The organism is Gordonia hydrophobica NBRC 16057, from assembly GCF_001592365.1.
GTDB classification, from domain to species: Bacteria; Actinomycetota; Actinomycetes; order Mycobacteriales; family Mycobacteriaceae; genus Gordonia; species Gordonia hydrophobica.
Genome location: NZ_BCWU01000004.1, coordinates 226954 through 284220, shown reverse-complemented (window position 1 = coordinate 284220; position 57267 = coordinate 226954). Strand labels below are relative to the sequence as shown.

The following is a 57267-nucleotide window of genomic DNA, read 5'->3' as shown; positions in this document are numbered from 1 at the left end:
GCAAGTGGCGTGTCAGGCGCCGCCGAAGGGCACCGAGGCGGGCGCACACACCGTGGAACCGCAGAGTGAGCAGACCCCGGACAGCACGGTGCTGCCGACCACGACGGGCTCGCCGGTTCCCGGCAAGACCAGCACCCCGGAACGCTCGGTACCCGCCGATGAGAGCTACACCGGCAACATCTCCGGACTGTGCGACCCCGCCCTGATGACCCTCGCCGACACGGCGATGCAGAGTGAGGACCCCGTCGAAGCGCTCCGCGAAGCCGAACCGCTGCTCGCGCAGCAAGCCGTCTACCTGCCGATCTATCAGGACACCATGTTCACGGCCGTCACCGACCGGATCGCAGGCGTGTCGCTCGACGGTCCCATGCAACTCGGCGTCTTCGGCGGAGCCGACCGATGGATGCTGCAGTGACGGGCGCCGAGTCCGCTGCAGTGAGGGGCGCCGAGTCCGCGCGCATGCTCCTGCTGCACGCGCACCCGGACGACGAGACGATCATGACCGGCGGCGTCATCGCCGAGTACCTGGCGCGGGGTGTGGACGTCCGAGTGCTGACCTTCACCCTCGGTGAGGAGGGCGAGGTGATCGGCGACCGGTGGGCACAGCTCGTGGCCGACGGCGGCGCGGATCAGCTCGGTGGCTTCCGCATCGGCGAACTCGACGCCGCTCTGGCGGCACTGACACCACCGGGCGTCCTCGGTCCGCGACCCCGCTTCCTCGGCGGCGCAGGCCGGTGGCGCGACTCCGGAATGGCGGGGACCCCCTCAGCTCAGCACCCCCGGGCACTGTTCCAGGCGACACCCGCCGAACTCACCGCGGCTCTCGCCGACGAACTCGTGGCCTTCGCGCCCCAGGTGATCGTCACGTACGACGAAGCGGGCACGTACGGGCACCCCGACCACAAACGAGTCCACGAGATCTCGCAGGCGGCGATCCCCGTGGCCCGCGAGCGGCTCGGGCGCGGGTTCAAGGTGTACGAGTCGGTGACGCAGACGTCCGAGCTGACGCGAGGACTCGCCGCCGTCCGGGAGATCCCCGACGGATGGCGGATGCCCCACGACGGCGAGTTGCCCAGCTATCCGGATGAGGCGATCACCGCAGCGATCGACGTCAGTCGGGTCCTGGACCGCAAGGTCCGCGCGCTCGCGGCCCACGCCACCCAGGTCACGGTCGCCCCGTCGAGAACCGAGTACGCCTTGAGCAACAACATCGTCCAACCGGTGATGCCGACCGAACACTTCATTCGGACCGACGCCGACCGCGTCGACGGCGTCGTGGAGACCGACCTGTTCGCCGGAGTGCGACCGTGACCGCCGGCGAGCGCATCGAACTCGTCGTGCTGGCCGTCAGCGGTCTGATCCTCGGCATCATGACCGCCGCATTTCTGGGGATCTACGTCGGCGGTGTGCCGCTGCCCGTCACCGCTGTCATCGCCGGAGCGGTGAACGTGGTGCTGTACGTGCTCGCCGCGTCGTTGACGGCGTCGGCCTGGCAGTTCGCGCCGCTCGGCGCATGGACGCTGGTCACCGTGCTCGCGATGCTGCCGTTGTTCGGCAACGGGTCGCTCATCGGTGACTGGCGACTGCTGCTGCTGTTGGCGTGCGGTTTGGGCATTCCCGCGTACTACGCGTCCACCCGCCGCCTGAAGGCCATCACATCGGGAGCCTCCGACCGACCCTGAATCCCGCGTGAGCCCGACGTGGTTACCATCGGACGAGTGACCACCTCCACTGACAGTGCCCCGCAGTCGGAGCCGGGTTCGTTCCCGGCGCCGTCCGCATCCGCCATGCGTCGCGCGCTGCGCCGAGCACGCGACGGCTCGGTCCTGAACGTCGACGAAGCGGCCGTGCTGCTGGCTGCTCGCGGCGATGACCTCGGCGCACTCTGCGAGGCCGCGGGCCGCGTCCGGGACGCCGGACTGGAAGCGGAGGGTCGTGCCCGGCAGATCAGCTACTCGCGCAAGGTCTTCATCCCGATCACTCACCTGTGCCGCGACCGCTGCCACTACTGCACGTTCGTGACCGTGCCGGGCAAGCTCGCCCGCGAGGGCAAGGGCATGTACATGGAGATCGACGAGATCGTCGACGTCGCGCGGCGGGGAGCCGAACTGGGTTGCAAGGAAGCGCTCTTCACGCTCGGCGATCGGCCCGAGGACCGGTGGCCCGAGGCGGCCGCCTGGCTCGATGAGCGCGGCTACGACTCCACCCTCGACTACGTGCGGGCCGCGGCGATCCGAGTGCTCGAAGAGACCGGGCTGCTCCCGCACCTGAATCCCGGCGTGATGAGCTGGGAGGAGATCAACCGACTCAAGCCGGTGGCGCCGTCGATGGGCATGATGCTCGAGACCACCGCTCGACGCCTGTTCACCGACAAGGGGGAGTGCCACTACGGCAGTCCCGACAAGGACCCGGAGGTTCGGCTCCGCGTGCTGACCGACGCCGGCCGCCTGTCGGTGCCGTTCACCACCGGCATCCTGGTCGGGATCGGGGAGAACCTGCACGAGCGCGCCGAGTCGATCTTCGCCATCCGTAAATCGCAGAAGGCCTTCGGGCACATCCAAGAAGTGATCGTGCAGAACTTCCGGGCCAAGCCGGACACCGCGATGCGGGAGACCCCCGACGCCGAGATCGCCGAGTACCTCGCCGCGATCGCCGTCGCCCGCCTGGTGCTTGGCCCGGCCATGCGAATCCAGGCCCCGCCGAATCTGGTGTCCGCGCAGGAGTGCCGTTCGCTGATCGCCGCGGGGGTCGACGACTGGGGCGGCGTGTCGCCGCTGACCCCCGACCATGTGAATCCGGAACGGCCGTGGCCGAACCTCGACACGCTCGCCGACATCACCGCGTCGACCGGATACACGCTCGTCGAGCGGGTCGCCGCTCAGCCCAAGTACGTCAAGGCGGGCAACCCGTGGATCGATCCACGGATCTCGCACCACGTGGCGGCGCTCGCCGACCCGGAATCCGGTCTCGCCGCCGACGTGACCCCGACCGGACTGCCGTGGCAGGAACCCGACGAGGACTGGTCGTCGTCGGGGCGGATCGATCTGAACTCGGAGATCGACGTCGACGGTCGGAACACCGACACCCGCAGCGACATCGACAACGCCTTCGGCGATTGGGACACCATCCGCGAGCAGGTGCTGCAACTCGGCAGTTCGGCGCCCGCCCATCTGGAGTCCGAGGTCGCGGCGGCACTGCGTCGGGCGGAGATCGATCCCGCGGGCCTGTCCGACGAGGACTATCTGGCGCTCGCCGAAGCCGACGGTCCCGGGCTCGACGCCCTGGCGGCGCTCGCCGACTCGATCCGGGCCGACGTGGTCGGCGACGACGTCAGCTACGTGGTGAACCGGAACATCAACTTCACCAACGTCTGCTACACCGGCTGCCGGTTCTGCGCGTTCGCCCAGCGCAAGGGCGACGCCGACGCCTTCACCCTGTCGACGGCCGAGGTCGCCGACCGCGCGTGGGAGGCGCATGTCGACGGCGCCACCGAGATCTGCATGCAGGGCGGCATCGACCCGGAACTGCCGGTCAGCGGGTACGCCGATCTGGTGCGCGCCATCAAGGAACGCGTGCCGTCGATGCACGTGCACGCGTTCAGCCCGATGGAGATCGTCAACGGTGCGTCGCGGGGCGGCGAATCGATCCGCGACTGGCTCTCGGCCTTGAAGGAGGCAGGCCTCGGCTCCATTCCGGGCACCGCCGCGGAGATCCTCGACGACGAGGTCCGCTGGGTGCTGACCAAGGGCAAACTCCCCACCTCGGCCTGGATCGACGTCATCACCACCGCCCACGAACTGGGCATTCCGTCGAGCTCGACCATGATGTACGGGCACGTCGACTCGCCGCACCACTGGGTGGGGCACCTGAACATCCTGCGCGGGATTCAGGACCGGACCGGCGGATTCACCGAGTTCGTCCCGCTGCCGTTCGTCCACCAGTCGTCACCGCTGTACCTGGCCGGGGCGTCGCGCCCGGGCCCCACGCGGCGCGAGAACCGTGCGGTGCACGCGCTCGCCCGACTGATGCTGCACGGCCGGATCGACCACGTGCAGACCAGCTGGGTCAAGCTCGGCGTCGACGGCACCCGCGTGATGCTGCGCGGCGGCGCCGACGATCTGGGCGGCACACTGATGGAGGAGACCATCTCGCGTATGGCGGGCAGCCAGCACGGCTCGGCGAAGACCGTCGCCGAACTCCACGACATCGTCACCGGCATCGGCCGCACCCCGCGGCAGCGGACGACCGAGTACGGGCGAGTGGAGTCGCCGGTGACGGCGTTGGACGTGGCCTTGTAAGGTTCATTGCCTCGGGAATGATCAGACGGTCTGGAACTGGTGAATCGCGGTGTGAGCGCGGAGCGTCAGCAGTCCGCCCGACAGGTTCGCGGCCCGAATCCCGGCCGCCCGGGGTATCAGCGTGGGTGTGTGATCGGCCACGGAGGAGTGGGGTGACGGCGCCATGCGTGCGCAGGTCGCCGGTTTTCGTCAGGCTGAGCAAAACTATCCGCAGGTCGTGCGGATGGGATGAGTGAGCGGCGGGGTCGCGGTCGGGGATCGCAGGCCGCAATGGATACTCTTTAGGGCGACAGGATTCCTCTGCGCTCATCAGCCCTGAGCGCGGAGTGGGAATCGTGCAGTGAAGGAGAAGCGAAGTGACCTACATCATCGCTGAGCCCTGTGTCGACGTGCTCGACCGGGCGTGCGTTGAAGAGTGCCCGGTCGACTGCATCTACGAGGGCGGCCGGATGCTGTACATCCAGCCCGACGAGTGCGTCGACTGCGGTGCGTGTGAGCCCGTCTGCCCGGTCGAGGCGATCTTCTACGAGGACGACGTGCCGGACGAGTGGGAGCCCTACGTCAGCGCGAACGTCGACTTCTTCAACGAGCTCGGTTCGCCCGGCGGCGCCAGCAAGGTCGGCAAGACCGACGTCGACCCGCCGTTCATCAAGGCGCTGCCGCCGATGGGCGAAGAGGACTGAGACCTCAGTGACCGCTGCGCGCCGATCGACGACCCGCCGACTGAAGCCGGTGAGTGCCGGACTGCCGGACTTCCCCTGGGACACCATCGCCGATGCGAAGGCCGCGGCGCTCGCACACCCCGACGGGATCGTCGACCTCTCGGTCGGCACCCCGGTCGATCCGGTGGACCCGGTGATTCGCGAGGCGCTCGCCGCGTCGTCGGAGTTCCCGGGCTATCCGGCCACCGTCGGCACACTGGACTTGCGCGAAGCGGCGATCGGAGCGCTCGCTCGGCGGTTCGACATCACCGGCCTCGACCAGGCGTCGATCCTGCCGGTCGTCGGCACCAAGGAGATCATCGCCGGGCTGCCCGCACAGATCGGTGTCCGTCGCGGTGATCTCGTGGTCATCCCCGAGGTCGCGTATCCCACCTACGAGGTCGGCGCGCTGCTCGCCGGTGCCGACGTGCTCCGTGCCGACACGGTTCCGGCCATCGGTGACGGCGATCCGGTGCTGGTGTATCTCAACAGCCCGTCCAACCCGACCGGGCGGGTGCAGAGCGTGGCACAGCTCAAGGAGATCGTCGACTGGGCGCGGGCGCGCGGCGCCGTCGTCGTGTCGGACGAGTGCTACCTGGGACTGACCTGGGAGGGGCAGGCGTACTCGGTGCTGCACCCCGAGGTCTGCGGCGGCGACCACACCGGGCTCATCGCGGTGCATTCGCTCTCGAAGGTCTCCAACCTCGCGTCGTACCGGGCGGGCTTCCTCGCCGGCGACCGCGACCTGATCGCCGAACTCCTCGCTGTTCGCAAGCACGCGGGCATGATCGTGCCGTTCCCGATTCAGGGCGCGACGGTGGCCGCGCTCAACGACGACGTGCACGTCGACGCGCAGCGCGAGCGCTACCGGGTGCGTCGCGACAAGCTGCGGACCGCCCTCCTGGATGCAGGCTTCACCATCGATCACTCCGAGGCCGGCCTGTACCTGTGGGCCACGCGCGGCGAGGACTCGCGTGTCACGCAGCGCTGGCTGGCCGACCGCGGCATTCTGGTCGCGCCCGGCGACTTCTACGGTCCGGCCGGGGCGCAGCATGTCCGCGTGGCGTTGACGGGCACGGACGAACGGATCGACGCCGCCGTCGAACGCCTCGGTTCGTAAATAAATCCCCGTGGTGCCGACTACTGGAGGAAATCAGCTAAGGATCGGCGAATCGGGGATTCATTTACGCAAACCCTGCGGCGACCAACGGCTTGCGGTGCAGTCCACGTTTGATGGCTTCGTCGATGAGCGGGCCGACGAGGTTCCACTGGTAGACGACCTGTCGGTAGGTGAGTCGGATCGGGTGGTAGCCGAGAGCCCACGCTTGGAGGTCGCGTAGTCGATCCTTCTCGAACTGGTCCGGATCGGCGTGGTACTCGTAGCCGTCCACCTCGATGATCAGCGAGGTGCCGATCACGAGGTCGACCCGGCCGACGCAGGGAATCGGGACCTGGGTGCGGATCTGCAGGTTCGGCCGGCGGAGCCGAAGTCGGACCATGGTCTCGGTCCCGGACTCCGAGCGTCCGTCGACCAGCGACAGCGCGTGCTGCACGGATTGCGGCGTGCCGCCCAGTTCGGCCGCCAGGGCGGAGGGCGTCAGCAGTCCTCGATTGAGGATTGAATCGCAGACCACCACGAAGTCTTCGGTGGGCAGGCATCGGGCCGCGTGGCGGAGCGCGGTCGGCAGATCATCGACGGCATCGGTCACCGTCGGTGGCCTGCCGTGCTGTCTGCACCATGTCGGGTGATTGCGAACCGACGCAGTGGAACCGCGGACGTGCAGCTTCGACGTTGGCGGAACCCACACGCCGTGCAGTGTCAACGCCGACGCGCAACTCAGCACACCGCCGATGCTGACAGCGCGGACCACGTCGGGATCGGCCGTCGGTGTCGCGAGCCAGCCGTGCCGCAGCGCGCGGAGCCGGCCGTCTCTGATCGCGCCGTCGATCGCCGCACGCGGCATCGATTCCAGCAGCTTCCCCCGTTTGAACACCCCCGAGTCCATGACGGCGATCTTCGCATTTGAATCCCCTATACCGCCGGAACTTCTCATAATTCGCCATTCTGACGCGAATCGGGGATCAGTTTACGAGCGGCGGCGCCGAAGCCCCCGACGCACAAACGTCGGGGGCCTGGTCACGCACGCAGTACAGTGCGGGGCACTGATCAGTTGTGGGCGTGCAGCGCTTCGTTGAGCGCGATGCCGTCGCCTTCCTTGGCGGTCACTTCGACGGCACCGGTGGTGCTGTTGCGCCGGAAGAGCAGGTTCGACTGCCCGGCCAGGTCACGGGCCTTGACGACGGAACCGTCGGGGCCGACGACCTTGGTGCCCGCGGTGATGTACAGGCCCGCTTCGATGACACAGTCGTCGCCGAGCGGGATCCCGCAGCCGGCGTTGGCGCCGAGCAGGCAGCGCTTGCCGATGCGGATGATCTCCTTGCCGCCGCCGGACAGCGTGCCCATGGTCGACGCACCGCCGCCGATGTCGGAGCCGTCGTCGACGACGACGCCCGCCGAGATGCGTCCCTCGACCATCGACGTGCCGAGCGTGCCGGCATTGAAATTCACGAAGCCCTCGTGCATCACCGTGGTGCCGGGGGAGAGATGCGCACCGAGGCGGACGCGATCGGCGTCGCCGATCCGCACTCCCTGCGGGGTCACGTAGTCGACCATGCGCGGGAACTTGTCGATCGAGTACACGGTCACGTGACCGCGGGCGCGCAGTCGCGCGCGGGTCGTCTCGAAGCCGTCGACGGCGCAGGGGCCGAAGTTGGTCCACACCACATTGCTCAGCAGGCCGAACTGTCCGTCGAGATTGGCGCCGTGCGGTGCGATCAAGCAATGGGAGAGGAGGTGAAGGCGCAGGTAGACGTCGTGTGCATCGACGGGCGCGACGGAGAGGTCGGCGATGGCGGTCCGGACCGCGATCGTCCGCACACCGCGCGCCTCATCGGTGCCGACCAGCGCACGCAGGTCGGCGGGGACGTCGTCTCCGGTGAGTTCGGTGGTGCCGGTGTCCGCAGTGTCTGCGAGTCCCGGATCGGGGAACCAGGTGTCGAGGACGACGGTCTGACCGTCGTTCTCCCGGACGGTGGCGATTCCAATGGCAACAGCGCCTTGAGTAGTCACCGGACGATTTTAAACGCGCAGCGCGGATCCGCCTACGATGAATTCTTGTGAGCCTCCCCGCGTTGAATCTGACCGCAGACCCCATCGACCTGACGGCTGCGCTGGTCGACATTCCGAGCGTCAGTCACGACGAGGCGATGATCGCCGACGCCGTCGAAGCCGCACTGCGGACGCAGACGACCGGATTCGAGATCCGGCGGCACGGCAACTGCGTCCTCGCGCGGACCAATGGCGGGCTGCCGACACGCGTGATTCTGGCGGGGCATCTCGACACCGTTCCGATCGTCGACAACGTGCCCTCCCGGCGCACCGTCACCGACGCCGACGGCGACGTCCTGCACGGCTGCGGCACCGTCGACATGAAGTCCGGCGACGCGGTCTTCCTGCACCTGGCGGCGACACTCGACGCCCCCGCGCACGACCTCACGCTGATCTTCTACGACTGCGAGGAGATCGCCGCCGAGTTCAACGGCCTCGGCGCCATCGAACGCGACCTGCCCGACTGGCTGGTGGGAGACGTCGCGATCCTCGGCGAGCCGACCGCGGGCCAGATCGAAGCCGGCTGCCAGGGCACCCTGCGCGTCCGATTCAGCGCTGCGGGCACGCGAGCGCATTCGGCGCGCGCATGGATGGGCGACAATGCGATTCACAAGCTCGGGCGCCTGCTCACCACCCTCGACGCCTATCAGCCGCGGCGCGTCGACATCGACGGGTGCGAGTACCGCGAGGGTCTGTCTGCGGTCGGCGTGCACGGCGGTGTCGCAGGCAACGTGATCCCCGACGAGGCGTACGTGGACGTGAACTTCCGCTTCGCGCCGGATCGGTCGCCTGAGCAGGCGTTCGAGCACGTTCGCGAGGTGTTTGCAGCCGATCTCGCCGACGGCACGCTGACCGCTGTCATCACCGACTCCGCGGCCGGCGCCCTGCCCGGACTGGCGAACCCGGCTGCCGCGAAGCTCGTCGCCGCCGCGAACGGTCGGTTCCGAGCCAAGTACGGCTGGACCGATGTCTCGCGCTTCGCCGCTCTCGGCATTCCCGCGGTGAACCTGGGGCCGGGGGATCCGAGTCTTGCGCATCGCGTCGACGAACGCGTTCCGGTGGAGCAGATCACCGAGGTCGCCCGAATTCTTCGCGACTACCTCCTCGTGGGCTGACGCTCACGCGAACAGCAGTGCGGCGCCCAGGTCGACGACGCCCGCGTAGACGGCGGCGGGATCGTCGGTGATCGGGCCGAGCTGCTCGAAGAGTTCGCTGGAGATGGAGCCCAGGAGCAGGTTCCAGACGGCGATGGCGCGCGCCAGCGCCGCGGGCTGCGATCCGGGTGGCAGTGCGGGGTCGTGCTGCAGCACCGAGAGGGCACGCTCTGCCGCGTCTTGGACGCTCGCGTCGGTCCCGGCGACCGCTGGCGGGTCCGACGCGGCGACGATGCCGGCCAGGGCGGTCAGGGGACGCTCACCTGCGGGATTGGTCTGCTCCTGCGGAGCCTGGTAGCCCGGCACCGGTGACCCGTAGACCAGCGCATACTCGCTGGGATGCGCGACCGCCCACGCGCGGAGGGCGGTGGCGAACGCGGTGAACCGGGTGCGCGGCGTCCGATGCTGCGCCACCGCCGCATCGAGTCCGTCGGCGAGATCGTCGTACGCGTCCACGATCAGAACGGTGAGCAGGTCGTCGCGACTGCGCACGTAGCGGTACAGCGCCGACGGCGCGATCTCCATATCGCGCGCCACCGCCCGCAACGACAGCGCCGCTGCGCCGTGCTCGGCCAGATGGCGTCGGCCGACGGTGCGCAGACGGTGCTCGACGGCGGCGCGGTTGCGCGCTCGCGGCCCGGCGTCGATGGAATCACTCATTGCGGCCATCGTCGCACGCGCCGATTCAGAAATCCAGAAATAGAGAACAGTGTTCTTGATTTCTCGTCGCGCTGCGCCTATCGTCGTGAGTGAAACAAGAACACTGTTCTCTATTTGAAGGAGAAGTGATGACCGCGGTCTACTTCTGGACTCTCGCGACCGTGCTGTTCATCGTCGAACTGCTGATGCTGGGGGTGCTCGCGGCGGGCGTCTGGCAGGTGGCCGGGCGCGGCGCACTCGGCTGGGTCGGGGCGGTCGGAACCGTCGTGGCCGTCGCTGCGGTGTGGGCGCTGTTCGCGTCACCGTCGCCGATCGTCGACGCCGCTCCACTCAAGGCCGTCGTCAAGATCGTCCTGTTCGCCGCCGCCGCGCTGGTGCTGTGGCTGGTGCACAGTCGCACCGACCTCGCGATCGCGTTCGCGGTCGTCTGCCTCGTCGTGAACATCGCGGCGATCCTGCCGCCGTACAGCAACTATGGAGGTTTCGATGTCCCATCCTGATCAGTCCCGCGGCGGACGCCTGCTCACGCTGTCGAACGCCGCTGTCGGCGGCCTCGCCCGGCTCGGGGCGGCACCGCGCGCCTGCCACGAACTGACGGTTCCCGGGCGGGTGTCGGGTCGCGTCGCCGCACGCCCCGTCAACGTTCTCGACAGCGATGGTCGGCGGTTCGTCATGTCGCCCCGCGGAACAACGCAGTGGGTCCAGAACGTGCGAGCCGGGGGAGCGGTGACGCTCCGTCACGGTCGACACAGCGAGACGGTGCGCCTCGTCGAACTCGCCGACGACGCCAAGCCGGACTTGCTGCGAGAGTATCTGCGGCGGTGGGGATGGCAGGTGTCGGCTTTCGTCAACGGGCTCACCGCAGACTCATCCGACGCCGACTTCCACGCGGCGGCAGCGAGATTCCCGGTCTTCGAGATCGCCACCGCGTGAGCGCTGTTCGGCGGCGGTGATCGTCGGCGTCGAACGACGCGCGTCGATGCGGGTTGCTACTGTCGCCGCATGAACGATGGATCGCCGACCGACTCCACCGGCGGGGACGTGCCCGCGACCACCTGGCGATCGGGGGTGCCGTCGCCGGAGGATTCGACGCTGCGCAACCTGGGGCCGATGCAGGTTCGCCTCGAGGACGGGGCCGAGGTGGTTCCGTCGGATCGACGACTCCTGGAGTGGGTGGATCCGCGTGATCCGCAGCGTGCCGCGCAGCGGATGATCAAGGACTCCTGGCGGGTGCTGCGCATTCAGTCGGAGTTCGTGTCGGGATTCGACGCACTGGAGAACGTGGCCGAGGCGGTCACCGTCTTCGGGTCGGCCCGGATCAAGGAGCGCAGTCCCGAGTACGAGACGGCGCGCGATCTCGGGCGTCGCCTGGCGCACGAGGGCTTCGCGGTCATCACCGGCGGCGGCCCCGGCGTCATGGAGGCGACGAACCGGGGGGCGTACGAGGCGGGCGCCGAGTCGATCGGGCTGAACATCGAGCTCCCGTTCGAGCAGCACTCGAACCCATGGGTCACGATGAGCATGAACTTCCGGTACTTCTTCGTCCGCAAGACCATGTTCGTCAAGTACGCGCAGGCGTTCGTCTGCCTTCCGGGCGGCTTCGGGACGCTCGACGAACTCTTCGAGGCGCTCACGCTGGTGCAGACCAAGAAGGTGCTGCAGTTCCCGATCGTGCTGATCGGCACCGAGTTCTGGGGACCGCTCGTGGACTGGCTGCGGAACACGCTGGAGGCCGAGGGCATGATCTCGCCCGGCGACATCGACCTCGTTCATGTCGTCGAGACGCCGGCCGAGGCGGTCGCGATCGTGGTGAAGGCGGCGCGTTCGTGAGCGCCGTCTGCGTGTACTGCGCGTCGGGACCCGTCGACGCCGACTACCTGACCTTGGCGGAGCGGACCGGCGAGGCCATCGCGAAGGCCGGCCTCACCCTGGTCTCCGGGGGTGGCAACGTGTCGATGATGGGCAGCGTGGCCCGGGCCGCACGCGAGGCCGGCGGGCGGACGATCGGGATCATCCCCGAGCATCTGATGAAGAAGGAGGTGGCCGATCTCGACTCCACCGAACTCATCGTCACCGACACCATGCGCGAGCGGAAACGGCTGATGGAGGAGATGGCCGACGGCTTCCTGACGTTGCCCGGCGGCATCGGCACCTTCGAGGAGTTCTTCGAGACGTGGACCGGCGGTTACCTCGGTGAGCACGACAAGCCCGTGGTCCTGTTGAACCACGGCGGTTTCTACCAGCCGATGCTCAGCTGGCTCGACGATCTGCAGACGCGCGGGTTCGTCTCGTCGTGGGCGCTGGACAGGCTGAAGGTATGTGACACCGTGGGTGAGAGCATCACGTACCTGACTAACGGGTAAGGTGACGGCGTTCACCCGGACAACGATGAAGCGAGGCATTCGATGAGCACGAACGTTCCGAACCGAGTCGGACTCACAGACATCGTCCGCGGCGTCGTCAAGATGGTGCCCGACCTCCCGCGCATGGCGACTCACGCACCGGGCATGATCGTGCGTCCGCCTGCGGCCAAGCGGACGATCGGCCAGATCTTCGCCAAGCGCGCCGCCGACCATCCGGACCGCCCGTTCATCCGCTGGAACGGCGAATCCATGACCTACGGTGAGGTGAACCGTCAGGTGAACCGCTACGCGGCGGTTCTCGCCGATCGCGGTGTCGGGACCGGCGACGTCGTCGGCATCCTCGCAAAGAACAGTCCCACCGACCTCATGGTGATCCTCGCGGCGCTCAAGCTCGGCGCCGTCGCCGGAATGCTGAACTACAACCAGCGCGGCGAGGTCATCGACCACAGCATGACGCTGCTCGGCGGCAAAGTGCTGGTCTACGACCCCGACTGCGCCGAGGCGTACGAGTCGATCAGCGCGGACCGACTTCCCGCGCACGTCCTCGACTTCGCCGCCCTCGACGAGGCCGCCGCCGGCAAGCCCGAGATCGACCCGGCCGTCACCAAACACCTCCCCGCGTCGACGACCGCGTTCTACATCTTCACCTCCGGCACCACCGGGCTGCCCAAGGCCAGCGTGATGAGTCATAACCGCTGGCTCGCGAACTACGACGGCATCGGTGGCCTGGCCGTACGACTGCGTGCGTCGGACACGATGTATGTGCCGCTGCCGCTGTACCACAACAATGCGCTGTCGGTGTCCCTCGGCGCGGTCCTGGCCGCAGGCGCCTGCATCGCGATCAGCAAGCAGTTCTCGGCGTCGCGTTTCTGGGACGAGATCATCCTCAACCGCGCCACCGCCTTCTGCTACATCGGCGAACTCTGCCGCTATCTGCTGGCGCAGCCGGTCAAGCCCACCGACCGCACTCACTCGGTGCGCCTCATGGTCGGCAACGGCCTGCGTCCGGAGATCTGGGACGAGTTCACCGAGCGTTTCGGCGTCGACCGCGTCATGGAGTTCTACAGCGCCAGCGAACTCAACATCGCGTTCGTCAACGCCTTCGACGTCAAGCGAACCGCGGGGTTCTGCCCGTTGCCCTTCCGCGTGGTGGAGTACAACGAAGACGGCACCGCCAAGCGCGATGCGCGCGGACGACTGCGCAAGGTGCGCAAGGGCGAACCCGGTCTGCTGATCGCGCAGATCAGCGACCGGGTCCCGGTCGACGGCTACACCGACGACAGCGACACCGAGAAGAAGATCATTCGCGACGCCTTCAAGGAGGGCGATTCGTACTTCAACTCCGGTGACCTGGTTCGCGAACTCGGGTTCTCGCACATCGCCTTCGTCGACCGACTCGGCGACACCTTCCGGTGGAAGGGCGAGAACGTCGCGACCACCGAGGTCGAGGGATCGTTCGACAGCATCGACGCCGTCGAACAGGCCGTCGCCTACGGCGTCGAGGTGCCCGGCTGCGACGGTCGCGCAGGCATGGTGGCCGTGCAGCTGCGCGACGGGGAGTCGGTGGAGCCGAAGGAGCTCGCCGACCGCCTGTACCGCACCCTGCCCGCGTATGCGGTCCCGTTGTTCGTGCGATTCGTCCCCGAGATCGAGACCACGTCGACGTTCAAGAACCGCAAGGTGGAACTCCGCAAGGAGGGCTACGCCGAGATCGGCGACGACACCGTGTGGGTGCTGTCCGGTCGGACGGACGGGTACGTGCCGTACTACGACGACTACCCGGCCGACGTCGCGGCGGCGAAGGCCCCGCGCTGACGCATTCCGGGAGCATCGTAGGGTGAGTGGGTGAGCAACGCCTGTCCGGCCGCGACCCTCTGCGGTCGGCCCGTCGCCGCCGACCGCGCCCTGGTCATGGCGATCGTCAATCGCACCCCCGACTCGTTCTACGACGCCGGCGCGACCTTCGCCGACGACGCCGCCAAAGCCCGGATCGACGAGGTGGTGGCGCAGGGCGCCGACATGATCGATGTGGGCGGCGTGAAGGCGGGACCGGGCGCCGACGTCGACGCCGCCACCGAAGCACAGCGCGTGGTCCCGATGATCGCCTGGATCCGCCGCGCACACCCCGACATCCTCATCAGCGTCGACACCTGGCGCGCCGAGGTGGCCGCACAGGCCTGCGAGGCGGGCGCCGACCTGATCAACGACACCTGGGCCGGCGTGGACCCTGACCTGCTGTCGGTCGCGGTCGAGGCCCGAGCCGGGCTGGTGTGCTCGCACACCGGCGGCGCGCGTGTCCGCACCCGGCCGCACCGCGTGGCCTACGAGGACGTCGTGGCCGACGTGGTCGCCGAGGTCACCACCGCCGCGGAGCGAGCCCGCGCGGCGGGCGTCCGGGCCGACGGCATCTTGATCGACCCGACCCACGATTTCGGCAAGAACACCCATCACGGACTGGCGCTGCTGCGGCATCTCGACCGCCTCGTCGACACCGGTTGGCCGGTGCTGATGGCGCTCAGCAACAAGGACTTCATCGGTGAGACGCTGAACGCCGACCTTGGCGATCGTGTCGCCGGAACGCTGGCCGCGACCGCGCTCGCCGCAGCGCAGGGCGCGCGCATGTTCCGCGTCCATGAAGTCGCCGACACGCGCAAGGTCGTCGACATGGTGGCGTCGATCATCGGCACCCGCCCGCCGTCGCGCACGGTGCGGGGGCTCGCATGAACCCCGGGCACGAAGGCGTGGTCTGGGCCGAGCACGGCGAAGCGCCCTGGTCGCACACCCACACCTGGGACCATCCCGAGTGGAGCGTCGAGGATCTCGTCGCCGCCAAGAACGGCCGCACCGTGTCGGTGGTGCTGCCCGCGCTCAACGAGGAGGCGACGGTCGCCGGCGTGATCGCGACCATCGCCCCGTTGCTCGGCACCCTGGTGGACGAACTCATCGTCCTGGACTCGGGCAGCACCGATCGCACCGCCGAGCGCGCTCGCGCCGCGGGGGCCCGCGTCGTGACCCGCGAGGACGCGATTCCGGGACTGCCGCCGGTTCCCGGGAAGGGCGAGGCGCTGTGGCGGTCCATCGCGGCGACCACCGGTGACGTGATCGCCTTCGTCGACTCCGACCTCATCGATCCCGATCCCATGTTCGTCCCGAAGATGGTCGGCCCGCTTCTCGCCGACCCGGACATCCACCTGGTCAAGGGCTACTACCGTCGACCGCTGCGGACCGGAGACACGCAGGAGCCGGGCGGCGGGGGACGCGTCACCGAACTCCTCGCCCGCCCCTTGCTGACTGCACTCAAGCCCGAGCTCGGCGAAGTGGGCCAGCCGCTCGGCGGAGAGTACGCGGGGACGCGTGAACTCCTGGCCTCGGTGCGGTTCGCGCCCGGCTACGGTGTCGAGATCGGCCTGCTCATCGACACCTACGACCGCTACGGACTCGCAGGCATCGGCCAGGTGAACCTCGGCGTGCGCAGTCACCGCAACCGTCCACTGCACGAGCTGTCGTTGATGAGCAGGCAGATCGTCGCGACCCTGCTGGACCGCTGCGGGATCGACGACTCCGGTGTCGGGCTCACGCAGTTCGTCCCCGACGCCGACGGCGGCTTCACCCCGTACCGCACCGAACTCCTCCGCGGCGAGCGGCCGCCGATCAACGAGCTCCGACACTCGCTACCCTGAACACCGTGGTGACGATCGGACTCTATGTGATCGGCGTGGCCCTCATGGTCGCGCTCATCTTCTTTCTCGTGTGGTTCGTCTTCGGGCGCGGAGAAGAACTGCCCCCGATTCAGAAGGGCACCACGTTGACCCGGCTGCCGCGTGCGGGCATCACCGGCGACGACGTGCGGGTGGTGGTCTTCCAGCAGGCCTTTCGCGGGTACAAGGCGTCCGAGGTGGACTGGACCCTCGAGAAGCTGGCGCGCGAGATCGACGAGCTGCGCGCCGTCGTCCACGATCTGCAGGCGCGCGACGAGTTGGATGCGGCCGCCGCCGACACCGGACCCATGCCGCCGCTGCCTCCCCAGAAGTGACTCGAATCCGTTCCATATCGGCGTCATCGGGCCAACGTCAGTCGTACTGCCCGTAGTGCACACGTGTTCGCGAAGTATCATTGAGCCGAACATCGTGAGATCCACATGAAGGGAGCACGACAGATGGCGGCGATGAAGCCACGTATGGGGGACGGTCCGCTCGAGGCGGTCAAGGAAGGACGTGGAATCGTCGTTCGGATTCCGATCGACGGCGGCGGTCGGCTGGTCGTCGAACTGAATGACGAGGAGGCTTCGGCTCTGGGCGAGGCGCTGCGCGAGGTCACCGACTGATCGACGCGGCAGGATCGCGGTGGACTGCCGCGGCCGACCTTCTCGCGTGCCCGATCTGTTCGGACGTGCTCGCTCCGGTCGGCGCATCACTGCGGTGCGCCGCCGGACACTCCTTCGACATCGCTCGGCAGGGCTATGTGTCGCTGCTGACCGGTAGGGGAACCAACCATCGGTCCGACACCGCTGACATGGTCGCGGCACGCAACCGCGTCTTCGAGGCAGGTCTCTACGCGCCGATCGTGTCCGCGGTGTCCGCGGCCTGTGTCGGCGCGACGATGATCCTCGACGCCGGCGGCGGACCCGGCCAATACCTGGCGGCCGCGCTCGACGCAGCCGAGGACACCGCGCTCGGCGTGGGCCTCGACCTCTCGCGGTACTGCGCCCGCAGTGCGGCCAGACGTCATCCGCGCGGATTCTCCGTCGTCGCCGACCTCTGGCAGGGCATCCCGATCCAGGACGGCGTCGCCGACGCCGTTCTCTCGATCTTCGCGCCGCGCAACGCCTCCGAGGTCGCGCGGGTCTTGGCGCCGGGCGGCCGCTGGATCATCGTCACGCCCGAACCCGGGCATCTCGCCGAGGTGGTGGAGTCGATGCACATGCTGTCGGTCGGGGAGGGCAAAGGCGAGCGGTTGGCGCACGAGCTCGCCGTCGACTTCACCGATGCCACTGCGTCCCGCGTCACCGAGTCCATCGACGTCGCTGAGTCGGAACTGGTCGACGTCGCCGCGATGGGACCCGCCGCATTCCACCGCACGCGGGACCAACTGGCCGCGTCGGCGGCCGCACTGGCGGCCGGCGGTCCGGTGTCGGCGACGCTCGACGTGACCATCTCGGTCGCGCAGCGCCGGTGAGCCCGATATGTTGATCTTGTGAGATCACAACCGCATGTTCTCGGAATCGTCCTCGCCGGCGGTGAGGGAAAGCGGCTCTACCCGCTGACGATGGACCGCGCGAAACCCGCCGTGCCGTTCGGCGGGTCGTACCGCCTCATCGACTTCGTGCTGTCGAATCTGGTGAACGGCGGCTACGAGCAGATCTGCGTCTTGACGCAGTACAAGTCGCACTCGCTCGACAAGCACATCTCGCAGACCTGGTGGTCGTCGGGATTCCACGGCGAATTCATCACCCCGGTGCCCGCGCAGCAGCGGTTGGGGCCGCGCTGGTACACCGGCAGCGCCGATGCGATCTACCAGTCGATGAACCTGATCTACGACGAGGAACCCGAGTACATCGTGGTCTTCGGCGCCGATCACGTGTACCGGATGGACCCGTCGCAGATGGTCGAGGCGCACATCGCGTCGGGTGCCGCGGTGACCGTCGCGGGCATCCGGGTGCCGCGCAGCGAGGCGTTCGCGTTCGGCTGCATCGACGCCGACGACACCGGGAAGATCACCGAGTTCCTGGAGAAGCCCGCCGATCCGCCCGGCACGGTCGACGATCCCGACGTCACGTTCGCGTCGATGGGCAACTACGTGTTCACCGCCGACGCGCTGGTCGACATGCTCAAGGCCGATGCGGCGGAAGCGGACTCCGACCATGACATGGGCGGTGACATCATCCCCGCCTTCGTCGAGCGAGGCGAGGCCTACGTCTACGACTTCGACGACAACATCGTCCCCGGCCAGACCGACCGCGACAAGGGCTACTGGCGCGACGTCGGCACGCTGGACTCGTTCTACGAGGCGCACATGGATTTGGTGTCGGAGAACCCGGTGTTCAACCTGTACAACAAGCGCTGGCCCATCCGCGGTGAGACCAGCCACCTGCCGCCTGCGAAGTTCGTCCGTGGCGGCACCGCCAACGATTCGGTGGTCGGCGCCGGGACCATTGTCGCCGGAGCGATGGTGCACGGATCGGTCCTGTCGAACAACGTCTTCGTCGACGAGGGCGCGGTGGTGCAGGGCAGCGTCCTGATGCCGGGCGTGCGCATCGGAAAGAACGCCGTGGTCCGCAACGCGATCCTCGACAAGAACGTCCGCATCGTCGACGACGGCCAGTTGGGCGTGGACATCGAACGCGATCGTGAGCGTTTCGTCGTCTCGCCCGGCGGCATCGTGACCGTCGGGAAGAACCAGGTCGTCGAGTAGGGAGTCCCCGCACCGACCGCTGGCGCGGCGCACTCGAGACGACAGGGTGATCGCCGCCCTACCGCTTCGTCGGAAAATTAAATACGGTTGAAGGCGTGAAAAAGAAATGGGGTCCGTCGCCTGCCGTCGGCCAGGCGCCTGCGACCGTCACCGGTCGCCAGGGCGAGGTGCTCCAGATCCTGCGCACGCACGCCGAATCCGACGACGACGACGGCGTGCGTGTGGCCGATGTGGCCGATGCCCTCGACCTCCATCCCAACACGGCCCGTGAACACCTCGATGCGCTGGTCGACAGGGGCCTGGCCGTCCGGAGCCGGGTGCACGACGGCGGCCGCGGACGCCCGGCCTGGACCTACTGCGCGGCGGAGCCTGCCACCGACCACCGCTTCGCGGCGTACCGTTCCATGGCGATCGTCCTCGCCGGGCATCTGGCGCAGTCATCGGCCGACCCTCAGTCGGCCGCCCGAGCCCTGGGGCGCGAGTGGGGCCGCGAACTGGCCTCCGACGTCGAATCGGATGCCCGGGCCCGCGTGGTCGCCGATCTGAGCCGCGTCGGCTTCGCGCCCGTCGCGCAGGCGGACGGCTCCCTGTCGCTCACTCGGTGCCCGCTCCTGGACGCCGCACGGCGCTACCCCGAGATCACCTGCCAACTCCACCTCGGGCTGGTCCGCGGCATCCTCGGCGACGACGAGCGGGCCGTGAATCCGGTCCTGCTGCCCTTCGCACGACGCGACTCGTGCCTTCTGCGACTGCCGTCGGCGCACCGGCCATGAGTCCGCGAGCCGTCGCCGACTCGGCGCGCCTGCGTCTGCTGTTGCTGATTCCCGGGGGCTTCGCGCTCCTCGTCGGGGTGGACGCGGCGCTGCTGCTCCTCGGCGTCGGGGCGCCAGTCACGATGAGTCGGTGGGCCGACGTGCACGGCGTCCTCATGGTGTACGGATTCGTCGGCACGGTGGTCGCGTTGGAGCGATCCGTGGCACTCGGGAAGCTGTGGGGCTACGCCGCGCCCGCGGGGCTCGGGCTCGGCGGCGTCGCCCTGGTGCTGGCGCCGCACCACGCGGTCGGGGGTGCGGTCATCGCTGCCGGTTCCGCGGTGCTGGTCGCCCTCTACGTGCCGCTGTGGCGGCGCAATGCGGCGACGGCTGTCCTGGTTCAGGGCTGCGGCGCAGTCCTGGCGTTCGGCGGGGCGCTGATGTACGCGGCCGGGGTCCCGGTGCCGTGGATCCTGCCGTGGCTCGGGGGTTTCCTGATCCTCACGATCGGGGGCGAACGGCTGGAGCTGGCGCGGGTCGCCTTCGTCGCGCCTGCCGTCGAGGCGATCGCGCTGGCGGCGACGGCGGCAGTCTTCCTCGCCGTCCCGGCGTCGTTGCTGTGGCCCGACGCAGGCTATCGCCTGCTGGGCGTCGCACTGGTGGGTGTGACCGGCTGGCTGCTGCGTCATGACGTGGCGGGCAAGACGGTGCGCGGCAGCGGGCTGCCGCGCTTCAGCGCCGTCTGCCTGCTGTCCGGGTATGCGTGGCTGCTGGTGGCGGGCGGGGTGTGGATCGTCGCCGGACCGGTGCGATCCGGCCCGGCGTACGACGCGTCGGCGCATGCGATCTTCCTCGGTTTCGTGATCTCGATGATCATGGCGCACGCACCGATCATCCTGCCCGCCGTGCTGCGCCGGCCGTTGCCGTACCGCCCGATCATGTACGCACCCGCCGTGCTGCTGCACGCGTCGCTGCTGCTGCGGATCGTCGTCGGCGACGGCGCCGACCTCGTCTGGGCCGTGCAGGCGGGCGGCGTGCTCAATGCGGTCGCCGTCCTCGGGTTCGCGGTGATCGCGGTGGCATCGGTGATCGTCGGGGCTCCCAAGCGCCCGGCGCCGGTCACTCGGGCGGCGACCGCATGACCCTTCGATCCTGGAACGTGCGTACCGGTCTGGTCGTCCTGACCTGGCTGGTGGCGCTGGTCGGCGTGACGATCGCGGGCGATGCGGTCCCGGCGTCGCACTGGCTGATGATCCACCTGTTGGGGCTGGGCGCGGCGAGCAACGCGATCCTCATCTGGAGCTGGTACTTCACCGAGGCGGTGCTGCGGCTCTCGCACACGGAGAGCCGCAGGTCGCAGGCCGCGCGGCTGCTGCTGTTCAACGCGGGTGCGGTGACGGTGGTGATCGGCTACGGCGTGGTCGGCGCCGCCGACGGCGGCGTCCGCGGCGGCACGTGGTGGGCGATCCTCGCGGGCGCACTGACGGCCGGCGCCGCGATCGCCTGGCACGGGGTCGACCTGGTGCGACGGATCCGGTCGGCGTTACCGTCGCGATTCGGCGGCATGGTCCGCTACTACGTCGCCTCGGCCGTCTTCCTGTTGGTCGGCGTCGGGTTCGGCGCGACGATGACGCGTGGCGATCTTCCGGGCGACTGGCCTGAACGCTCGGCGGTGGCGCACGCGGGACTCAACATCTTCGGCTGGGTCGGCATCACGGTGGTCGGCACGCTGGTGACGCTGTGGCCGACCATTCTGCGCACCCGGATGGCCGACGGGGTGGAGCGGGCCGCAGCCCGGGCGTTGCCGGTCCTGTGCGGCGCGGTGACGCTGCTGGTCGTGGGAGCACTCATCGGGGTGCTGACCGTCGCTGCGGTCGGCGTGGCGGCCTACGCGGCGGCGGTCGGATACATCGCGTGGTCGCACGCCGACGAAGTGCGCCGCAAGAAGCCGACCGGTTTCGCGAGCCTGTCGGTGCTGGCCGGTGTGCTGTGGCTGCTCGGCGGACTGGTCGTGCTCGCCGTCGCCTACGCGACGGCGCCGGACTGGGTCACGGCGTACGAGCGGCTGAACGTCCTCACCACCGCGCTCCTGGGCGGCTTCCTGGCCCAGGTGCTGCTCGGCGCGCTCAGCTACTTGATTCCGGTGGTGCTCGGCCGCAAGCCGTCCGCCACGCAGCAGTCGATGCGGGTGCTCGACCTCGGCGGGCCGCTCCGCGTCGGCGCCGCCAACGCAGGCCTGGCGGTGTGGGCGCTGCCGGGCGAGGGCTGGCCGCATCGGCTGGCCGCTGCCGTCGCCGTCGCGGCGCTGGCGAGCTTCATCCCGCTGGCGGTGTGGTCGGCGGTCAAGGCGCTCCGTCCGACCGAGACCGACGGTCCCAGACCCCGACCAACGCAGCGTCCCGGCGGGGTGGTCCTCGGCGCCCTCGCGGCGGGTGTGGCCGCCGTCGTGGTGGCGGGCGCCGTCGGCGTCGCGATCGACCCCGCATCGGTGGGTCTGACCGGCGGCAACCAGAGCGGGGTTGTCGCGACCGGCCACACGACAACGGTGCAGATCGGCATCGCCGGGATGCGTTTCACCCCCGGCCGGATCGTGGTGCCCCGCGGCGACCGACTCGTGATCGAACTGACCAACACCGGCGATCAGACGCACGACCTGGTGATGCCGACCGGCGCTCGGACGCCCCGCCTCGCCCCGGGGGATCACGCCGCCCTCGACGCCGGGATCGTCGGGACGTCGATGCAGGGGTGGTGCTCCCTCCCCGGCCATCGCCAGATGGGCATGGTGCTCGACGTCGTCGTCCCGGAGGCGCCCGCCCAGAACACGCCGTCCAGCACCACGCCCGATCGGCACGGTGAGACCGCCGACCTGGCCGCCGACCCCGGACCGGACTTCGTCGCCCACGATCCGCGGATGCCGCCGCTGCCCGCCGGCCGCGTCCATCGCATCACCCTCGACGTCCGTGACGTGGAGCGGCAGGTGGCGCCCGGGGTCACCGTCACGCAGTGGCCGTACGGCACCGTCGACGCCGATGGCCGGTATCGCGGCGGCGCACCCGGGCCCACGCTGCGCGGACGCGTCGGCGATCGCTTCGAGGTCACCCTCGTCAATTCGGCGTCGATGGGGCATTCGATCGATTTTCACGCGGGTTCGCTGGCGCCCGATCGGCCGATGCGGACCATCCAGCCGGGCGAATCGCTGAACTACACGTTCACCGCGACCCGCAGCGGCGTCTGGCTGTACCACTGCTCGACGATGCCGATGGCGACGCACATCGCCAACGGCATGTTCGGCGCAGTGATCATCGACCCGCCGAATCTGCCGGACGTCGATCAGGAGTACGTGCTCGTGCAGTCGGAGGTCTTCCTCGGCGGCCCCGACGGCACCGCGGACCCCGACAAGATCGCCGCCGAGAAGCCCGACCTGGTGGTCTTCAACGGCTACGCGAACCAGTACGACCACCGGCCGCTGACGGCGAGAGTCGGTCAGCGAGTTCGGATCTGGGTGCTTGCCGCCGGCCCGAACCGCGGGACGGCGTTCCATGTGGTCGGCGGCCAGTTCGACACGGTCTGGAAGGAGGGCGCGTATCTCCTGCGGCCCGACGGTCCGCGGTCGGGCGGCAGTCAGGTCCTCGACCTCGCGCCGGCCCAGGGCGGTTTCGTGGAGCTCACCTTTCCCGAGGCCGGTCACTATCCGTTCGTGACGCATGCGATGGTCGACGCCGAGCGCGGCGCCCACGGAGTCATCGCCGTCAGTCCGGCGCGCTGACGAACGCCCGTTGGATCTGCGCCCTGGACGGGCTCAGATCCGACGACGGTTCACGCGCGCAGGGCGTCTCGACCGACCTCGATCAGTGTCGGCACCGATTCGGCGTCGATCTGCTCGGGAAGCGCGTCCACCGGCCACCAGGCCAGATCGGTGGATTCGTCGCTGATGACGATATCCGGCAGCGAGCCGTCGGCCGTCGCCGCGGCGACAGCGGCGTACCGGACGTCGAGGTGCCGGGTCGGCACGCCGAGAGAACAGGTGATCGGGTGCGTGTGCAGCTGGACGGGATCGCTCGACAGCGTCAGTGACCCGAGTCCGGACTCCTCGAGCCCTTCGCGCAGAGCGGCGGCGGAGAGGCTGTCGTCTTCGGGCTCGCAGTGCCCGCCGAGCTGCAGCCACTTGCCGACTCGCGGATGCAGCGTCAGCAGCACATGGGTCAGCTCCGCATTGAAGACGATCACCGAAGCGGTCAGATGGCCTGCCTCGCAGGCGCGTTCGCACCCGTTCTTTGCGGCGGAGAGGAACGCCAGGTAGGCGTGCCGGATCGAGTCCTGGTGCGGGTTCGGCGCCGCCCAGTCGGCCAGGGCGCTCATCGCCTTCGCGTGCAGTGTGGTCACAGCTCCACCACCAGTCCGTCGGTGGCCGCGGGGGCGCGGAGTCCTGCGGGCTGCGCCGGATGGCCGATCGCGACGGCGCCCAGCGGCTGCCAATGCTGCGGCAGCTCGAGTTGCTCGCGGACCACGTCGGCCGCGAAGATCGTCGATCCCACCCAGCAGCTGCCGATCTCCCGCGCAGACAGCGCCACCAGCAGCCCGGCGACGGCGGCGCCGCCCGCCACCAGGAACATGGTGTTCTCGCAGCCGTTTCGGCGCTCATCCGGGTAGTCGTGCATGCCGTCGCCGGTCAGGACCGGGATCACCAGTTCCGGTGCGTCGTACAGGATCTGGCCGCGTTGGACCCGCTTGGCGATGGACTCGGGCGTCTTCTGGTCGGCGGACAGGTCGGTCCGCCAGGCGTGCGCCATCGCGTCCAGCAGGCGGCGGCGGCGATCGGCGTCGCGGATCCAGAGGAAGCGGATCGGATGGGTGTGGTGGGGTGCGGGAGCGGTCAGCGCGTCCGCGAATGCGGCGTGCATCGTCGCCGGGTCGACGGCGTCGTCGGCGAAGTGTCGTACCGATCGACGGGTCAGCAGTGCTTCGCGATGTCCCTGCGCGAGCGCCTCCTCGACGCCGAGACGGAACATGTCGTCGTCGAGATCGCGCACCAGGTCGCGCGCCGCGGTGCCGTCGTCGACGTACGGCATGCCGCGGACCACGGCGACGGGCACGCCGTCGAGCTTGCCCTTCACTAGGTCGCCCGCCGCGGCGAGCTCGTCGGCGACGGCGATGTCGGTGACGAGCAGCGTGTTGCCGTACCCGTCGTCGATGCCGTCGTAACCGTGGCTGACGGCGATGCCTGCGGCCCCGATCGCGACATCGGTCTGTCCGGTCCGCCAAGCCCGTCCCATGGTGTCGGTGACGATGACGGCCACGGCGAGTCCGTGCTCCTCGGCGAGCCGGGTGCGCAGGCGCGCGGCGCTGGCGTCCGGGTCGAGCGGGAGGAGGGCGATCTGATCGGTGCGGACGTTGGAACCGTCGACGCCGGCGGCGGCCTGCACCAACCCGTTGCGGTTGGCCGTGATGAGCGTGCGGTTGCGGCGTGCGACGACGCGGACGGTCTCATCGTCGATCAGCTTGCGGCGGAAGGCGTCCCGCTCGTCCGGATCCGTCGGTGCGGCGACCATGCGGCCCTCGGTCTTGGAGAACACCTTGCTCGTCACCACCAGCACGTCGCCGTCGACGATCCAGGGCGCGGCGGCGACGATCTCAGCGGCGAGATCGCTGTCGGCGTCGAACTCGCCGAGGCCGGTGATCGGCAGGATCTGCAGTCCCTCGGGGGCCCGGTGATCGGTCACGGGACGCTCACCCCGACCAGCCGGCAGGCCGCCCGAATCATCTCCGCGGTGGCGGACGGGTCGGTCATCAACAGGGGCGCGGAGGCGATGGCGATGCCGTCGACCGCGGCGTCGTCGCCCTCGGCGATCAACCAGCCGTCGAGGATGCCGTTGCCGCTGCGCGCGCCGTAGTGCTCGGCGATGCCCTGGGCCGAGCTCTCGACGCCGATCACCGACAGGCAGGCGTCGGCCATGCCGCGCAGCGGTTTGTCGGCGATCACCGGGCTGATGCCGACGACCGGCGCCGACGTCTGGCGCAGCGCACCGCGGATCCCGGCGACCGAGGTGATGGCACCGATGCTGACGACCGGGTTGCTGGGGGCCAGCAGCACGATGTCGGCGTCGGAGATCGCTTGCAGCACACCGGGCCCGGGCTTCACTTCGTCGCGCCCCACCTGGGCGAACCCGTGCGTCGGGACGTCGGCGCGGTACCGGACCCACCACTCCTGGAAGTGGATGGCGACGCGTTCGCCGTCGTCGCCGTCGGGCTTGTCGATCACCACGTGGGTCTCGTGCCGTTGATCGCTCGCAGGCAGCAGTCGGACGCCGGGCTGCCATCGTCGGCTCAGCGCGGCGGTGACGTCCGAGAGCGGATAACCCGCCTCCAGCATCTGCGTGCGGATCAGGTGCGTGGCCAGATCACGGTCGCCGAGGCCGAACCAGTCGGGGTCGGCACCGTAGGCGGCGAGCTCCTCCTTGGCGTTCCACGTCTCGTTGCGGTGACCCCAGCCGCGCTCCGGATCGATCCCGCCGCCCAGCGTGTACATGCAGGTGTCGAGATCGGGACAGATGCGCACCCCGTGCATGTACGCGTCGTCGCCGACGTTGACGACCGCGGTCACCGTGGTCGCCGGGTCGGGATCGTCTGCGAGTTGAGGAAAGGGCGTGCGTCCGAAGAGTTCGCGTGCGCCCTGCAGAAATCGGGCGCCGCCGACGCCGCCCACGAGTACCGTCACCTTCACAGCAACCCACTTTAGGCACGCCCCCTGTGACCGCGCGCTCCACGTCCGTTCGACGGCACCGTGAGCCGGCGTGGGCGGGTGCGCGACACGCCGATCGACTGCGCGATTTGTCTCGGTGGCACGGATTCGTCGGAGGCCGGTGGTAGGAAGGAATCTTCTGCTTCCGCTTGACCGCGATGGTGGCGACCGTGTCTAATCACAACTGTGTCATTCACGGTTTCACCGATCGATGACCACCAATCAGAGGGCCGTTCTGATTGCGGGGATGTAAGTCAAGTCTGCTAGCAGGGAGGTGCCAGGATGACTTTGGAAGCGGGCGAGGGGGCTGGCCCGGTCAGCTACACGCCGATGAATCGCCACCTGACGGTGGTCCCGAACGACTTCGAGGAGTTGTTCGACGCGGTCGAGGAGCAGTGGCAGGATCGCGCACTGTGTGCTCAGACCGACCCGGAAGCGTTCTTCCCGGAGAAGGGCGGTTCCACGCGCGAGGCCAAGCGCATCTGCCAGGGCTGCGAAGTCAAGGCCGAATGCCTGGAGTACGCGCTGCACAACGATGAGCGTTTCGGGATCTGGGGTGGACTCTCCGAGCGTGAACGCCGCCGCCTGAAGCGAGGCATCATCTGAGCTGCCCACGGGCAGTCCACGACTTTTCGACCCCTCTCGGATCGGCTACCTCCCGCCGGTCGGATGAGGGGTCGAGTCGTTTTCGTCAGTCGGCCTGCTAGTCCTCGTCGGGACCGTCTTCCACGGTCTCCTCATCGACGCCGAGATACGTCGCCACCTGCTCGATCAGCACCTCCCGCAAGATCTCCGGCAGGTCCTCGGCGTCATGCGCGCGCAACTCGAGCGGTCGGCGGAACAGGATGATCTGGGCGCGCGTCGGACGACCGGAGACGTCGACGCCGGCGGGGATCAGGCGGGCCAACGGCACCTGTCCGTCCGCCGTCACGTCGTCGGGCCACTGCACCGGTTCATCGCTGCGGGGCAGCATCCGCGGGATGTCGTCGACGGCCACGTCGAGTCCGGTGAGGTGGTCGTGCCAGCGTGCATCGATCTCGGTGAACGCCTCCACCGCTGCGGCGTCGAACAGATCCGACCGGGTCTTGTGGCCGGGGAGGGCGGCGGGCATCAGCGGGCCGCGTAATCCGCGGCCGCGCCGGTCGCTGCGGAGCCGGCGCGGCGGCGGGCCCAGGAGTTCGCGTCCGGGCCGCATCGGAACGAGTCGATAGGCCATGCCTTCAGCATAGGGCGTGCCTGGGTCGTGCAGTGTCCGCAGACGCGCCACACCGAGCGTGTCGATTGTCCGGTCCGGCCGCAGAGACGATAGGCTGGCCGCGTGAATGTCCCTCGTCAGTGCTGCAGGCCCGGCTGTTCTCGTATCGCCGTGGCGACTCTGACGTTCGTCTACGCCGAATCGACCGCCGTGATCGGTCCGCTGTCGGCAGCCGACGAACCCCACTCGTGGGACCTGTGTTCGCAGCACGCGGACCGCATCACCGTTCCGGTCGGCTGGGAGATGCTGCGCAGCGAGAGCCGTTTTCAGCAGCCCGCCGAGGATCACGAGCTCACCGCCATCGCCGAGGCGGTCCGCGAGGCCGCGGTCGGGACCAACGCGCCGCGTGCCGGGTTCCTGGCCAACGCCGATCTCGACGAGGTGGCGCGTGGTCGTCACCGTGCCCAGCCGCATCCGGGATCGGCTCCGACCGTCACACCGCGTCCCGGACGTCGTGGGCACCTGCGCGTGCTCCCGGACCCGGTCGACTGACGCTGACGACCCGGGATTCCGCTCGTGCCTCTTTCGGAGCGAGCGAACACTAGGCTGTGATGCATGTCCGCGCTCACCACTGACCTCGACGACGTCGACGCGTTGCTCGTCGCCGATCGCGACGGGCTGCTCCGGGCTGCCGCGATGGCGGGCGCCGGCGTGCGTGCGGTGTCGCAGGCGCAGGCCGAAGGCGTGCTGGAGCGGCTCGCGGACCTGCGTCCGCGCGCGCTGGTCGTCGTCACCGGGAACGACGCCGTGGCTCGTCGCGCGGCCGATCTCGTCGTCGCGACCGTCGCCCCGCGCATCGATGTCCCGATCGCGGTCTCACCGCTCCTGCCCGGCTGGATCGGTCCGCTCGACGTGGTGGTGATCATCGGCGACGACGCGGGCGATCCGGCGTTGGGCGACGCCGCGATGCGTGCGCTGCGCCGACGCGCCGAACTGGTGGTGGCGGTCCCGATCGAGGGTCCGCTGACCGATGCCGTCGGCACGCAGCCGATCGTCGACCTGTCACCGCGACTGGCGGTCGACGCGCGATTCAGCTTCTGTCGGTTCGTCGCCGCGCTCGTCGCCGTGTGCACGGCGCTCGCCGCCGTCCGCCTGGCGCCCGCGCCGCCGGCGCTGGCCGAGGTCGCCGATCGGCTCGATGACGAGGCCGCCGCCGATCATCCGGCGCAGGAGAGCTTCCACAACCAGGCCAAATTGCTCGCCCTGCGGGTGGCCGACCGGTCGGTGGCCTGGGCCGGTGATACCGCGGGAGCGGCCGCCCTGGCCGCACATGCGGCGGCGGTGACCTTCGCGGTGGCGGGCAGTGTCTCGCAGGCGGCGACGGAGCCGGTGGTCGCAGCGCATCTGCGCGCGAGCGGACCCGCGGCCGCCGCGACCGATCAGCTCTTCTACGACCCCGACTTCGACCCGCCGCGGGCGGGCGCATTCCGGGGGATCGTCTTCACGACGACGGCTCGCGCATGGCACGCCGAGCGTCGACTGGCCGCCTTCTCCGACGTCGACGTCGTCGCCGAACAGGCGACCGGCGCCGAGCCGACGACTCAGGTCGAGCTCGGCGCGGGAGAGCCGCCTGCGGACACGCCTGCCGATCTGGCGGCGTATCTGGTGTTGGCACTGCGCGCCGAATTGGCGGCGGTGTTCGTTCGATTGATGGGAGAAGCGGCCTGATGAAGCTGCTGGCTGGAGTAGTGCGACCGTACGCATGGGGATCGCGTACCGCACTCGCCGAGTTGCGCGGCACACCGAGTCCTTCTGCGCATCCCGAAGCCGAGCTGTGGTTCGGCGCGCACCCGGCGTCGCCCGCACAGATCGTCGGCGCCCTGGACGGGCCGAGCGATCTGTTGAGCGCGATCGACGCCGACCCCGACGGCGAACTGGGCACGGCGACGACCGAGGCCTTCGGTCCGCGGCTGCCGTATCTGCTGAAGATCCTGGCGGCCCAGGAGCCGCTGTCGTTGCAGGCCCATCCGAGTCTCGAGCAGGCGATCAGCGGCTTTGAGCGGGAGAACGCCGCAGGCCTGGCGATGGATGCCGCCGACCGCAATTATCGCGACCCGTCGCATAAGCCGGAGCTCGTGGTCGCGGTCACCGAGTTCGACGCACTGGCCGGATTCCGCGACCCCCGGCAGACAGTGGAGCTCCTGACGCTGCTGGCCGTCCCGGCACTCGACCCCTACCTCGGCATGCTGGCGGAACAGCCGGACGAGACGGGCCTGCGCGCAGTGTTCACCACTTGGCTCACCCTGCCCGAATCGGTCATCGGCGCCCTGGTGCCGGACGTGCTGGAGGGAGCGGTGCGGGTGCTCGGCGACGGCGGCGACCGGTTCGTCCTGGAGTTGCGCTCGTTGCTGGAACTCGGCGAGGCCTACCCGAGCGACCCCGGTGTGCTGGCGTCGCTGCTGTTGAACCGAGTCCGACTGCAGCCGGGCGAAGCGATGTACCTGTCGGCAGGCAATCTGCACGCGTACCTGCACGGGATGGCCGTGGAACTGATGGCGAACTCCGACAACGTGCTGCGCGGGGGACTCACGCCCAAGCACATCGACGTCCCGGAGCTGTTGCGGGTCCTCGACTTCCACCCGGTGACCCTGCCCGAACTCATGCCGCAGATGCACAGCCTCGGCGCCGAACGGATCTACGTGACGCCCGCGGCGGAGTTCCGCCTCTCGCGGGTGGAGTTGGACGCGACCGGGCTGCACGCGGCGCAGTCGATCAGCTTCGACATGGCGGGCCCGCAGGTCCTCGCCGTCCTGTCCGGGCGGATCGCTGTGGAGGGCGCCGAGGTCGGCGCACTGAAGGCGAGTCCGGGCGACGCCGTCTGGCTCGCCGACAGCGATCCGGACGTGACGGTTCGGGCGATGTCGAGTGAGCCCGCGGTCTTCTTCCGCGCTATCGTCCCCGACATCCAGCGATAGCGCTCCTGCCGAGCGCGTCGTCGGCAGCCCTCGATCGTCGCTCGGCCGAACAGTGTCGGCCGCAGCCCCTCACGTGTGAAAGATCTCGGCTCCCGAACCGACCTCACGGGCCAGTTCGGGAGCCGAGAACATCTCGCGTGCGCGAGAAATCGATCAGGGAGCGATCAGAGATCGAGACGTGCGTACTCGCGGAGCTTCGAGGTCTGGTGAACGGCCTCGATGGTGCGGATGGTGCCCGACCGGGACCGCATGACCAGCGACCGTGTGGTGGCGCCGTTGGGGCGGTAGGTGACGCCGCGCAGCATGTCGCCGTTGGTGACGCCGGTGGCGCAGAAGAAGGAGTTCTCGCCCTTGACCAGGATGTCGTTGGTGAGGACCTGATCGAGGTCCAGGCCTGCGGCGATCGCCTTCTGCCGCTCGGCGTCGTCCTTCGGCGCCAGCTTGCCCTGGATCTCGCCGCCCATGCACTTCATCGCCACGGCGCTGATGATGCCCTCGGGAGTGCCGCCGACACCCATCAGCATGTCGACGGTGCTGTACTCGCCCGCAGCCGCGATCGCGCCGGCGACGTCGCCGTCCGAGATGAGGCGGATCTTGGCGCCTGCCTCGCGGATCTCGTGGATCAGGTCCGCGTGGCGGGGGCGGTCGAGCACGACCACCGTCAGGTCAGCGATGTCGATGCCCTTGGCGGCGGCGACGGAGTTGATGTTCCACTCCACCGACTGGTCGATGTCGATGGCGCCCTTGGCGGCGGGTCCGACGGCGATCTTGTTCATGTAGAACACGGCGGACGGGTCGTACATGGTGCCGCGCTCGGACACCGCGATGACCGCGATGGAGTTCGGGCGGCCCTCGGCCATCAGCGTGGTGCCGTCGATCGGATCCACGGCGACGTCGACCTCGGGACCCTCGCCGTTGCCCACGACCTCACCGTTGTACAGCATCGGGGCTTCGTCCTTCTCGCCCTCACCGATCACGACGGTGCCGCGCATGGAGACCGTCGAGAGGAGCTCGCGCATGGCGTCCACCGCCGCGCCGTCGCCTGCATTCTTGTTTCCTCGGCCGACCCACCGGCCGGCAGCGAGGGCGGCGGCCTCGGTGACTCGGACCAGCTCCATGGCCAGGTTGCGATCGGGGGCTTGCTTCGTCATTCGAACTCCACTTTCGTTGCGAACCTAGATGAGGTCTAGGCCTCAATTCTTTCATGCCGGGGACCGGCGATTGGCTGCGGGCAGTCGCCGACTGCGATACTCGACAGCATGGCCGACAAACCCCGGATCCTTCACGACAGCAAAGATCTCATCTGGTCGCTCATTCCGCTCGCGCTGATCGCGCTTCTGGTGGCGGGCATCAGCGGCAGTTGTTCGTTCGGCTTCGGGAACTCGGCCACCCAGCACACCATTCCCAGCTTCGACGCCAAGGCGGGCCTGCAGGCCGACGCCGACACGATGCCCTTCCCGATCCGGGAGCCGGCGCTGCCCGCCGACTGGAAGTCGAACTCCGGGACCACGCAGGACGTCGGGAACTCGGTGTCCAGCAACGTCGGCTGGATCACCCCGGACGGCGTCTACGTCCAGCTGACGCAGACGGCGGCCGTCGAGGACTCGCTCGTCTACAAACTGCTCTCGGACAAGGCGGTCGGTGAGGGCGCCGTCGACGTCGACGGTCAGAAATGGGTGAAGTACGCCGGTGACGAGGACAAGCTGGCGTGGGTCGCCGACTTCGGCGATGTGCGGATCGCCGTCGTGAGCCGCGACGAGGCGGCGATGTCCGTGATGGCGAAGGCCGTGACGCGGGCGGAGCCGCTCGCGGTCAAGCAGCGACCGTAGCGAACTAGTCTTCGTCTTCGTCTTCGTCGTTGTCGTCGTCGCCGTCGGAGTTGAGGGCGGCTTCGATCCGCCCCCGAGCGCCTTCCAAGTGGGCGGTGCAGCGCTGCGCCAGCGCCTCGCCGCGCTCCCACAACGCCAGCGACTCGTCGAGGCCGAGGCCCCCGCGTTCGAGCGTTGCGACCACCTCGGTCAGCTCGTCGCGGGCCTGCTCGTAGTCGAGCTCGGCGACGGGTACGCGGTGGTCGGCACCGGGTTCGGTCACTGCGGATCCTCCTGGGTCGATGGGTGCTGGGGGCGAGCGGCGTCGGAACGGGTGATCACCGCGGCGGCGGAGCCGTCGGCGACCCGGATCCGCACCTCCCCGCCGTCGGGCAACTCCGCGATCGAGCGGACGGCGCGTGGCTGGTCGATGTCGGTGCGCTGGACCACCGCGTATCCGCGGGCCAGGGTCTGCGCAGGTCCCAACGTCGCGAGTTGAGCCGCGAGGCGCTCGGTCCGATGCTCTTCGACAGTCACCAGATGCCTGGTGCTGCGGCGGATGTCGCGGACGGCGGCGTCGACGCGGTCCTGGCGGTCGTCGATCATGCGCAGGGGATTCGCGAGGACCGGCCGGGAGCGCAGTCCCTCGACGACGCGCTCCTCGCGGTGCACCCAATTGCGGAGCGCACCCGCGCTGCGGCGGCGGAGTTCGGCGATGGCGCGCAACTCGGCCGTCACATCGGGCACCACCCGTTTCGCGGCGTCGGTGGGCGTGGCCGCGCGGACGTCGGCGACCAGGTCGAGCAGCGGGGTGTCCGGCTCGTGTCCGATGGCACTGACCACCGGTGTACGACAGTCGGCGACCGCGCGCAGCAGCGTCTCGTCGGAGAAGGGGAGCAGGTCTTCCACGCTGCCGCCGCCGCGGGCGATGATGATGACCTGAACGTGGGGATCGTCGTCGAGCAGGGCGAGCTGTTCGATGATGGCAGGGACCGCCGTCGGACCTTGGACGGGCGTGTCGCGGACGTCGAATCGGACGGACTCCCACCGGGCGGCCGCGACGGCGAGGACGTCGCGCTGCGCGGCGCTCGCTCGACCGGAGATGAGGCCAACGGTGTGCGGCAGGAACGGCAGCGGGCGCTTGCGACGGGGATCGAACAGGCCTTCGGCGGCGAGCAGTGCCTTGACGCGCTCGATGCGCGCCAGGAGTTCGCCGATGCCGACCGGTCGGATGTCGGTGATGCGCAACGACAACGTGCCGCGCCCGGCGTAGAAGTTTGGGCGACCGTAGACGACGACCCGGGCGCCCTCGGTCAGGGGGACGGCGCTGCGCTGCAGCAGCATCGGATCGCATGTCACCGACAGCGACATGTCCGCTGCTGGATCACGCAGGGTGAGGAAGGCGGTCCGGGTGCCGCGGCGGACGTTGATCTGAGTGAGCTGTCCCTCCACCCAGACGGCGCCGAGGCGGTGAATCCAGTCGGCGATCTTGAAGCTGATGGTTCGGACCGGCCACGGATTCTCCGCGGTGTTCGCCTGCTCGGGCGAGGTCATTGCGTGGATTCAGACTTCTTCTGCTGGCTGGCGATGCGATTGTCGATCATCGTGACGAAGGGCGTCCGATTCCGGCCGGCCTTCTCGAAGGCGAGGAGTTCGCTGAGCTCGTCCGCGCCGAGCCCGCGGACCTTGGCGCGCAGCTGCGCGAGCGTCAGGTGCGGGTAGTCGATGGCGGCGACCGTCTCCGGCAGCGGGCCGTCGGCAGGGTCGTCGGAGGTCGACCCGGCAGCTTCGACGTCGACAGGCGCGGAGCTGTACAGCGCGAAGCGGCCGGTGGCGGCGGGCGCGGCACCGTTGGCGGCTGTGCCGTTGCTCTCATCCGCGGCGGCCTGTTCCGTGCCGTCCGGAGCCGCTGTCGCGGCGGTGTTCACCGGGCTCGACGGCGTCGTCGGAGCGTCATCGACGGCGGCGTCCTCGGAGGCGGTCGGCAGGGTGGACGGGGCGTCGGCGAGGAGCGGCGTGGAGGTCTCGGCGGTGTCGTCGTCCTCGTCGAAACGAGCCCATTCCGGCTGCTCGTCGGCCTTGTCGCACAGCGGTGCCAGGAGCTCGTCGCCCTTGATTGCGAGCTCGGCGATGTTCTGCTGAAAGCGCATACCGGCCTGCAGGCCACGGCTCACCGCGGTCATCGGCAGCGTGATGACGCGGGTGGGCAGTTTACGGGTTTCCTCGATGGTCGTGGCGACCAGACCGGCGACCACGCGGGCAGGGTACGGAGGACGGCTCATGTAAATACTGTCTCACAGACGTACGCTGGGGCTCATGGCTGATAGTAAGCGCGTCCTTCTCGCGTCGCCCCGTGGTTATTGTGCAGGCGTCGACCGGGCCGTGGAAACAGTCGAGCGGACCCTCGACAAGCACGGCGCGCCGGTTTACGTCCGCAAGGAGATCGTTCACAACCGTCATGTGGTCGAGACCCTGCAGGAGCGCGGGGCGATCTTCGTCGACGAGACCGATGAGGTGCCCGAAGGCGCCACCGTGGTGTTCTCCGCGCACGGTGTCTCGCCGGAAGTGCACAAGAACGCCGCGGAGCGGCAGCTGCGCACCATCGACGCCACCTGCCCGCTGGTCACCAAGGTGCACCAGGAGGCCAAGCGGTTCGCGCGCGACGACTACGACATCGTCCTGATCGGGCACGAGGGTCACGAAGAGGTGGAAGGCACCGCGGGGGAGGCGCCCCAGCACATCCAGGTGGTGGACGGGCCGGACGCCGTCGACTCGGTGACGGTGCGGGACGAGGAGCGCGTCATCTGGCTCTCACAGACCACGCTGTCGGTGGACGAGACGATGGAGACGGTCAAGCGGCTGCGGGAGAAGTTCCCGCTGTTGAACGATCCGCCGTCGGACGACATCTGCTACGCCACCCAGAACCGTCAGGTCGCGGTGAAGGCGATGGCACCGAAGTGCGACCTGGTGATCGTCGTCGGCTCGCAGAACTCGTCGAACTCGCAGCGGTTGGTGGAGGTGGCGCTGCAGAACGGTGCGCAGGCCTCGTACCTGGTCGACTACGCCCGAGACATCGATCTGTCCTGGCTCGAGGGCGTGAACACCGTCGGCATCACCTCGGGCGCGTCGGTGCCCGAGGTCCTGGTGCGCGGGGTGCTCGACCTGCTGGCCGAGCACGGCTACCAGGACGTCGAGACCGTCACGACGGCGGAGGAGACCCTGACCTTCGCGTTGCCGCGGGAGTTGCGCCCGGCACGTACCACGCGCTGACCCACGTCAGACGCACGTAATTTTCTCGGCTCCCGAACCGACCTGATCGTCGGGTTCGGGAGCCGAGAAATTTGTCATGACGGACGCCTGCGCTTAACCAGCCAAAGACCGGCCAGGCAGGCGGCCGAGAGCGCGACACCGCCGACAACCAGCGACAGTCCCGAGTCGGTGTTCGGTACCGGCGTCGGTGGTGCGAACCGTCGCGGCGTGGCGACGACCGGATCGGCGACCGGGATCGGCGGCGTCGCGACCGCGGCGACCGGATCGATGACTCCGCTGCCGACCGCGGCGTCGTGGCCGCCGCCGTGCGCGGTCCGCACGATCTGCGCGACTACCTCGGTGGCGGAGGCCCGCGGATGACGCGAGCGGATCAGCGCGGCGAGCCCGCTGACGTACGGTGCGGCGTAACTGGTGCCTGCGAGCGGCGCCGTACCCTCAGCGGTGCGCAGGCCGTCGACCAACCGTGCCCCGCCCGGTCCGGGGGCCACGCTCACCACGTCGGTGCCGGGCGCGGCCACCCCGACCCACGGCCCTCGGAGGCTGAACGGCGCAGGCGTCCCGGTCGGTTCGACGGCGCCCACCGCCAACACCAGCGGCGACAGCCGTGCCGGGGTCACCGACGTGCGGACCTGCGCACGCGCAGTCGCGGACGATGCCGCGCCGGCCGGATTCTGTTCGCGACAGGCGGTGGTGTCGGTGAGGTTGCCCGCCGCCACGACCACGACCACATCCTTGGTGCGCGCCCGTGTCAGCGCGGCGGTCAGAACTCGGTCGCCGGAGGTGTCGCCGGGCGCGGTGCACGCGACCTCGGAGATGTTGACGACCTGTGCGCCCAGCTCGACCGCACGATCGACGGCGGCCGCCAGCGTCTCGATCGGGCCGTAGCCTGCGCCGACCACGGCCGCCCCGCGGTCGGGCCGCTTGGCGCTGAACGCGCCGCTCGACTGCCGGATCGAGATGATCGTCGCGTCCGGTGCGACGCCGACGAAGTCGTCGGCCGCGGAGGGCCGGCCCGCGATCACGCCGGCGACAAGGGTGCCGTGGGCATCGCAGTCGGACAGCCCGTCGCCGTCGCTGACGAAGTCGCCGCCCGCGATCACCCGCGGCAGCCGTGGGTGCGGGTCCACACCGGTGTCGATGACGGCGACCTTGACGCCCGCGCCCGTACTGAACCGATGCGCGGCCTCGAGACCGAGCAATCGATGCCCGGCCGGCGCGTCGGTGGTGGTCGCGGTGGTCGCGACCGCGCACTTCGCACGCTGTTCGGTGGGTTCGGGTGGCGCGGCCGCTGCGACGCCGATCCCGCACGCGGACCACAACACGGCGATCGCGGTGGCAGTGGTGATTAGTGTGCGCATCACAGGTGACGGATGGTCTGGTACACGCCGAGCACCCACAGCAGCAGCGGGACCAGGGACACCAGCACCGCGTACTCGACGATCTCCGCGGCGCGGACGGCCGGCGGCGAGTAGTCGCCGCCCGCCGCGACGGTGCCGAGCAGCAGCGCGCCGACCGCGACGGCCACCACCGCGGCGAACACGGTGAACGCACTGGGCCCGGTCCCGGCGACGAGGACCGCGAGGGGTGCGAGGACGGCGGTGACGCCCGCGCCGACGACCACGATGGCCGAGTGGAGTCGATCCGCGTGGGTGCGTCCGCGTCCGGCCACCGCGGCCACCGTGCACGCGCTGAACACGAGCGCCACCGTCGAGCCGTCGGCGGAGGCCGCGACGACGACGGTCGCCAGTGCGCACACGACCGTCGCCCCGGCCAGGATCCCGGTGAGGATCGCTGCCGTCGTCGCAGCACGGTCGGCCACCGTCCGCAGATCGCCGAGGGCGAGTTCGGCGATGGCACCGATCGGATCGCGATCGGCCAAGCGCAACGCATCCACCCCGTCGACCTGCGACGGCTCGTCCTGTGCCGCCGGATCCGGCGGCAGGGTCGGCACGGTGGGCAGGGGGAGTCGGCCCAGCGCGATCGCGGCGCGGGGCGCCAGCAGGACCACTACAACGGCGAGCACCGCGACCACGGCGGCGATGTCCCCGGCGGGCCGCGGCCACAGGGCGGCGAGACCGCCCGCAGCGGTGGCGAGGACCGCTCCGGTCGCGATGGCGACGTGCACGGCGGGGGCATGACCGACGACGCGATGCCCGACGGTCGCGATCGTTCCGGCGGCGGCCGCAGCCAGCGCCACCTGCGCACCGGCGCCGACCGTGGGAACCAGGATCGAGGCGGTCAGCGCACCCAACACGGCGGCGCCGATCGTCGCTGCCGTCCCGGTCCGAGGATCGGTCCCGAGGCGCCGAGCGGTTAGTGCCACGGTCAGCAGGACGGTCGCGCCGATCGCCGCGGTCGCGAGCACGGCCGGACGGTCGTCGGTGGCGGCCACCCGCCCCGCGGGGACTGCGGCCAATAGGCCGACGATGAACAGTGCGTAGCCGATTCGGCGTGACGACGCCGCCGTCCAGCCCGGGCGATCGTGCCGGAGCGCGGCGGCGACACCGTCGGCGACGTCGTCGACCAGCGGCGATCGGGCGTCAGCGCGATCAGCGCGGACGATCAGCAGATCGCCGTCGAGAACACCGGCCTGGGCCAGCGTCTCCGCCGGTGCGAGGCGTGATCCGTCGATCCGGCCCAGTGTCCAGGCGGCGGGCGTGCCGTCGTGACTGACGCGGAGCGCGCCGAGCAGGTCGGGTATCAGCGCTGCGAGCGGGACGTGTGCGGGCAACCCGGAATCGAGTTGCGTGGTCCCGCCGAGAATCGAGATCCGGACCAGCTCCGGTTCTGTCGAAACGGTCATTTCGTCACCTTCCCCCAAGGTTCCTGGTAAAAAATCATCCATCGCGCTGCGGCGAGGATGCCGTCGACCTAATCACGACGGGAAGCCGTCAGTGCGACAAATGGGGGAAATCGCCCGATCTCGGATCGGGCGGTCAAGACGCTGGGGGCTCAGATGAGCAGTGCAACAATCGGATTCGCACGTCGACCGCGGGTGGCTGTGCCGGAGGCAGCGGAGGGCGAACTCGAGCTCACCGGGCCGCCGGAACTCTCGCGCGGCGTACCGCCCAGCATGCTGATCCGGTTGCTGCCCGTCGTGATGGTCGTGGCCGTCGTCGGGATGGTCGGGATGATGTTCGTGACCGGCGGGGCGGGTGCGCTCAGCAATCCGCTGTTCATGATGTTTCCGCTGATGATGGTCATGTCGATGGTCGGCATGTTCGCCTCCGGCGGTCGCGGCGGACCCCAACGCGCGGCGGAGCTCAACGAGACCCGGAAGGACTACCTCCGTCACCTCGGACAACTGCGCGAAACGGTCGCCGACACCGCCGCTCAGCAACGTGAGGCGGCCTGGTGGCTGCACCCCGAGCCCAGCGCGCTGCTGGGCTTCGTCGGCGCCCGGCGGATGTGGGAGCGGCGCCTGTCCGACGACGACTTCGGCCAGGTCCGAGTGGGGCTGGGCAGCCACCGGTTGGCGACGGCATTGGTGCCGCCCGAGACGCCGCCGAGCGACGACCTGGAGCCGGTGTCGGCGCTGGCGCTCCGCCGATTCGCCGCGGCGCATGCGGCCGTGGACGACCTGCCGACCGCCGTCGCGCTCCGCAGCTTTCCGGCGGTGAGCATCGGCGGTCCGCACGACGAGGCATACGGGCTGCTGCGCGCGATGCTCTGCCAGCTGGCCGTCTTCCACGGACCCGATCACTTGCGGATCGCGGTGGTCGCCGATGATCCGCTCGACAGCGCCTGGGACTGGATCAAGTGGTTGCCGCACGTCGGGCATCCGGTCCGCCGCGACGCCCTCGGCGCGGCCCGAATGGTGTATCCCACCCTCGCCGCCCTCGCTGCGGACCTGGACGACGACCTGTCGGCGCGGGTCGGATTCAGCCGAACGGCAGACTCGCAGGCGTCGACCCATCTGCTGGTGGTGGTGGACACCGACGCCGTTGACGTCGAGGACGAGTTGATCGGCGGCGCAGGTCTGGACGGCGTCACGGTGATCGGTCTCGGCGACGCGCCCAGCCCGCTCGCCGCACAGCGCGGGCTGCAGCTGGTGGTGCTCGGCGAGCGGATCGCGGCCCGCACGGCCGCCGGCCTCGAGGACTTCGCCGTCGTCGACCGGTTGGTTGCGGCGGACGCGGAGGCGGTGGCACGGCGGCTCGCGCGCTACCGCCTCGCGTCGTTCGACGCGATGCTCGATCTCGACACTCCGCTCGTCGCCGCCGACCCCGGACTGCCTGCGCTGCTGGGGATCCCGGACGCCGGAGGGTTCACGCCGCAGGCGGGCTGGCGCGGGCGGAGCGGACGCGATCGGCTCCGCGTCCCGATCGGTTACACGCCCGACGGTGCTCCCGTTCACCTCGATCTGAAAGAGAGCGCGCACGGCGGCATGGGGCCGCACGGTCTGTGCATCGGTGCCACGGGTTCGGGTAAATCGGAACTGCTCAGAACGCTGGTGCTGGCGCTCATCGCCACCCATTCGCCGGACGAGCTGAATCTGGTGCTCGTGGACTTCAAAGGTGGGGCCACGTTTCTCGGATTAGAGCAGTCAATGCATGTAGCCGCTGTCATCACCAACCTGGAACAGGAGTTGGCGATGGTCGACCGCATGGCCGACGCACTGTCCGGGGAACTGAACCGTCGTCAGGAACTGCTGCGCGCGGCGGGCAACTTCGCGAACGTCACCGACTACGAGGATGCGCGCGCGGCGGGTGCGCCGCTGGACCCGCTGCCCGCCCTGTTCATCGTCGTCGACGAGTTCTCCGAACTGCTCGCCCAGAAACCCGAGTTCGCCGACCTGTTCGTCGCGATCGGCCGACTGGGGCGGTCACTGCACATCCACCTGCTCCTCGCCTCCCAGCGATTGGAGGAGAGCAGGCTGCGCGGCCTGGACAGCCATCTGTCGTACCGGATCGGTCTGAAGACCTTCTCGGCCAACGAGTCCCGCACGGTGCTCGGCGTCCCGGACGCCTATCACCTACCGAACTCGCCGGGCGCGGCGTACCTGAAGTGCGACTCGGCGACCCCGACACGCTTCAACACCTGCTTCGTGTCCGGTCGGTACCACCCGCCCGCGACCGTCGACGGCCGGGGCGCGGGGAGCGCAGCGGCCGGCACTGCGCCGATCCCATTCACCACCGCCGACGTTCCGATCCCCGAGCGAGACGTCGTCGACGACGAGCGCGCCGACGACTCCAGCGGCGCTACGGTGCTGGCGACGCTGATCGAGGCGATCGCGGGCCACGGTCGTGCGCCGCATCAGGTGTGGCTCCCACCGCTGGAGGCCGCGACCACGCTCGACGCCCTGACGCCGGTCGCCGACTCCGGCGGGCTGGCCATCCCGTACGGCGTCATCGACCGGCCGTACGAGCAGCGGCGCGACGTCGCCTGGCTCGACGTCTCCGGTGCGGGCGGTCACGTGGCCGTGGTCGGCGGACCGCAGTCGGGCAAGTCCACCACGCTGCGGACGCTGATCTGCGGCGCCGCGCTGACGCACACCCCGGAGCAGACTCAGTTCTACTGTCTCGATTTCGGCGGCGGCACGCTGAGTGCGCTGGCCGGGCTTCCGCACGTCGGAGCAGTGGCGACCAAGACCCAGCTCGACACCATCCGGCGGACGCTCGCCGAGATCGACGGTGTCGTGGCTCGGCGGGAGCAGATCTTCGCCGACCACGGCATCGAAAGCATGCGCGAGTACCGGGCGGCGCGGGCGGAAGGGAGATTCGCCGACGACCCGTTCGGCGACGTCTTCCTCGTCATCGACGGCATCGGTGTGCTGCGCGCCGACTTCGAGATCCTGGAGGACAAGGTCAACGCCTTGGTGTCCGGCGGACTGGCGTACGGGATCCACGTGATCGTCGCGGCGTCCCGCTGGGGCGAGATCCGTCCGGCGATGAAGGATCTCATGACCGGGCGGATCGAACTGCGGCTCGGCGATGCGCTCGATTCCGAGATGAGTCGACGGGCGGCCGCGGGCGTTCCCGTCGGGCGTCCCGGCCGCGGACTCACCGCGGAGGAGAAACACCTGCTGGTGGCGCTGCCGCGGATCGACGGTGTCCCGGACGCCACGACGGTGTCCACTGGCACCGCGAGCCTGGTCGCGGACGTCGCCGAGCGATTCGGCGGGCGAGCGGCGCCGCGGGTGCGGACCCTGGCGCGCACCGTCGGTTTCGACGAGCTGACCGTCTCTCCGTCGCAGGGGCGGATTCCGCTGGGACTGTCGGAGACGGACCTGGGGCCGTGTCTGCTCGATTTCGACGCCGAACCGCACCTGCTCGTGTTCGCCGACGTGGAGTCGGGCAAGACGGAGATGCTGCGAACCGTGGTGCGGGGCATCGTCGGCAGCGGTGCGCCGGATGAGGTGAAGGTGGTCCTCGTCGACTACCGTCGCGGTCTGCTGGGTGCGGTGCCGGAGGACTACCTCGGCGGTTACGCCAGCTCGGATCGCACGGCGCGCCCGATGATGGCCGAGCTCGCCGAGTTCTTCGAGGCACGACTGCCGGGCGACGACGTGACCGCCGAGCAGCTGCGCGCACGGTCGTGGTGGTCGGGCCCGACCGTCTACCTGGTCGTCGACGACTACGACCTGGTGTCCACCTCGTCCGGGAACGCCCTGCTTCCGCTGGTCGAACTCCTCGGCCACGGTCGTGACATCGGTTTCCGCGTGATCCTGACGCGTCGCTCCGGCGGTCTCGGACGTGCGCTGTTCGACCCGGTGATCGCCTCGCTGCGGGACCTCTCGTGCGACGTCCTGCTGATGAACGGCGACCCCGACGAGGGGTACGTGGTCGGGCGGCACCGGATGCAGCGTCTGCCCGCGGGGCGCGGCGAGCTCATCTCCCGCAACCATCCGCCCGAGATCGTGCAGGTCGCGATCGGGGACCCGTCGTGACCGGGCCGGTGCTCGACCTCGCCTACGGCCGCGTCGAGGTGACCGACCACGTCCTCGACGTGACGCCGATACTCGAGGACATCGACTCCGCGCCGCGCCGCGCCCGCGCGCGATCGACGCTCGCGGACCTCGTCCGACGGGCAGGCGTGCGGACGGCGGTGCTGGTGCCCACCGTATGGGGACCCGTCCGTACCGAAGCGATGACGAGCGAACTGCGCGCCGTGGGCCTTCACTGCCCGACGATTCCCCGTGCCGTGGCGATCGCTGCGTCGCACGCCGATTCCGCAACCCGGATCGTCGTCGTCGAGACCGGCCTCGTGCCGACGACGGGCGAGCATTGGAGTGCACACACGGTGACGCGCGAGGACGGCCGTTGGGTGTTGGGACGGGGCGCGGTGACGTCGCCGCATCAGATTCGCGGCGATCCCGACTGGAGGCAGATGCTGCAGCAGACCCGCGGCGTCGTCGTCGACGGTCCCGATCCGGACGTCAACGGCCGTGCCGTCCGCCTGCTCCACGACACGTTCGGCGTGCGGGCGGCGGTCGTCGATCGAAGTCGGCTCACTGCTTTCGGCGGTCGGGTCCGGCTCGCGACCGGTGCCGACCTCCTCGCCGGTCTGCCGCTGCCGCCGACCCCGAGACGACGCCGCAGCGGCCGCGCCCTGGCCGGTGTCTCGGCGCTGTTGACGGTCGCCGCGATCGGGGCCGCCGCCTGGACTCACTGGCCGCGCGCCACCGTGCCCGACCGACAGACCGTGCAGGTGGGAGCGGCGCAATTCGCCGTCCCCGGAGCGTGGTTGCGGACCGATCAGGCGACGGAGGGGCGCGGCACCGACCGCGCGGTGTTCGCCTCCCCGGACGATGGTCGCCGGTTGATCGTCGTGGTGTCCCGACTGCGATCGGGTTCCACACCGTCGTCGGTCGCGGAGAGCCTGCGCAACCGGATCGCGCAGCGGGGTGACGACGCGGTCGCCGAGTTCTCCGCCGACCTCGATTACGCGGGTCGCCGCGTGATCGGCTATCGCGAGAATCCCGCATCCGGTGCGTCCGTCGCCTGGTATGTGACGGTCGACGGCACCGCGCAGATCAGCATCGGCTGTCAGCAGGGCACCGGGGAGGCGTCGATCGACGCCGCCTGTCGGCAGGCGGTGGGGTCGGCACGGGCCCGCGCCGACTGACGCGTCACCGGGGGAGCGTCGCCTCCAACGCGACGACCACCTCGTCGGCGACCTTCAACGCGCCCATCATCAGCGAGTACGGTTTCACGCCGAAATCGGTCTGCACGACGGGAGACTCGCCGCGGACGACGGCGTCGTCGGAGTCCACGTCGACGGTGTGCTTGCGGGTGGTACCGCCGATGGCCAGCTCGCCCACTAGGCGGTATCCGTCGTCGAGTGGAGTGACTTGATCGGCGGTGAAGACGATCTCGGGGTGGCGCGACGAGCCCAACGACTTGAGCGCGTTGGTGCGGGCGACGAGTCGCTCCGGCGCGGTCATCGGTGTCAGGCCGCCCTCGCCGGAGAGCACCTGCAGTGACTCGACGTCGACGGTCAGGGTGACGGACGCGGGGGCGTCGTCGATCACGACGACCGCGCGCCACCGCTCGAATCCGATCGTGAGACGGTGTCCGGTACGGGCGGCTCTGCCGGTGACGCCGGTGCGGAGCGTGAGGGTGCCGTCGTCGGGGCCGAGTTCCACCTGTCTGCTCATGGTGTCAACCATACGGACCGGTGCGGTCGGCTCCCGGCGGCGCAGACCGGGCGACGTCGTCGCGTTTTGACCGAGCACCACCCGTCCGCGTAATCTGGATCGCTGGTGCGCTCGCGTTCTCCGAGCTCCCGGGTCCCCACTGGTCGCCGGGAGGCCAACTCTGCGTGTGCACCCGACCAGCAGCAAACGAACAAGTGAGGACTCCTGTGCCTACCTACACCCCGAAGGCCGGTGACGTGACCCGCGAGTGGTACGTCATCGACGCCACCGACGTGGTGCTCGGCCGCCTCGCCGTTGCGAGCGCGAACCTGCTCCGCGGCAAGGGCAAGCCCACCTACGCCCCGCACGTCGACGGCGGCGACTACGTCGTCATCATCAACGCGGAGAAGGTCGCCGTCAGCGGCAACAAGCTGACCGACAAGCGTCTCTACCGTCATTCGGGTCACCCGGGTGGCCTGAAGTCCCAGTCTGTCGGCGAGCTCCTGGCGAGCAAGCCCGAGCGTGTCATCGAGAGCGCCGTCAAGGGCATGCTCCCGAAGAACAAGCTGGGCAACGCCATCGCAGGCAAGCTCAAGGTCTACGCGGGCGCCGACCACCCGCACGCCGCGCAGAAGCCGGTCAACTACGAGATCAAGCAGGTGGCCCAGTGAGCGACAACAACCTGAACGACGTCGACGTCGAGGTCATCGAAGACGAGACGTTGAGCGAAGACGGCAGCTACACCACCGAGTCGGTCGAGGCCGCCCCGGCCGAGACCAGCTCGCGCGGACCGGTCGTCCTCGACGCGCCGGTCCAGACCGTGGGTCGCCGCAAGGAAGCCATCGTTCGTGTGCGCCTGGTGCCGGGCACCGGTGAGTTCACCCTCAACGGCCGCACTCTCGAGAACTACTTCCCGAACAAGGTTCACCAGCAGCTCATCAAGGCTCCGCTGGAGACCGTCGAGCGCATCGACGCGTTCGACATCCACGCACGCCTCTCCGGCGGCGGCCCCTCCGGCCAGGCAGGCGCCCTGCGTCTGGCCATCGCCCGCGGTCTCATCGAGGTCAGCCCCGAGGATCGTCCGGCACTGAAGAAGGCAGGCTTCCTGACCCGCGACGCGCGCGCGGTGGAGCGCAAGAAGTACGGCCTGAAGAAGGCCCGCAAGGCTTCGCAGTACAGCAAGCGCTGATCGCTTCGGATACTGTGGCTCGCCTTTTCGGCACCGACGGCGTCCGAGGCCGGGCCAACGACCAACTCACTGCAGAGTTGGCGTTGGCTCTGGCCTCGGCCGCCGTTTCCGTTCTCGGTGCACATGCGCACACCCGTCCCCGCGTCGTCGTCGGCCGCGATCCGCGTGCTTCCGGTGAATTCCTGGAAGCCGCGCTGTGCGCCGGCCTGGCCGCTGCGGGGGCCGACGCCATTCGTGTCGGGGTGGTCCCGACGCCCGCGGTGGCGTTCTTGACCGCCGATTACCAGGCGGACTTCGGCGTGATGATCTCCGCGTCGCACAACCCGATGCCCGACAACGGCATCAAGTTCTTCGCGGCGGGCGGACACAAGCTGCCCGACGACGTCGAAGACGCGATCGAGGCCGCGATGGAGACTGAACAGGTGCGTCCGATCGGCGCCGCCGTCGGTCGGATCGTCGACGCGCCCGATGCTGTCGACCGCTACCTGGCGCATCTCGCGTCTGCCGTCCCCACGGCGCTCGACGGTCTGACCGTGGTCGTCGACTGCGCCCACGGGGCGGCGTCGGTGGTGGGACCGCGGGCGTACGAGGCCGCAGGCGCCAAGGTCATCGCGATCCACGCCGATCCCGACGGACTCAACATCAACGACGACTGCGGTTCCACTCACATGGGCAAGCTGCAGGCCGCCGTCCTCGAGCACGGCGCCGACCTGGGTCTGGCCCACGACGGCGACGCCGACCGCTGCCTGGCGGTGGACTCCACCGGCGCGGTGGTGGACGGCGACATGATCATGGCGGTGCTCGCGCTGGCCATGCACGAGGCGGGCGACCTCACCGACGGTGTGCTGGTCGCGACCGTGATGAGCAACCTCGGGCTGCATTTGGCGATGAAGGCCGCGGGCATCAAGCTCAAGGTGACCGGCGTCGGCGACCGCTATGTTCTCGAGGAGCTCCGCGCGGGCGGCTATGCGCTCGGCGGTGAGCAGTCGGGCCATATCGTGGTCCCGGCCGTCGGCACCACCGGCGACGGAGTCCTGACCGGACTGCTGTTGGCCTCCCGGATCGCGGCCACGGGCAAGCGGTTGGCCGATCTCGCAGGCGTCATGACCGTGCTGCCCCAGGAACTGATCAATGTGCCGGTGACCGACAAGCATGCGGTGTCCGCGGCGTCGACGGTGCTCGCCGCCGTCGCCGAAGCCGAGACCGAACTCGACGGTCAGGGTCGCATCCTGCTGCGTCCCTCGGGAACCGAGCAACTGGTCCGCGTGATGGTGGAAGCACAGACGCACGAGTCCGCGCGCGGCATCGCCGAGCGCGTCGCGGCGGTCGTCGCAGGCGTCTGATCGCCGACGAACGGTGGTCTCCGGACGGAATCCACCGTTCCTCGGCGTGTCGCGGAACCGAAGTGGACGCTGCTGCGTCCAATCATCATGAGCACGGACGATGATGCCGGAATCTGCGTCGACCTCGAAGCGGTCGCCGAGACCACGCGTGCACAGCAGCAGATCGCCACGGTGGTCGGCGACTGTGCTGCCGCGCTGACGTCCGACGATCTGTGTCGATGGGCCGACGACGGTCCGATCCGCCGATCCGCGGATCGGACCGCCGAGCACTTACGGGATCTCGCGAGCCGATTCCGCAGCTGCGGCATCGCGGTCGACGCCGTCGCCGACGACCTCGCACGGGCCGGGTACGCCCTGTCCGACGCCGAAGAGGCCGCGACGAGGGCGGTGACCGCATGGACGCGGTGACCTCGTGCGCGGACGGCTTCGTCGCGCTGATCACGGTGTGCCGCGAACTGAGTCTGACCGGAGTCGACGATCAGACCGTCCGACAGCCACACGCCCGGATCGACGAGTTCCGGCACACCGAGTTCTCGCAGGATGCGCAGCGTCTCGCCGGGCTGGTGCGCAATCTGGTCGGCGTCGCCGTCGTGGACCGGCCGGCGGCGTCGCCGGTCGCGGACTGGACCGGACGGTCCGGGCGTTCGGCGGGCGGCGCGCTGCGGGTCGTCGGTGCCGAACTCGCCGACCTGTTCGTTCGCCTGGACGACGGCGCTGCGGCGACGGCTCAGGCCGATCTGGTGATCGGCGAGGTGCTGCACCGACACCGCGCCGTGCTGGACACGGTGAGCCGCCCGCAACTGAGCGGCTTCGATCTGGAAGCCCTTCCCGCAGCGCTGAACTCGGGCGCGGTGAGTCCGCACGCGCTGCGCGGCGAGGTCCAGGCGCGGCTGGACTACGCGCAATCGGCAGGGGAGCTGGCCGGTCGAGCGATCGTCGACGCCGTCGCTCAGGTCGCGGCCGCATGGTCCGCCCAGGTGGTCTCCGAAGGAGAACTGGCGTTGGCGGACCTGCGATGACGGCGGCAATGCAGCGACTCGACGAGATCGCGGAGCGGGCCGACCTCGGTTTCGACGACGCCGCCCGCCGGTATCGGGACCGGATATCGGCGGTTCGTGCGCCGCTGAGGCCGGAGCGGAGCGAGGTGCGACGGCTCCGCGCACGGCTCGTTGCCGACGTCGAGGCGGCGGAGGTGGTCGTTCCGCAGCTGCTTCTGCCCGCGGGACTGGACGCCGCGCGACCGGGTGTGCGGCGGTGACCCAGCCCGCGGCGGTCTCGATGCGCTCCTTCGTCGCTTACTCGACCAGCGTGGGCGGCGCTCCTTCGTCGCTTACTCGACCGGCGTGGGGGCGCTCCTTCGTCGCTTACTCGACCAGCGGGGGAGCGTGTGGCGGCGTGGCGGGCGGGGCAATGCCATAGGGTGGACTCGTGTTCGGGAAAAAGAAGGTCGTGGCGCCGCCGCCCGACAAGCTGATGAAAGAACTCGCACGTCGCGGGCCCAACAAGGTCGATCGCGGCGACCTCGGGATCGTCGGCATGTCCGGTCAGTTGTTCGCGCCGCGGACCGGCCGCGACCTCCCCGCCGTCGCCTTCGGCCACGGCTGGCTCGTCGGCAGTGCTCGGTACCGTGACCTCCTCTTTCATCTCGCGTCGTGGGGCATCGTGGTCGCGGCGCCCGACGGCAGCCGCGGCCTGTTCCCGTCCGACATCGACCTCGGCACCGACCTGCGCGCCGCCGCGACCGTCGTCGGCAGCGTGCGACTCGGAACCGGCGCCATCACCGTCGACCCCGCCCGGATCGGGCTGGCCGGTCACGGTTTCGGCGCCGCGGCCGCAGTCCGCGCAGCGTCGGACGCGATCCTGCTCGGACGGCCGCCGATCCGGGTGAAGGCCCTCGCGAGTGTGTTTCCGGCGCCCACCACCGCCGATCTGAACGCGGCGGCGTCGACCGTCACGGTCGGGTCGCTGGTCCTGGCGGGATCGGCGCACCTGGCGTCGATGACCGGCAATGCGCTCGACCTGGCCGAGAACCTGGCGGGCGACGTAGCGTTGCGCACACTCGCCGACGCCGAGGCGAGCGATCTGCTCGAGACGCCGTCGATCCGTTCACTGATCGGCGTCAACGGGGCCGACAAGGCCGTGCACAAGGCCGTCCGCGCTCAGCTGACCGGCTTCTTCCTGCATCGACTGACCGGCGACGAGAAGTACGCGGCGTTCTCCGACCCCGAGGTCACGATGGGCGAGTCGGCCGCCATCGACGTGCCGAACGAGACGAGACCGGAATTGGACACCGTGTCGCAGTTGCTCGGCTCTAAACCACGCTCCGCCTGACGCTATTCTTGGTACCCATGTGTGGAATCGTGGGATATGTGGGCAAGCGCGATGCGCTCGACATCGTCGTCGACGCCCTGCGCCGAATGGAATACCGCGGCTACGACTCCGCGGGTGTGGCGATCCTCGACGGGCGGGGCTCGCTGGCCGTCGAGAAGAAGGCCGGGCGGCTGGAGAACCTCGACAAGCAGATCGCGGAAGTCGGTGCGGACAGCCTGACCGGCACCACCGGCATGGGGCACACGCGGTGGGCGACGCACGGTCAGCCGACCGACCGGAACGCCCACCCGCACGTCAGCTCCGATCAGAAGACCGCGGTGGTGCACAACGGCATCATCGAGAACTATGCGCCGCTGCGCGCCGAACTGGAGCACTCGGGCATCGAGTTCTCGTCGGACACCGACACCGAGACCGCCGTGCACCTCATGGAGCGCGAGTACGCCTCCGGTGAGCACGCCGGCGACTTCGTCGCCTCCGCCTACGCCACGCTGCGCCGCCTGGAGGGTGCGTTCACGCTGGTGTTCACCCACGCCGATCACCCGGACACCATCGTCGCGGCACGTCGGTCGACCCCACTCGTGGTCGGCGTCGGCGACGGCGAGATGTTCGTCGCGTCGGACGTCACCGCCTTCATCGAGCACACCCGTGACGCCGTGGAACTCGGTCAGGACGAGGTCGTGGTGATCACCGCCGACAGCTACACCGTCACCGACTTCGACCAGAACCCGACCGGCGGCAAACCGTTCCACATCGACTGGGACCTGGCGGCCGCCGAGAAGGGCGGCTACGACTACTTCATGCTCAAGGAGATCGCCGAACAGCCGGCCGCGCTCTCCGACACCCTCCTCGGGCACCTGCAGGACGGACGCATCGTGCTCGACGAGCAGCGCCTGTCCGACCAGGACCTGCGCGACGTCGACAAGGTCTTCGTCGTCGCGTGCGGCACCGCGTATCACGCGGGCATGATCGCCAAGTACGCGATCGAGCACTGGACCCGCCTGCCCGTCGAGGTGGAGTTGGCCAGCGAGTTCCGGTACCGGGACCCGGTCCTGGACCGCTCGACGCTGGTGGTCGCGATCAGCCAGTCCGGCGAGACCGCGGACACCCTCGAGGCGGTCCGCCACGCCAAGGACCAGAAGGCGCGCGTCCTGGCGATCTGCAACACCAACGGGGCACAGATCCCGCGGGAGTCCGACGCGGTGCTGTACACCCACGCCGGACCGGAGATCGGTGTCGCCTCCACCAAGTGCTTCCTCGCGCAGATCGCCGCCGCCTACATGGTCGGCCTCGCGTTGGCCCAGGCCGTCGGCACCAAGTATCAGGACGAGGTGGTCCGCGAGTTCGAGGCCCTCGAACAGATCCCGCAGGCCGTCGAGACGGTCCTGGAGCAGATGGAACCGGTCCGCGACCTGGCCCGGTCGTTCGCGTCGTCGGACACCGTCCTGTTCCTGGGACGCCACGTCGGCTACCCGGTCGCCCTCGAGGGCGCGCTCAAACTCAAGGAACTCGCCTACATCCACGCGGAGGGCTTCGCGGCAGGAGAACTCAAGCACGGGCCCATCGCGCTCATCGAAGACGGCCTGCCCGTCATCATCGTGATGCCCTCGCCGGTCGGTCGGGCCCTGCTGCACTCCAAGATGGTCAGCAACATCCGAGAGATCCAGGCGCGCGGCGCCACCACGATCGTGATCGCCGAACCGGACGACGAGGCCGCCGCCGCGGTCGCCGATCACCTGATCCCGATTCCGGCCACCCCGACGCTGCTGCAGCCGCTGGTCTCGACCGTGCCGCTGCAGGTGTTCGCGGCGACCGTCGCCCAGTCGCGCGGCTACGACGTCGACAAGCCGCGTAACCTCGCCAAGTCCGTCACCGTCGAATAGCAGCCGGAGGCACCGTGATCGGCTACTACACCGCGGCGCAGATCCGGGCCGCCGAGGAGGCGACCGGTGCGCTGTTGACGAGCGGCGTGCTGATGGCGCGGGCGGCGAACGCCCTCGCCGGCGCCGTCCTGAGCCGACTCCGCACCGACACCGGCGGGGTCTACGGCAGGCGGGTGCTGCTGGTGGTGGGCGCGGGCAACAACGGTGGTGACGCGCTGTACGCGGGCGCGCACCTGGCTCGACGCGGCGTCGCCGTCGCCGCGATCCTGCTGAACCCCGACCGCACGCACCGCGACGAGCTCGCCGCGCTGCGCCGAGCGGGCGGGCAGATCGTGAGCGCGGTGCCATCCACGGTCGATGTCGCCGTCGACGCCGTCGTGGGACTGGGCGGCCGCGGGCCACTGCGCCCGGCGGCCGCGCAGATCTTCGACGACGTCGCCGCGCGCCGCGCGACCGTCGTGTCGGTGGACCTGCCGTCCGGGATCGACCCCGACACCGGTGTGGTCAACGAGCCGTCCGTACGGGCCGACGTCAGCGTCACCTTCGGCGCGCCGCGGATCGCTCACCTCCTGGCCGCGCCGCGCTGCGGGGACCTGGTGGTCGCCGACATCGGTCTCGACCTGCCCGAACCGTCGCTGACCACGCCGAGCGACGCCGACGTCGCGCACGCGTGGCCGCTTCCCGGCCCGCACGACGACAAGTACAGCCAGGGCGTGGTCGGCATCGTCGCGGGATCGCGCCACTATCCGGGGGCGGCGGTCCTCGCGACATCGGCGGCGGTGACCGCCACGTCCGGCCTGACCCGGTATGCCGGACCGGCCACCGCCGAGGTGCTCGCGGCCTGTCCCGAGGTGGTCGCCTCACCGACCGTCGGCACCTCCGGACGCGTGCAGGCCTGGGCCGTCGGGCCCGGATTCGGCACGGGTGACAAGGCCCACGCCATCCTGGCCACTGTGCTCTCGGCCGATCTGCCGACGGTGATAGACGCAGACGGCATCACGGTTCTGGCTCGGCATCGCGAGCTCCTCGACGGGCGGACCGCGCCGACCCTCCTGACACCGCACGCCGGTGAATTCGAACGTCTCGCCGGCCGCAGACCCGACGCCGACCGGCTGTCGGCAGTCCGTGCACTGGCCGCGGACTTGGGAGCGACGGTGCTGCTCAAGGGGCGGATCACGCTGGTCGCCGATCCCGACGGTCAGGTCAGCGGCAACGACGCGGAGTCGTCGTGGGCGGCCACCGCCGGTGCGGGCGATGTGCTCACGGGCATCGCGGGCGCGCTCCTCGCGGCGGGCCTGCCCGCCCGATTCGCGGGGGTCGCCGCCGCCCGCGTTCACGCCCGCGCGGCCGAATCGGCCAGCGGCGGAGCCCCGATCGGGGCGTCGCGGTTGCGCGACGCGGTCGCTCCTGCGCTGCGCGAGCTTCTGCGTTTGCGACAATAGGAGCGATGGAATCGCACGCCAACCTCTACGCCACAGTCGACCTCGGGGCCGTCGCCCATAACGTCGGCGTCTTGCGCGACCGGTCACGCAGTGATGTGATCGCCGTCGTCAAGGCAGACGGCTACGCACACGGCGCCGTCCCGGTGGGCCGAACCGCACTGGCGGCGGGCGCCGTCGCTCTCGGCGTCGCACAGCTCTGCGAGGCAAGGCAGCTGCGCGCCGGTGGCGTCGACAGTCACCTGATCGCCTGGTTGCACACCGAGGAGACCGATTTCGCGGGAGGCATCGCTGACGACGTCGACATCGCCGTCTCCTCCCCGCGACAACTGCAGCGCGTGATCGACGCCGCACGCAGCACCGGGCGCACCGCGACCGTCTCGGTGAAGCTCGACACCGGGCTCGCCCGCAGCGGCGTCAGTCCCGACGAGTGGGAGGCCACCGCCGACCTGCTGGCCGCCGCCGTCGCCGAGGGAGCCGTGCGGCTGTCCGGTGTCATGTGCCACCTGGCCTTCGGTGACGAGCCCGACCACCCGATGAACTCGGTGCAGTCCGCGCGGGTGGACGCGGCCGTCGCCGACCTGGCACGCAAGGGCCTGACTCCCGAACTCGTGCACATCGCGAACTCGCCCGCCGCGCTGACCCGGCCCGATCTGGCCCATGACGCCGTCCGACCGGGCTTGTCGGTCTACGGCTATTCGCCGGTGCCCGACCTCGGCGACTTCGGACTGATCCCGGCGATGACATTGGAGACCAGCATCTCGTTGACCAAGAAGGTCTCCGCGGGCCAAGGCGTCTCCTACAACCACACGTGGATCGCACCGCACAGCACCGTGCTCGGGGTGGTGCCCGCCGGCTACGCCGACGGGGTGCCGCGGGCCCTGTCCGGTCGTCTCGAGGTGCTGATCAACGGCCGCCTGTTTCCGAACGTCGGCCGGATCTGCATGGACCAGCTGGTGGTCGACCTCGGCCCGGACGGCGGAGGCGTCTCCGAAGGCGATCGCGCCGTCCTGTTCGGCTCGCCGGCGGCGGATCGGGCGCCGGTCCCGTCCGCCAAGGACTGGGCCGACGGCTGCGGAACCATCGACTACGAGATCATCTCGCGCATCGGCTCTCGAGCCGTCCGTCGCTACGTGAACGATCCGCTGGGGGAGACGCATGGCTAGGAAGAGCCGAAAACAGTCGGCAACGATGCATTCGGTACCGGTGAAATCGGTACCGGCGGCGAAACCGGGCCCGGCGCCGAAGCCGGTGCCGCGGTGGCGTTCCGGCCTCACCGAGGTGGGTGCGCTGGGCGCGGCAGCGGCCGGTCGCCGGACGCATCGGAAGACGCGGGGGCGACCGGACCCGAACGCCGGCGTCGACTTCACCGCGATCTACGCGGGCGAGGTCGCGACGGTGACGGCGGACGACGGCGTCTCACTCGCCGTCCGGACAGTCCTGACCGGTGGTACGAAGGCGAACGGCGACGAGGCCAAGTGGGGACGGACCGCGACCCCCGAGCTCACGGTGATCTTCGTCCACGGTTTCACGCTGCGCATGGCGTCGTGGCATTTTCAGCGGTTCGGCCTCGCCGAACGCTGGGCCGATCGCAACATCAAGCTGGTCTTCTACGACCAGCGCGGCCACGGCGCCAGCGACGCGGCGCCCGACGAGAGTTGCACCATGGCGCAGCTCGGCGACGACCTCGCTGCGGTGATTCGCACCATGGCGCCCACCGGTCCCGTTGTCCTCGTCGGCCACTCGATGGGCGGCATGTCGGTCATGTCGTTGGCGCGCAGGCATTCTCGGTTGTTCTCGCACAGCGGCCGCATCGCCGGCGTCGCCCTGGTCTCGACTGCCGCCCGGGGCATCACCGAGGCGGGTCTCGGCGAGGGCCTCAACAATCCGATCGTCAGCGCGCTGCAGATCTCGGTGAAGTACGTCCCGAAGGCCGTCCAGGCCGGTCGCGGCATCACCCGCCGCGCCGTCGAACCGGTTCTCATCGCGGCGAGCTTCGGCAAGGACTTTCACAGCCCGGCCGTAGGCCGAGCCGTCGAGAAGATGATCCAGAACACGCCGATCGCCACCATGGTCAACTTTCTGCGCGTGCTCTCCAGCCACGACGAGGCGACGGCGCTGCCGGTGCTCGCCCAGGTGCCGTCGGTGGTCCTGTGCGGCGACGAGGATCGCCTCACCCCGATTCACAACTCGTTGAACATGTACGCGCAGTTGGGTGACGACGCCCGCCTGGTGATCGCCGAGGGCTGTGGACACATGCTGCCGATGGAGGACCCGGAGGCGGTCAACGACGCCGTCGACGACCTCGTCACGCGGTCGCGGCTGGCGCTCGGCCGACCGATGATGCCCTGGCGCGGTCGACGCAGCAAGGCGGCCGCTCGTGGCTGACCGGACCGCAGGCTCGCGCGACCTTCCCGACGTCGCGGACACCGAAGCACTCGGCCACGAGTTCGCGACCATGCTCCGGCCGGGCGACCTGGTGATCCTCGACGGCCCGCTCGGTGCGGGGAAGACCGCCTTGACGCGCGGGATCGCTGCGGGGCTCGGCGTCCGCGGACGGGTGTCGTCGCCCACCTTCATCATCGCCCGCCAGCATTCGGCCGGCCCCGACGGCGGCCCGGGCCTGGTGCACGTGGACGCGTACCGCCTCGGCGGATTGGACGATCTGGACGCCCTGGACCTCGACACCGACCTGGACGACAGCGTGGTCGTGGTGGAATGGGGAGAAGGCGTCGTCGAGCGACTCGTCGACGAGTACTTGATCGTCCGCCTACGACGCGACGACGACAGCGAGACGCGTCACGCGACGTGGGAGTGGGTGAATCGGTGACCGGGCAGGACCGAACTGGGGCTGGAGACACCGGCCGCCCGCAGCGGGTGTTGGTGATCGACACCGCCACGTCGGCGGTCGTCACCGGCGTGGTCGAGATGTCGTCGGACGGCGACGCCACCGCACTCGCCGAGCGGATCGTCGCCGATCAGCGGAGGCACGCCGAGATCCTCACCAGTTTGATGCGTGACGTGCTCGCCGACGCCGGCGTCACCGGCGCCGACCTCGACGCGGTGGTCGTCGGCTGCGGCCCGGGACCGTTCACCGGACTCCGGGTCGGCATGGCGACCGGCTCGGCGTATGCGGATGCGCTCGGGATCCCCGCCTACGGGGTGTGCACGCTCGACGCGATCGACGGTGCGGCTCCCGTCGCCGGACCCGGCGCTCGACTCGTCCTCACCGACGCCCGCCGCCGCGAGGTGTACTGGGCGCTGTACGACGGTGGTCGACGGATCGCCGGACCCGGCGTCGACGCACCGGACACGCTGGTGGCGACATTGGCCGACACCGCGCTGATCGCCGTGCTGGGGGAGAGTCGCTTCACCGAACGGTTCGGATTCACCGGCGCCGAGCTCGTCACGCCCACGGCCGCAGCGCTGGCCGCGGTCGCCGCCGAGCAGGTCCGCGACGGTGCGCCCGCCGAGCCCTTGTCTCCTCTCTATCTGCGTCGGCCGGACGCGGTGGAGCTCAAGGACCAGAAGCGGAAGTCACTGCTGCCCGCCGCGTCTGATGATGTCGGGCGCAGCGTCCGGTGATCGATGCACTGACGCCGGACGACCTGGTGCGCTGCACCGAGATCGAGGCCGAACTCTTCGCTGCCGACTCGCCGTGGCCGCTCAGCGGCTTCGTCGCCGAGCTGCGCGCCGACCACAACACCTACGTCGCGGCACGTGTGCGCGCGGGCGGACCGGTCATCGGATACGCGGGCGTCAGCGTCCTCGGCCGTCCGGGCGACCACGAGTGCGAGGTCCACACCATCGCCGTCGAACCCGGGCATCAGGGCGAGGGCTATGGTCGAGCGCTGCTCGACGCGCTGCTCGACGTTGCCGATCAGGTGCACGCACCGGTATTCCTGGAGGTGCGCACCGACAACGATGCGGCCATCGCGCTCTATCAGCGCAACGGCTTCGAGGTCGTCGGAACCCGTCGCAACTACTATCAACCGTCCGGCGCGGACGCGTACACCATGGTGCGCGCCGCGCGGACCGCCGAGCCGGAAGGGCACGCTCAACCATGATCGTGATGGGCATCGAGAGCTCCTGCGACGAGACCGGCGTCGGCGTCGTCGAATGGGACGGCGGTCAGACCACGCTGCTCGCCGACGAGGTGGCGTCGAGCGTCGACGAGCACGCCCGCTACGGCGGCGTGGTCCCCGAGGTCGCCTCGCGCGCACATCTGCAGGCCGTCGTGCCCACGATGACCCGTGCCCGCGAGGCCGCGGGCATCGACCGACCCGACGCGATCGCGGTCACGATCGGACCGGGCCTGGCCGGCGCGCTGCTGGTCGGCGTCGCCGCGGCCAAGGCGTATGCGCTGGCCTGGGATGTGCCGCTGTACGCGGTGAATCACCTGGGCGGACACATCGCCGCCGACACGCTGGAGCACGGACCGATGCCGCCGGCCGTCGCGCTGCTGGTCTCGGGCGGCCACACCCACCTGCTGGGCGTCCAGGACTTGTCGCAGCCCATGGTCGAGATGGGGACGACGGTCGACGACGCGGCGGGGGAGGCCTTCGACAAGGTGGCTCGGCTGCTGGACCTCGGCTATCCCGGCGGGCCCGCACTGGATGCCGCAGCGCGAGACGGCGATCCCGAGGCGATCGCGTTTCCGCGCGGGATGACCGGCCCGCGCGATGCGCCGTTCGACTTCTCGTTCAGCGGACTCAAGACCGCCGTCGCCCGCTACGTGGAGCAGCGTGTCCGCGCGGGGCAGCCGGTGTCGGTACCGGACGTGGCCGCGTCGTTCCAAGAGGCGGTGGCCGACGTGCTGACCGCCAAGGCCTTGCGCGCGTGCGCCGAGCGTGACGTCGACACTCTGGTTCTGGGTGGCGGCGCCACGGCGAACTCGCGGATCCGCGCGCTGGCCGTCGAGCGCACCGCTGCCGCAGGCATCGATCTACGCGTGCCGAAGCCCCGTCTGTGCACCGACAACGGAGTGATGGTCGCGGCGCTCGGTGCGCACG

Annotated in this window: 57 protein-coding genes and 1 pseudogene (2 of these 58 cut by a window edge); 44 read left to right on the top strand and 14 right to left on the bottom strand. The window is 69.8% G+C overall.

Going from position 1 to position 57267, the window contains the following annotated elements; genetic code table 11:
* From GH2_RS09135 to dapC, 6 genes are all read left to right on the top strand, one after another.
* Positions 1-415 carry the 3' end of an ABC transporter family substrate-binding protein gene (locus tag GH2_RS09135; protein ID WP_157086044.1) on the top strand. Its footprint begins 1487 nt before the window's first position, so the window shows 415 of its 1902 coding nt (coding positions 1488-1902); its start codon lies beyond the left edge, outside the window; it ends in the stop codon at positions 413-415.
* Entirely contained in the window at positions 400-1311 is a 912-nt protein-coding gene (mshB, locus tag GH2_RS09130; RefSeq protein ID WP_066166201.1) for an N-acetyl-1-D-myo-inositol-2-amino-2-deoxy-alpha-D-glucopyranoside deacetylase, read from the top strand. Before GH2_RS09135 ends, mshB begins: the two co-directional genes overlap by 16 nt.
* The gene (locus tag GH2_RS09125; RefSeq protein ID WP_066166198.1) at positions 1308-1682 is read left to right on the top strand and encodes a hypothetical protein; all 375 of its coding nucleotides are present in this window, start codon (positions 1308-1310) and stop codon (positions 1680-1682) included. The genes mshB and GH2_RS09125 overlap by 4 nt, the downstream gene beginning before the upstream one ends.
* Before the next feature lie 36 nt (positions 1683-1718).
* Positions 1719-4298, top strand: a complete 2580-nt coding sequence (locus GH2_RS09120) for a bifunctional FO biosynthesis protein CofGH (RefSeq protein WP_157086043.1) — start codon at positions 1719-1721, stop codon at positions 4296-4298.
* A 356-nt stretch (positions 4299-4654) separates the two neighbouring features.
* Positions 4655-4981, top strand: a complete 327-nt coding sequence (gene fdxA / locus GH2_RS09115; RefSeq protein ID WP_066166196.1) for a ferredoxin — start codon at positions 4655-4657, stop codon at positions 4979-4981.
* Between the two features lie 7 nt (positions 4982-4988).
* A complete protein-coding gene (gene dapC, locus GH2_RS09110) occupies positions 4989-6119 on the top strand; it encodes a succinyldiaminopimelate transaminase (protein WP_066166192.1) in 1131 nt (376 codons plus the stop codon).
* A gap of 64 nt (positions 6120-6183) precedes the next feature.
* Here dapC and GH2_RS09105 read toward each other — a convergent pair whose 3' ends face one another.
* Together GH2_RS09105 and dapD are read right to left on the bottom strand one after the other, a co-directional pair.
* Positions 6184-7005: an endonuclease domain-containing protein gene (locus GH2_RS09105; RefSeq protein ID WP_239588589.1), complete on the bottom strand. Its 822-nt coding sequence runs from the start codon at positions 7003-7005 to the stop codon at positions 6184-6186.
* 161 nt (positions 7006-7166) lie between these two features.
* The gene (gene dapD / locus GH2_RS09100; protein ID WP_066166189.1) at positions 7167-8129 is read right to left on the bottom strand and encodes a 2,3,4,5-tetrahydropyridine-2,6-dicarboxylate N-succinyltransferase; all 963 of its coding nucleotides are present in this window, start codon (positions 8127-8129) and stop codon (positions 7167-7169) included.
* Between the two features lie 47 nt (positions 8130-8176).
* On the opposite strand from dapD, the gene dapE reads away from it, so the two are divergent.
* Positions 8177-9283, top strand: a complete 1107-nt coding sequence (gene dapE, locus GH2_RS09095) for a succinyl-diaminopimelate desuccinylase (RefSeq protein WP_066166186.1) — start codon at positions 8177-8179, stop codon at positions 9281-9283.
* Positions 9284-9286: 3 nt separating this feature from the next.
* Here dapE and GH2_RS09090 read toward each other — a convergent pair whose 3' ends face one another.
* Positions 9287-9982 carry a TetR/AcrR family transcriptional regulator gene (locus tag GH2_RS09090; protein ID WP_066166183.1) on the bottom strand — a complete coding sequence of 232 codons (696 nt, stop codon included), beginning with the start codon at positions 9980-9982 and terminating at the stop codon, positions 9287-9289.
* Positions 9983-10110: 128 nt separating this feature from the next.
* On the opposite strand from GH2_RS09090, the gene GH2_RS09085 reads away from it, so the two are divergent.
* From GH2_RS09085 to GH2_RS09020, 14 genes are all read left to right on the top strand, one after another.
* Complete coding sequence (locus GH2_RS09085; protein WP_066166180.1) at positions 10111-10482, top strand: DUF2568 domain-containing protein; 372 nt, start codon at positions 10111-10113, stop codon at positions 10480-10482.
* Positions 10469-10915, top strand: a complete 447-nt coding sequence (locus tag GH2_RS09080) for a nitroreductase/quinone reductase family protein (protein WP_066166177.1) — start codon at positions 10469-10471, stop codon at positions 10913-10915. Before GH2_RS09085 ends, GH2_RS09080 begins: the two co-directional genes overlap by 14 nt.
* A gap of 69 nt (positions 10916-10984) precedes the next feature.
* Positions 10985-11812, top strand: a complete 828-nt coding sequence (locus GH2_RS09075; protein ID WP_084247398.1) for an LOG family protein — start codon at positions 10985-10987, stop codon at positions 11810-11812.
* A complete protein-coding gene (locus GH2_RS09070; RefSeq protein ID WP_066166174.1) occupies positions 11809-12345 on the top strand; it encodes an LOG family protein in 537 nt (178 codons plus the stop codon). The genes GH2_RS09075 and GH2_RS09070 overlap by 4 nt, the downstream gene beginning before the upstream one ends.
* A gap of 42 nt (positions 12346-12387) precedes the next feature.
* Entirely contained in the window at positions 12388-14160 is a 1773-nt protein-coding gene (locus GH2_RS09065; protein ID WP_066166171.1) for a long-chain-acyl-CoA synthetase, read from the top strand.
* 96 nt (positions 14161-14256) lie between these two features.
* Positions 14257-15069, top strand: coding sequence for a dihydropteroate synthase (gene folP, locus GH2_RS09060; RefSeq protein WP_174545335.1), 813 nt, complete (start codon positions 14257-14259; stop codon positions 15067-15069).
* Positions 15066-16025 carry a glucosyl-3-phosphoglycerate synthase gene (locus GH2_RS09055; RefSeq protein WP_066166166.1) on the top strand — a complete coding sequence of 320 codons (960 nt, stop codon included), beginning with the start codon at positions 15066-15068 and terminating at the stop codon, positions 16023-16025. The genes folP and GH2_RS09055 overlap by 4 nt, the downstream gene beginning before the upstream one ends.
* Positions 16026-16030: 5 nt before the next feature.
* Positions 16031-16378 (top strand): DivIVA domain-containing protein, encoded by a 348-nt coding sequence (locus tag GH2_RS09050; protein ID WP_066166163.1) that lies wholly within the window; start codon positions 16031-16033, stop codon positions 16376-16378.
* Positions 16379-16501: 123 nt separating this feature from the next.
* Positions 16502-16669: a DUF3117 domain-containing protein gene (locus GH2_RS09045; protein WP_084247414.1), complete on the top strand. Its 168-nt coding sequence runs from the start codon at positions 16502-16504 to the stop codon at positions 16667-16669.
* On the top strand, positions 16666-17520 hold the full coding sequence (locus tag GH2_RS09040; protein WP_341264551.1) for a putative RNA methyltransferase: 855 nt from the start codon (positions 16666-16668) through the stop codon (positions 17518-17520). The genes GH2_RS09045 and GH2_RS09040 overlap by 4 nt, the downstream gene beginning before the upstream one ends.
* Before the next feature lie 18 nt (positions 17521-17538).
* Positions 17539-18756 carry a glucose-1-phosphate adenylyltransferase gene (gene glgC, locus GH2_RS09035; RefSeq protein WP_066166156.1) on the top strand — a complete coding sequence of 406 codons (1218 nt, stop codon included), beginning with the start codon at positions 17539-17541 and terminating at the stop codon, positions 18754-18756.
* Between the two features lie 95 nt (positions 18757-18851).
* Positions 18852-19529 carry a helix-turn-helix transcriptional regulator gene (locus GH2_RS09030; protein ID WP_066166153.1) on the top strand — a complete coding sequence of 226 codons (678 nt, stop codon included), beginning with the start codon at positions 18852-18854 and terminating at the stop codon, positions 19527-19529.
* Positions 19493-20650: a DUF8744 domain-containing protein gene (locus GH2_RS09025; protein WP_244885347.1), complete on the top strand. Its 1158-nt coding sequence runs from the start codon at positions 19493-19495 to the stop codon at positions 20648-20650. Before GH2_RS09030 ends, GH2_RS09025 begins: the two co-directional genes overlap by 37 nt.
* A complete protein-coding gene (locus GH2_RS09020; RefSeq protein WP_066166147.1) occupies positions 20647-23274 on the top strand; it encodes a multicopper oxidase domain-containing protein in 2628 nt (875 codons plus the stop codon). Before GH2_RS09025 ends, GH2_RS09020 begins: the two co-directional genes overlap by 4 nt.
* A 50-nt stretch (positions 23275-23324) precedes the next feature.
* On the opposite strand, the gene GH2_RS09015 is transcribed toward GH2_RS09020, so the two are convergent.
* The 3 genes from GH2_RS09015 to cofD are packed head-to-tail and all read right to left on the bottom strand — an operon-like array spanning position 23325 to position 26229.
* The gene (locus tag GH2_RS09015; protein WP_244885346.1) at positions 23325-23891 is read right to left on the bottom strand and encodes an NUDIX hydrolase; all 567 of its coding nucleotides are present in this window, start codon (positions 23889-23891) and stop codon (positions 23325-23327) included.
* Complete coding sequence (locus GH2_RS09010; protein WP_066166143.1) at positions 23888-25228, bottom strand: coenzyme F420-0:L-glutamate ligase; 1341 nt, start codon at positions 25226-25228, stop codon at positions 23888-23890. The genes GH2_RS09015 and GH2_RS09010 overlap by 4 nt, the downstream gene beginning before the upstream one ends.
* Positions 25225-26229 carry a 2-phospho-L-lactate transferase gene (gene cofD, locus GH2_RS09005; RefSeq protein ID WP_066166141.1) on the bottom strand — a complete coding sequence of 335 codons (1005 nt, stop codon included), beginning with the start codon at positions 26227-26229 and terminating at the stop codon, positions 25225-25227. The genes GH2_RS09010 and cofD overlap by 4 nt, the downstream gene beginning before the upstream one ends.
* 354 nt (positions 26230-26583) lie before the next feature.
* Here cofD and GH2_RS09000 point away from each other — a divergent pair.
* Positions 26584-26853, top strand: a pseudogene (locus tag GH2_RS09000) (WhiB family transcriptional regulator); the annotation flags it as partial.
* Positions 26854-26950: 97 nt separating this feature from the next.
* Here GH2_RS09000 and GH2_RS08995 read toward each other — a convergent pair.
* On the bottom strand, positions 26951-27463 hold the full coding sequence (locus GH2_RS08995; RefSeq protein WP_066166135.1) for a metallopeptidase family protein: 513 nt from the start codon (positions 27461-27463) through the stop codon (positions 26951-26953).
* Between the two features lie 150 nt (positions 27464-27613).
* Between GH2_RS08995 and GH2_RS08990 the strand changes: the two genes are divergently transcribed.
* The 3 genes from GH2_RS08990 (at position 27614) to manA (ending at position 30417) form a co-directional block, all read left to right on the top strand.
* Positions 27614-27994 carry a DUF3499 domain-containing protein gene (locus tag GH2_RS08990; RefSeq protein WP_066166132.1) on the top strand — a complete coding sequence of 127 codons (381 nt, stop codon included), beginning with the start codon at positions 27614-27616 and terminating at the stop codon, positions 27992-27994.
* A gap of 63 nt (positions 27995-28057) precedes the next feature.
* Positions 28058-29170, top strand: coding sequence for a hypothetical protein (locus GH2_RS08985; protein ID WP_066166129.1), 1113 nt, complete (start codon positions 28058-28060; stop codon positions 29168-29170).
* Positions 29170-30417, top strand: a complete 1248-nt coding sequence (manA, locus tag GH2_RS08980) for a mannose-6-phosphate isomerase, class I (protein WP_066166124.1) — start codon at positions 29170-29172, stop codon at positions 30415-30417. The genes GH2_RS08985 and manA overlap by 1 nt, the downstream gene beginning before the upstream one ends.
* 164 nt (positions 30418-30581) lie before the next feature.
* Here the strand turns inward: manA and glpX are convergent, their stop codons facing one another.
* Positions 30582-31568, bottom strand: a complete 987-nt coding sequence (glpX, locus tag GH2_RS08975) for a class II fructose-bisphosphatase (RefSeq protein ID WP_066166122.1) — start codon at positions 31566-31568, stop codon at positions 30582-30584.
* A gap of 108 nt (positions 31569-31676) precedes the next feature.
* Here glpX and GH2_RS08970 point away from each other — a divergent pair, with 108 nt between their 5' ends.
* Positions 31677-32246, top strand: coding sequence for a DUF4245 domain-containing protein (locus GH2_RS08970; RefSeq protein ID WP_066166119.1), 570 nt, complete (start codon positions 31677-31679; stop codon positions 32244-32246).
* 4 nt (positions 32247-32250) lie between these two features.
* On the opposite strand, the gene GH2_RS08965 is transcribed toward GH2_RS08970, so the two are convergent.
* The 3 genes from GH2_RS08965 to GH2_RS08955 are packed head-to-tail and all read right to left on the bottom strand — an operon-like array spanning position 32251 to position 34507.
* Positions 32251-32508, bottom strand: coding sequence for an exodeoxyribonuclease VII small subunit (locus GH2_RS08965; RefSeq protein ID WP_066166116.1), 258 nt, complete (start codon positions 32506-32508; stop codon positions 32251-32253).
* Positions 32505-33779 (bottom strand): exodeoxyribonuclease VII large subunit, encoded by a 1275-nt coding sequence (xseA, locus tag GH2_RS08960; protein WP_066166113.1) that lies wholly within the window; start codon positions 33777-33779, stop codon positions 32505-32507. The genes GH2_RS08965 and xseA overlap by 4 nt, the downstream gene beginning before the upstream one ends.
* Positions 33776-34507, bottom strand: coding sequence for a lipid droplet-associated protein (locus GH2_RS08955; RefSeq protein ID WP_066166111.1), 732 nt, complete (start codon positions 34505-34507; stop codon positions 33776-33778). The genes xseA and GH2_RS08955 overlap by 4 nt, the downstream gene beginning before the upstream one ends.
* A 34-nt stretch (positions 34508-34541) precedes the next feature.
* On the opposite strand from GH2_RS08955, the gene GH2_RS08950 reads away from it, so the two are divergent.
* Positions 34542-35495 carry a 4-hydroxy-3-methylbut-2-enyl diphosphate reductase gene (locus GH2_RS08950; RefSeq protein ID WP_084247396.1) on the top strand — a complete coding sequence of 318 codons (954 nt, stop codon included), beginning with the start codon at positions 34542-34544 and terminating at the stop codon, positions 35493-35495.
* Positions 35496-35569: 74 nt separating this feature from the next.
* Here the strand turns inward: GH2_RS08950 and mycP are convergent, their stop codons facing one another.
* Both mycP and eccD read right to left on the bottom strand, forming a co-directional pair.
* Positions 35570-36853 carry a type VII secretion-associated serine protease mycosin gene (gene mycP, locus GH2_RS08945; RefSeq protein WP_066166105.1) on the bottom strand — a complete coding sequence of 428 codons (1284 nt, stop codon included), beginning with the start codon at positions 36851-36853 and terminating at the stop codon, positions 35570-35572.
* Positions 36853-38298 carry a type VII secretion integral membrane protein EccD gene (eccD, locus tag GH2_RS08940; protein WP_066166103.1) on the bottom strand — a complete coding sequence of 482 codons (1446 nt, stop codon included), beginning with the start codon at positions 38296-38298 and terminating at the stop codon, positions 36853-36855. Before eccD ends, mycP begins: the two co-directional genes overlap by 1 nt.
* 153 nt (positions 38299-38451) lie before the next feature.
* Here eccD and eccCa point away from each other — a divergent pair, with 153 nt between their 5' ends.
* On the top strand, positions 38452-42384 hold the full coding sequence (gene eccCa / locus GH2_RS08935) for a type VII secretion protein EccCa (protein WP_066166100.1): 3933 nt from the start codon (positions 38452-38454) through the stop codon (positions 42382-42384).
* Positions 42381-43562 carry a type VII secretion-associated protein gene (locus GH2_RS08930; RefSeq protein ID WP_066166098.1) on the top strand — a complete coding sequence of 394 codons (1182 nt, stop codon included), beginning with the start codon at positions 42381-42383 and terminating at the stop codon, positions 43560-43562. Before eccCa ends, GH2_RS08930 begins: the two co-directional genes overlap by 4 nt.
* 4 nt (positions 43563-43566) lie before the next feature.
* Here the strand turns inward: GH2_RS08930 and GH2_RS08925 are convergent, their stop codons facing one another.
* Complete coding sequence (locus GH2_RS08925) at positions 43567-44094, bottom strand: YceI family protein (RefSeq protein WP_066166586.1); 528 nt, start codon at positions 44092-44094, stop codon at positions 43567-43569.
* A 206-nt stretch (positions 44095-44300) separates the two neighbouring features.
* On the opposite strand from GH2_RS08925, the gene rplM reads away from it, so the two are divergent.
* The 15 genes from rplM to tsaD all read left to right on the top strand — a co-directional run.
* A complete protein-coding gene (gene rplM, locus GH2_RS08920) occupies positions 44301-44744 on the top strand; it encodes a 50S ribosomal protein L13 (RefSeq protein ID WP_066166096.1) in 444 nt (147 codons plus the stop codon).
* The gene (gene rpsI / locus GH2_RS08915; RefSeq protein ID WP_084247394.1) at positions 44741-45262 is read left to right on the top strand and encodes a 30S ribosomal protein S9; all 522 of its coding nucleotides are present in this window, start codon (positions 44741-44743) and stop codon (positions 45260-45262) included. The genes rplM and rpsI overlap by 4 nt, the downstream gene beginning before the upstream one ends.
* Positions 45263-45276: 14 nt before the next feature.
* The gene (gene glmM, locus GH2_RS08910; RefSeq protein ID WP_066166092.1) at positions 45277-46605 is read left to right on the top strand and encodes a phosphoglucosamine mutase; all 1329 of its coding nucleotides are present in this window, start codon (positions 45277-45279) and stop codon (positions 46603-46605) included.
* An 87-nt stretch (positions 46606-46692) separates the two neighbouring features.
* On the top strand, positions 46693-47013 hold the full coding sequence (locus tag GH2_RS08905; protein WP_066166089.1) for a hypothetical protein: 321 nt from the start codon (positions 46693-46695) through the stop codon (positions 47011-47013).
* Positions 47001-47624, top strand: coding sequence for a hypothetical protein (locus tag GH2_RS08900; protein WP_066166085.1), 624 nt, complete (start codon positions 47001-47003; stop codon positions 47622-47624). Before GH2_RS08905 ends, GH2_RS08900 begins: the two co-directional genes overlap by 13 nt.
* A complete protein-coding gene (locus tag GH2_RS08895) occupies positions 47621-47863 on the top strand; it encodes a hypothetical protein (RefSeq protein ID WP_066166082.1) in 243 nt (80 codons plus the stop codon). Before GH2_RS08900 ends, GH2_RS08895 begins: the two co-directional genes overlap by 4 nt.
* 170 nt (positions 47864-48033) lie before the next feature.
* Positions 48034-48936 (top strand): alpha/beta hydrolase family protein, encoded by a 903-nt coding sequence (locus GH2_RS08890; RefSeq protein ID WP_066166079.1) that lies wholly within the window; start codon positions 48034-48036, stop codon positions 48934-48936.
* A 17-nt stretch (positions 48937-48953) separates the two neighbouring features.
* Positions 48954-50816, top strand: a complete 1863-nt coding sequence (glmS, locus tag GH2_RS08885) for a glutamine--fructose-6-phosphate transaminase (isomerizing) (protein WP_066166076.1) — start codon at positions 48954-48956, stop codon at positions 50814-50816.
* A 14-nt stretch (positions 50817-50830) separates the two neighbouring features.
* Positions 50831-52258: a bifunctional ADP-dependent NAD(P)H-hydrate dehydratase/NAD(P)H-hydrate epimerase gene (locus GH2_RS08880; RefSeq protein ID WP_066166073.1), complete on the top strand. Its 1428-nt coding sequence runs from the start codon at positions 50831-50833 to the stop codon at positions 52256-52258.
* A gap of 5 nt (positions 52259-52263) precedes the next feature.
* A complete protein-coding gene (alr, locus tag GH2_RS08875) occupies positions 52264-53421 on the top strand; it encodes an alanine racemase (protein ID WP_066166070.1) in 1158 nt (385 codons plus the stop codon).
* Positions 53414-54643 carry an alpha/beta fold hydrolase gene (locus GH2_RS08870; protein WP_239588588.1) on the top strand — a complete coding sequence of 410 codons (1230 nt, stop codon included), beginning with the start codon at positions 53414-53416 and terminating at the stop codon, positions 54641-54643. Before alr ends, GH2_RS08870 begins: the two co-directional genes overlap by 8 nt.
* A complete protein-coding gene (gene tsaE, locus GH2_RS08865; RefSeq protein ID WP_066166067.1) occupies positions 54636-55085 on the top strand; it encodes a tRNA (adenosine(37)-N6)-threonylcarbamoyltransferase complex ATPase subunit type 1 TsaE in 450 nt (149 codons plus the stop codon). The genes GH2_RS08870 and tsaE overlap by 8 nt, the downstream gene beginning before the upstream one ends.
* Positions 55082-55840 carry a tRNA (adenosine(37)-N6)-threonylcarbamoyltransferase complex dimerization subunit type 1 TsaB gene (gene tsaB / locus GH2_RS08860; RefSeq protein ID WP_066166575.1) on the top strand — a complete coding sequence of 253 codons (759 nt, stop codon included), beginning with the start codon at positions 55082-55084 and terminating at the stop codon, positions 55838-55840. Before tsaE ends, tsaB begins: the two co-directional genes overlap by 4 nt.
* Complete coding sequence (gene rimI / locus GH2_RS08855) at positions 55837-56322, top strand: ribosomal protein S18-alanine N-acetyltransferase (RefSeq protein ID WP_066166064.1); 486 nt, start codon at positions 55837-55839, stop codon at positions 56320-56322. The genes tsaB and rimI overlap by 4 nt, the downstream gene beginning before the upstream one ends.
* Positions 56319-57267 carry the 5' portion of a tRNA (adenosine(37)-N6)-threonylcarbamoyltransferase complex transferase subunit TsaD gene (tsaD, locus tag GH2_RS08850; protein WP_066166061.1) on the top strand. The gene runs 80 nt beyond the window's last position, so only the first 949 of its 1029 coding nucleotides appear in the window; it begins with the start codon at positions 56319-56321; the stop codon falls past the right edge of the window. Before rimI ends, tsaD begins: the two co-directional genes overlap by 4 nt.

Excerpts from the sequence above, each read along its gene's own strand:
- mshB (WP_066166201.1), top strand. The coding sequence starts at position 400 with ATGGATGCTGCAGTGACGGGCGCCGAGTCCGCTGCAGTGAGGGGCGCC.
- GH2_RS09105 (WP_239588589.1), bottom strand. The coding sequence starts at position 7,005 with ATGGACTCGGGGGTGTTCAAACGGGGGAAGCTGCTGGAATCGATGCCG.
- GH2_RS09090 (WP_066166183.1), bottom strand. The coding sequence starts at position 9,982 with ATGAGTGATTCCATCGACGCCGGGCCGCGAGCGCGCAACCGCGCCGCC.
- GH2_RS09085 (WP_066166180.1), top strand. The coding sequence starts at position 10,111 with ATGACCGCGGTCTACTTCTGGACTCTCGCGACCGTGCTGTTCATCGTC.
- GH2_RS09080 (WP_066166177.1), top strand. The coding sequence starts at position 10,469 with ATGTCCCATCCTGATCAGTCCCGCGGCGGACGCCTGCTCACGCTGTCG.
- GH2_RS09075 (WP_084247398.1), top strand. The coding sequence starts at position 10,985 with ATGAACGATGGATCGCCGACCGACTCCACCGGCGGGGACGTGCCCGCG.
- GH2_RS09065 (WP_066166171.1), top strand. The coding sequence starts at position 12,388 with ATGAGCACGAACGTTCCGAACCGAGTCGGACTCACAGACATCGTCCGC.
- folP (WP_174545335.1), top strand. The coding sequence starts at position 14,257 with ATGGCGATCGTCAATCGCACCCCCGACTCGTTCTACGACGCCGGCGCG.
- GH2_RS09055 (WP_066166166.1), top strand. The coding sequence starts at position 15,066 with ATGAACCCCGGGCACGAAGGCGTGGTCTGGGCCGAGCACGGCGAAGCG.
- GH2_RS09045 (WP_084247414.1), top strand. The coding sequence starts at position 16,502 with ATGGCGGCGATGAAGCCACGTATGGGGGACGGTCCGCTCGAGGCGGTC.
- GH2_RS09020 (WP_066166147.1), top strand. The coding sequence starts at position 20,647 with ATGACCCTTCGATCCTGGAACGTGCGTACCGGTCTGGTCGTCCTGACC.
- GH2_RS08995 (WP_066166135.1), bottom strand. The coding sequence starts at position 27,463 with ATGGCCTATCGACTCGTTCCGATGCGGCCCGGACGCGAACTCCTGGGC.
- GH2_RS08985 (WP_066166129.1), top strand. The coding sequence starts at position 28,058 with ATGTCCGCGCTCACCACTGACCTCGACGACGTCGACGCGTTGCTCGTC.
- manA (WP_066166124.1), top strand. The coding sequence starts at position 29,170 with ATGAAGCTGCTGGCTGGAGTAGTGCGACCGTACGCATGGGGATCGCGT.
- glpX (WP_066166122.1), bottom strand. The coding sequence starts at position 31,568 with ATGACGAAGCAAGCCCCCGATCGCAACCTGGCCATGGAGCTGGTCCGA.
- GH2_RS08970 (WP_066166119.1), top strand. The coding sequence starts at position 31,677 with ATGGCCGACAAACCCCGGATCCTTCACGACAGCAAAGATCTCATCTGG.
- xseA (WP_066166113.1), bottom strand. The coding sequence starts at position 33,779 with ATGACCTCGCCCGAGCAGGCGAACACCGCGGAGAATCCGTGGCCGGTC.
- GH2_RS08955 (WP_066166111.1), bottom strand. The coding sequence starts at position 34,507 with ATGAGCCGTCCTCCGTACCCTGCCCGCGTGGTCGCCGGTCTGGTCGCC.
- GH2_RS08950 (WP_084247396.1), top strand. The coding sequence starts at position 34,542 with ATGGCTGATAGTAAGCGCGTCCTTCTCGCGTCGCCCCGTGGTTATTGT.
- mycP (WP_066166105.1), bottom strand. The coding sequence starts at position 36,853 with ATGCGCACACTAATCACCACTGCCACCGCGATCGCCGTGTTGTGGTCC.
- eccD (WP_066166103.1), bottom strand. The coding sequence starts at position 38,298 with ATGACCGTTTCGACAGAACCGGAGCTGGTCCGGATCTCGATTCTCGGC.
- eccCa (WP_066166100.1), top strand. The coding sequence starts at position 38,452 with ATGAGCAGTGCAACAATCGGATTCGCACGTCGACCGCGGGTGGCTGTG.
- GH2_RS08925 (WP_066166586.1), bottom strand. The coding sequence starts at position 44,094 with ATGAGCAGACAGGTGGAACTCGGCCCCGACGACGGCACCCTCACGCTC.
- GH2_RS08905 (WP_066166089.1), top strand. The coding sequence starts at position 46,693 with ATGAGCACGGACGATGATGCCGGAATCTGCGTCGACCTCGAAGCGGTC.
- GH2_RS08900 (WP_066166085.1), top strand. The coding sequence starts at position 47,001 with ATGGACGCGGTGACCTCGTGCGCGGACGGCTTCGTCGCGCTGATCACG.
- GH2_RS08895 (WP_066166082.1), top strand. The coding sequence starts at position 47,621 with ATGACGGCGGCAATGCAGCGACTCGACGAGATCGCGGAGCGGGCCGAC.
- glmS (WP_066166076.1), top strand. The coding sequence starts at position 48,954 with ATGTGTGGAATCGTGGGATATGTGGGCAAGCGCGATGCGCTCGACATC.
- alr (WP_066166070.1), top strand. The coding sequence starts at position 52,264 with ATGGAATCGCACGCCAACCTCTACGCCACAGTCGACCTCGGGGCCGTC.
- GH2_RS08870 (WP_239588588.1), top strand. The coding sequence starts at position 53,414 with ATGGCTAGGAAGAGCCGAAAACAGTCGGCAACGATGCATTCGGTACCG.